Annotated in this window: 50 protein-coding genes and 3 tRNA genes; 26 read left to right on the forward strand and 27 right to left on the reverse strand. The window is 64.5% G+C overall.

The features are described from left to right. Nucleotides 1–405 precede the first annotated feature (405 nt). From VQ045_RS05680 to phaC, 5 genes are all read right to left on the reverse strand, one after another. Entirely contained in the window at nt 406–1,074 is a 669-nt protein-coding gene (locus VQ045_RS05680) for a JAB domain-containing protein (RefSeq protein WP_331829417.1), read from the reverse strand. Between the two features lie 10 nt (nt 1,075–1,084). After that, nucleotides 1,085–1,936, reverse strand: a complete 852-nt coding sequence (gene map / locus VQ045_RS05685; protein ID WP_331829418.1) for a type I methionyl aminopeptidase — start codon at nt 1,934–1,936, stop codon at nt 1,085–1,087. After that, a complete protein-coding gene (gene sfsA / locus VQ045_RS05690) occupies nt 1,933–2,655 on the reverse strand; it encodes a DNA/RNA nuclease SfsA (RefSeq protein WP_331829419.1) in 723 nt (240 codons plus the stop codon). Before sfsA ends, map begins: the two co-directional genes overlap by 4 nt. 95 nt (nt 2,656–2,750) lie before the next feature. Beyond that, nucleotides 2,751–3,749, reverse strand: a complete 999-nt coding sequence (locus VQ045_RS05695) for a cyclase family protein (RefSeq protein WP_331829420.1) — start codon at nt 3,747–3,749, stop codon at nt 2,751–2,753. Nucleotides 3,750–3,896: 147 nt separating this feature from the next. Then, nucleotides 3,897–5,732 carry a class I poly(R)-hydroxyalkanoic acid synthase gene (gene phaC / locus VQ045_RS05700; protein WP_331829421.1) on the reverse strand — a complete coding sequence of 612 codons (1,836 nt, stop codon included), beginning with the start codon at nt 5,730–5,732 and terminating at the stop codon, nt 3,897–3,899. 181 nt (nt 5,733–5,913) lie between these two features. Here phaC and VQ045_RS05705 point away from each other — a divergent pair, with 181 nt between their 5' ends. From VQ045_RS05705 to VQ045_RS05730, 6 genes are all read left to right on the forward strand, one after another. Next, nucleotides 5,914–6,351, forward strand: a complete 438-nt coding sequence (locus VQ045_RS05705) for a hypothetical protein (RefSeq protein ID WP_331829422.1) — start codon at nt 5,914–5,916, stop codon at nt 6,349–6,351. A 58-nt stretch (nt 6,352–6,409) separates the two neighbouring features. Next, on the forward strand, nt 6,410–7,627 hold the full coding sequence (locus VQ045_RS05710; protein WP_331829423.1) for an LL-diaminopimelate aminotransferase: 1,218 nt from the start codon (nt 6,410–6,412) through the stop codon (nt 7,625–7,627). Nucleotides 7,628–7,664: 37 nt separating this feature from the next. Beyond that, entirely contained in the window at nt 7,665–8,969 is a 1,305-nt protein-coding gene (locus VQ045_RS05715) for a homoserine dehydrogenase (RefSeq protein WP_327623297.1), read from the forward strand. Nucleotides 8,970–9,105: 136 nt separating this feature from the next. After that, nucleotides 9,106–10,095: a class II fructose-bisphosphatase gene (gene glpX / locus VQ045_RS05720; protein WP_327623296.1), complete on the forward strand. Its 990-nt coding sequence runs from the start codon at nt 9,106–9,108 to the stop codon at nt 10,093–10,095. A gap of 58 nt (nt 10,096–10,153) precedes the next feature. Beyond that, nucleotides 10,154–11,944, forward strand: coding sequence for a single-stranded-DNA-specific exonuclease RecJ (gene recJ, locus VQ045_RS05725; protein ID WP_331829424.1), 1,791 nt, complete (start codon nt 10,154–10,156; stop codon nt 11,942–11,944). A gap of 370 nt (nt 11,945–12,314) precedes the next feature. Further along, nucleotides 12,315–13,340, forward strand: coding sequence for a fatty acid desaturase (locus tag VQ045_RS05730; RefSeq protein ID WP_331829425.1), 1,026 nt, complete (start codon nt 12,315–12,317; stop codon nt 13,338–13,340). 78 nt (nt 13,341–13,418) lie between these two features. On the opposite strand, the gene VQ045_RS05735 is transcribed toward VQ045_RS05730, so the two are convergent. The 10 genes from VQ045_RS05735 to VQ045_RS05780 form a co-directional block, all read right to left on the reverse strand. Next, nucleotides 13,419–14,099 (reverse strand): haloacid dehalogenase type II, encoded by a 681-nt coding sequence (locus tag VQ045_RS05735; RefSeq protein WP_331829426.1) that lies wholly within the window; start codon nt 14,097–14,099, stop codon nt 13,419–13,421. 79 nt (nt 14,100–14,178) lie between these two features. Then, a complete protein-coding gene (locus tag VQ045_RS05740) occupies nt 14,179–14,904 on the reverse strand; it encodes an FCD domain-containing protein (RefSeq protein WP_331829427.1) in 726 nt (241 codons plus the stop codon). 205 nt (nt 14,905–15,109) lie between these two features. Next, nucleotides 15,110–16,216, reverse strand: coding sequence for an isocitrate/isopropylmalate dehydrogenase family protein (locus VQ045_RS05745; RefSeq protein WP_331829428.1), 1,107 nt, complete (start codon nt 16,214–16,216; stop codon nt 15,110–15,112). After that, on the reverse strand, nt 16,213–17,580 hold the full coding sequence (locus VQ045_RS05750; protein WP_331829429.1) for an MmgE/PrpD family protein: 1,368 nt from the start codon (nt 17,578–17,580) through the stop codon (nt 16,213–16,215). Before VQ045_RS05750 ends, VQ045_RS05745 begins: the two co-directional genes overlap by 4 nt. Nucleotides 17,581–17,799: 219 nt before the next feature. Continuing rightward, nucleotides 17,800–19,392 (reverse strand): rhodanese-like domain-containing protein, encoded by a 1,593-nt coding sequence (locus VQ045_RS05755; RefSeq protein WP_331829430.1) that lies wholly within the window; start codon nt 19,390–19,392, stop codon nt 17,800–17,802. Between the two features lie 23 nt (nt 19,393–19,415). Beyond that, the gene (locus tag VQ045_RS05760; protein WP_331829431.1) at nt 19,416–20,435 is read right to left on the reverse strand and encodes an aldo/keto reductase; all 1,020 of its coding nucleotides are present in this window, start codon (nt 20,433–20,435) and stop codon (nt 19,416–19,418) included. 36 nt (nt 20,436–20,471) lie between these two features. Continuing rightward, nucleotides 20,472–21,563, reverse strand: coding sequence for a LacI family DNA-binding transcriptional regulator (locus VQ045_RS05765; protein ID WP_331829432.1), 1,092 nt, complete (start codon nt 21,561–21,563; stop codon nt 20,472–20,474). Next, a complete protein-coding gene (locus VQ045_RS05770) occupies nt 21,560–22,306 on the reverse strand; it encodes an ATP-binding cassette domain-containing protein (protein WP_331829433.1) in 747 nt (248 codons plus the stop codon). The genes VQ045_RS05765 and VQ045_RS05770 overlap by 4 nt, the downstream gene beginning before the upstream one ends. Then, nucleotides 22,303–23,334 (reverse strand): ABC transporter permease, encoded by a 1,032-nt coding sequence (locus VQ045_RS05775; protein WP_331829434.1) that lies wholly within the window; start codon nt 23,332–23,334, stop codon nt 22,303–22,305. The genes VQ045_RS05770 and VQ045_RS05775 overlap by 4 nt, the downstream gene beginning before the upstream one ends. 63 nt (nt 23,335–23,397) lie before the next feature. Then, nucleotides 23,398–24,351: a substrate-binding domain-containing protein gene (locus tag VQ045_RS05780; protein WP_331829435.1), complete on the reverse strand. Its 954-nt coding sequence runs from the start codon at nt 24,349–24,351 to the stop codon at nt 23,398–23,400. Nucleotides 24,352–24,591: 240 nt separating this feature from the next. On the opposite strand from VQ045_RS05780, the gene VQ045_RS05785 reads away from it, so the two are divergent. The 6 genes from VQ045_RS05785 (at nt 24,592) to VQ045_RS05810 (ending at nt 30,512) form a co-directional block, all read left to right on the forward strand. Continuing rightward, nucleotides 24,592–25,524 (forward strand): SMP-30/gluconolactonase/LRE family protein, encoded by a 933-nt coding sequence (locus VQ045_RS05785; RefSeq protein WP_331829436.1) that lies wholly within the window; start codon nt 24,592–24,594, stop codon nt 25,522–25,524. 94 nt (nt 25,525–25,618) lie between these two features. Then, on the forward strand, nt 25,619–26,068 hold the full coding sequence (locus VQ045_RS05790) for an RbsD/FucU family protein (RefSeq protein ID WP_331829437.1): 450 nt from the start codon (nt 25,619–25,621) through the stop codon (nt 26,066–26,068). Between the two features lie 10 nt (nt 26,069–26,078). Beyond that, nucleotides 26,079–26,963, forward strand: a complete 885-nt coding sequence (locus VQ045_RS05795; RefSeq protein ID WP_331829438.1) for an amidohydrolase family protein — start codon at nt 26,079–26,081, stop codon at nt 26,961–26,963. After that, nucleotides 26,960–28,486 (forward strand): sugar ABC transporter ATP-binding protein, encoded by a 1,527-nt coding sequence (locus VQ045_RS05800; RefSeq protein WP_331829439.1) that lies wholly within the window; start codon nt 26,960–26,962, stop codon nt 28,484–28,486. The genes VQ045_RS05795 and VQ045_RS05800 overlap by 4 nt, the downstream gene beginning before the upstream one ends. Beyond that, a complete protein-coding gene (locus tag VQ045_RS05805; RefSeq protein ID WP_327623279.1) occupies nt 28,483–29,484 on the forward strand; it encodes an ABC transporter permease in 1,002 nt (333 codons plus the stop codon). Before VQ045_RS05800 ends, VQ045_RS05805 begins: the two co-directional genes overlap by 4 nt. An 80-nt stretch (nt 29,485–29,564) precedes the next feature. Next, nucleotides 29,565–30,512, forward strand: coding sequence for an ABC transporter substrate-binding protein (locus tag VQ045_RS05810; protein WP_331829440.1), 948 nt, complete (start codon nt 29,565–29,567; stop codon nt 30,510–30,512). Nucleotides 30,513–30,596: 84 nt separating this feature from the next. Here the strand turns inward: VQ045_RS05810 and VQ045_RS05815 are convergent, their stop codons facing one another. After that, complete coding sequence (locus VQ045_RS05815) at nt 30,597–31,040, reverse strand: DUF1810 domain-containing protein (protein WP_331829441.1); 444 nt, start codon at nt 31,038–31,040, stop codon at nt 30,597–30,599. Between the two features lie 212 nt (nt 31,041–31,252). Here VQ045_RS05815 and VQ045_RS05820 point away from each other — a divergent pair, with 212 nt between their 5' ends. Next, nucleotides 31,253–33,223, forward strand: a complete 1,971-nt coding sequence (locus VQ045_RS05820) for an elongation factor G (protein WP_331829442.1) — start codon at nt 31,253–31,255, stop codon at nt 33,221–33,223. A gap of 46 nt (nt 33,224–33,269) precedes the next feature. Here the strand turns inward: VQ045_RS05820 and VQ045_RS05825 are convergent, their stop codons facing one another. After that, nucleotides 33,270–34,646: a sensor histidine kinase gene (locus tag VQ045_RS05825; protein ID WP_327647827.1), complete on the reverse strand. Its 1,377-nt coding sequence runs from the start codon at nt 34,644–34,646 to the stop codon at nt 33,270–33,272. Beyond that, nucleotides 34,643–35,323, reverse strand: coding sequence for a response regulator transcription factor (locus VQ045_RS05830; protein WP_331829443.1), 681 nt, complete (start codon nt 35,321–35,323; stop codon nt 34,643–34,645). Before VQ045_RS05830 ends, VQ045_RS05825 begins: the two co-directional genes overlap by 4 nt. A gap of 169 nt (nt 35,324–35,492) precedes the next feature. On the opposite strand from VQ045_RS05830, the gene VQ045_RS05835 reads away from it, so the two are divergent. The 3 genes from VQ045_RS05835 (at nt 35,493) to VQ045_RS05845 (ending at nt 39,877) form a co-directional block, all read left to right on the forward strand. Continuing rightward, nucleotides 35,493–36,593 carry a Bug family tripartite tricarboxylate transporter substrate binding protein gene (locus VQ045_RS05835; protein ID WP_327623273.1) on the forward strand — a complete coding sequence of 367 codons (1,101 nt, stop codon included), beginning with the start codon at nt 35,493–35,495 and terminating at the stop codon, nt 36,591–36,593. Nucleotides 36,594–36,773: 180 nt separating this feature from the next. After that, nucleotides 36,774–38,783 carry a tripartite tricarboxylate transporter permease gene (locus tag VQ045_RS05840; RefSeq protein ID WP_331829444.1) on the forward strand — a complete coding sequence of 670 codons (2,010 nt, stop codon included), beginning with the start codon at nt 36,774–36,776 and terminating at the stop codon, nt 38,781–38,783. Between the two features lie 5 nt (nt 38,784–38,788). Then, a complete protein-coding gene (locus VQ045_RS05845) occupies nt 38,789–39,877 on the forward strand; it encodes a 4-oxalomesaconate tautomerase (RefSeq protein WP_327623271.1) in 1,089 nt (362 codons plus the stop codon). 13 nt (nt 39,878–39,890) lie between these two features. Here VQ045_RS05845 and VQ045_RS05850 read toward each other — a convergent pair whose 3' ends face one another. From VQ045_RS05850 to tcuA, 4 genes are read right to left on the reverse strand one after another with little or no spacing between them, the layout of a single operon-like run. Then, nucleotides 39,891–40,847 carry a D-2-hydroxyacid dehydrogenase family protein gene (locus VQ045_RS05850; RefSeq protein WP_331829446.1) on the reverse strand — a complete coding sequence of 319 codons (957 nt, stop codon included), beginning with the start codon at nt 40,845–40,847 and terminating at the stop codon, nt 39,891–39,893. After that, nucleotides 40,844–41,899: an AbrB family transcriptional regulator gene (locus tag VQ045_RS05855; protein WP_331829447.1), complete on the reverse strand. Its 1,056-nt coding sequence runs from the start codon at nt 41,897–41,899 to the stop codon at nt 40,844–40,846. Before VQ045_RS05855 ends, VQ045_RS05850 begins: the two co-directional genes overlap by 4 nt. Beyond that, nucleotides 41,886–43,010: a tricarballylate utilization 4Fe-4S protein TcuB gene (tcuB, locus tag VQ045_RS05860; protein WP_331829448.1), complete on the reverse strand. Its 1,125-nt coding sequence runs from the start codon at nt 43,008–43,010 to the stop codon at nt 41,886–41,888. Before tcuB ends, VQ045_RS05855 begins: the two co-directional genes overlap by 14 nt. Further along, nucleotides 43,003–44,397 carry an FAD-dependent tricarballylate dehydrogenase TcuA gene (tcuA, locus tag VQ045_RS05865; protein WP_331829449.1) on the reverse strand — a complete coding sequence of 465 codons (1,395 nt, stop codon included), beginning with the start codon at nt 44,395–44,397 and terminating at the stop codon, nt 43,003–43,005. The genes tcuB and tcuA overlap by 8 nt, the downstream gene beginning before the upstream one ends. A 127-nt stretch (nt 44,398–44,524) precedes the next feature. Here tcuA and VQ045_RS05870 point away from each other — a divergent pair, with 127 nt between their 5' ends. Beyond that, nucleotides 44,525–45,205: a GntR family transcriptional regulator gene (locus tag VQ045_RS05870; protein ID WP_331829450.1), complete on the forward strand. Its 681-nt coding sequence runs from the start codon at nt 44,525–44,527 to the stop codon at nt 45,203–45,205. 28 nt (nt 45,206–45,233) lie between these two features. Here the strand turns inward: VQ045_RS05870 and VQ045_RS05875 are convergent, their stop codons facing one another. The 4 genes from VQ045_RS05875 to VQ045_RS05890 all read right to left on the reverse strand — a co-directional run bounded on the left by VQ045_RS05875 (nt 45,234) and on the right by VQ045_RS05890 (nt 48,419). Further along, entirely contained in the window at nt 45,234–46,322 is a 1,089-nt protein-coding gene (locus VQ045_RS05875; protein ID WP_331829452.1) for an isocitrate/isopropylmalate dehydrogenase family protein, read from the reverse strand. Nucleotides 46,323–46,461: 139 nt separating this feature from the next. Beyond that, a tRNA-Glu gene (locus VQ045_RS05880) sits at nt 46,462–46,537 on the reverse strand. Between the two features lie 168 nt (nt 46,538–46,705). Beyond that, nucleotides 46,706–47,752, reverse strand: coding sequence for a YcbK family protein (locus tag VQ045_RS05885; RefSeq protein ID WP_331829453.1), 1,047 nt, complete (start codon nt 47,750–47,752; stop codon nt 46,706–46,708). A gap of 226 nt (nt 47,753–47,978) precedes the next feature. Then, complete coding sequence (locus tag VQ045_RS05890; protein WP_327624914.1) at nt 47,979–48,419, reverse strand: VOC family protein; 441 nt, start codon at nt 48,417–48,419, stop codon at nt 47,979–47,981. Nucleotides 48,420–48,766: 347 nt separating this feature from the next. On the opposite strand from VQ045_RS05890, the gene VQ045_RS05895 reads away from it, so the two are divergent. The 5 genes from VQ045_RS05895 (at nt 48,767) to VQ045_RS05915 (ending at nt 50,588) form a co-directional block, all read left to right on the forward strand. Continuing rightward, nucleotides 48,767–49,345 (forward strand): cold-shock protein, encoded by a 579-nt coding sequence (locus tag VQ045_RS05895; RefSeq protein WP_331829454.1) that lies wholly within the window; start codon nt 48,767–48,769, stop codon nt 49,343–49,345. Between the two features lie 16 nt (nt 49,346–49,361). Next, complete coding sequence (locus VQ045_RS05900; RefSeq protein ID WP_331829455.1) at nt 49,362–49,826, forward strand: DUF192 domain-containing protein; 465 nt, start codon at nt 49,362–49,364, stop codon at nt 49,824–49,826. Between the two features lie 194 nt (nt 49,827–50,020). Continuing rightward, nucleotides 50,021–50,097, forward strand: a tRNA-Pro gene (locus tag VQ045_RS05905). 52 nt (nt 50,098–50,149) lie between these two features. Then, on the forward strand, nt 50,150–50,455 hold the full coding sequence (locus VQ045_RS05910; protein WP_327691095.1) for an ETC complex I subunit: 306 nt from the start codon (nt 50,150–50,152) through the stop codon (nt 50,453–50,455). Nucleotides 50,456–50,512: 57 nt separating this feature from the next. Continuing rightward, nucleotides 50,513–50,588: transfer RNA gene (locus VQ045_RS05915), tRNA-Arg, on the forward strand. Nucleotides 50,589–50,701: 113 nt separating this feature from the next. On the opposite strand, the gene metC is transcribed toward VQ045_RS05915, so the two are convergent. After that, nucleotides 50,702–51,883 (reverse strand): cystathionine beta-lyase, encoded by a 1,182-nt coding sequence (gene metC, locus VQ045_RS05920; protein ID WP_331829456.1) that lies wholly within the window; start codon nt 51,881–51,883, stop codon nt 50,702–50,704. Between the two features lie 217 nt (nt 51,884–52,100). On the opposite strand from metC, the gene VQ045_RS05925 reads away from it, so the two are divergent. The 4 genes from VQ045_RS05925 to VQ045_RS05940 all read left to right on the forward strand — a co-directional run bounded on the left by VQ045_RS05925 (nt 52,101) and on the right by VQ045_RS05940 (nt 57,063). Beyond that, a complete protein-coding gene (locus VQ045_RS05925) occupies nt 52,101–53,120 on the forward strand; it encodes an amino acid ABC transporter substrate-binding protein (RefSeq protein ID WP_327624907.1) in 1,020 nt (339 codons plus the stop codon). A gap of 107 nt (nt 53,121–53,227) precedes the next feature. Then, nucleotides 53,228–54,418 (forward strand): amino acid ABC transporter permease, encoded by a 1,191-nt coding sequence (locus tag VQ045_RS05930; protein ID WP_331829457.1) that lies wholly within the window; start codon nt 53,228–53,230, stop codon nt 54,416–54,418. Between the two features lie 18 nt (nt 54,419–54,436). Next, nucleotides 54,437–55,915 carry an amino acid ABC transporter permease gene (locus tag VQ045_RS05935; protein ID WP_331829458.1) on the forward strand — a complete coding sequence of 493 codons (1,479 nt, stop codon included), beginning with the start codon at nt 54,437–54,439 and terminating at the stop codon, nt 55,913–55,915. A gap of 362 nt (nt 55,916–56,277) precedes the next feature. After that, nucleotides 56,278–57,063, forward strand: coding sequence for an amino acid ABC transporter ATP-binding protein (locus VQ045_RS05940; RefSeq protein ID WP_331829459.1), 786 nt, complete (start codon nt 56,278–56,280; stop codon nt 57,061–57,063). Nucleotides 57,064–57,219: the final 156 nt, after the last annotated feature.

The raw sequence follows: 57,219 nt of genomic DNA on the forward strand, positions 1-57,219 counted from the left end.
GCCCGCACCCTCGAAAAGGTGCTCACGATCATCTGAAATCGTTGCTCACGATCCCGCGAAATCTCTGCTCACGATGCGGTGAAATCCGTGCTCACGATGCGGTGAAATACGCAACCGGGAGGGCGGAGCCCGAGCGGGGGGCTCATGTGCCTGCCATAAGTGGCCTGGTTTTGCTCCGCCTAATGGCCGGATTTTACTCCGCCGTTGACAACCTCCTTCAAGGCGCGGCGTATTTCTCCATCTGTAAGGCTTGGCATTGGGCTCTCCCATTGGATTTCGAGTGGGGTCTCCAGAAGGGTAAAAGGGGTCGGCGACTGGGGTCAAAAGGGAGGTTGATCCCCCTAAAAACCGACCCCAATTTGCCACAATATCCGGGAGTACGACAAGTCGCAAAACGAATATGTTTCAATTGGATAGAGCGTTATCCTGCGTGACAGAAATAGACCCTGTGGGATGGTTGTGGACGAGGATGATCGCGGTCGCCGACAATTCGAGCGCCCGTTTGACCACCTCGCGCGGATAGACCGGCGTATGGTCGACCGTGCCCGTGCCCTGCACCTCGTCGGCGATCAGGGCGTTCTTCCGGTCGAGGAACAGGATGCGGAACTGCTCCCGCGTCTCGTAGGCCATCGCCGCCTTGCAATAGTCGAGGACCGCCGCCCAGGACGACAGCACCTCGCGGCTTTTCACCGCCGATCGCATCGCCCGCTGGTTGACCGCAGCGACGATGGCGATATCGAGCGCCACGGCGTCCTTGACCCCTGGCACTTCCATCAGCCGGCGCGGCGGCGCGTTCAGCACTTCCGCCAGCGAACCGAACCGGGCGATCAGCGCCTTGGCGATCGGTTTGACGTCACGGCGAGGGATGGTGCGAAAGAGGATCAGTTCCAGCAATTCGTAATCGGCCAGCGCCGTGGCGCCGGCGTCGCTGAACCGCTCGCGCAGGCGATCGCGGTGGCCGTCGTGGTGCTTGGGCGCAGGCTTGGCGTGGCCGGCGGCAGCCGTCGTTCGCGGTGAAGGAGCCTCGCCGAGGCCGGGAAAATCCGGTTCGTCGTCGGAGCCGGAATGCGTCATCGCCGGGCGGCTATTCCGCCGCGCCGGCTAAGGGCTCGACCGTCAGCCCCGGCGTGTCGAGCCCGGCGGGCGACAGGGTGAAGACCTCGCAGCCGGTCTCGGTCACCCCGACCGTATGTTCGTATTGGGCGGACAGCGAGCGGTCGCGGGTGACGGCGGTCCAGCCGTCGGAAAGGATCTTCACATGCGGCCGGCCGATATTGATCATCGGCTCGATGGTGAAGACCATGCCGGGACGCATTTCCGGTCCTTCGCCCCGCCGACCGTAGTGCAGGATATTCGGCGCGTCGTGGAACAGCTTGCCGACGCCATGACCGCAGAAATCGCGCACGACCGAGCAACGCTCGGATTCCGCGTAGGTCTGGATCGCCTCGCCGATATCGCCGGTATGGCCGCCCGGGCGCACGGCCTCGATGCCGAGCAGGAGCGAACGATAGGTGATGTCGCACAGCCGTTCGGCGGCGCGCTTGACGCGGCCGACCGGGTACATGCGCGAGGAATCGCCGTGGTACCCATCGTGAATGAAGGTCACGTCGATATTGACGATGTCGCCTTCCTTCAGCGGCTTGTCGTTCGGTATGCCGTGGCAGACCACATGATTGATCGAGGTGCAGACGCTCTTGCCGTAGCCGCGATAGTTCAGCGTCGCCGGAAACGCGTCGTTGGCCAGCGCGAAGTCCACGACATAGCGGTCGATCGTCTCGGTGGTCACGCCCGGCTCGACGATGGCGGCGAGGCCGTCGAGACAGCGCGCGGTGAGCTGGCAGGCCCGCCGCATCCCCTCGAACGCCGCGGCGTCGTACAGACGGATCGCGCCGGTGTTGCGGGTCGGGTTCGGTTCGGCTTCGAGATAAGTGGTCATGGTCGGGACGCGGTATCGACGATCGGAAGGGCGGTCACGGGACGGATGGCCGTCAAGCTGATGTCGCATCGAACGGCATGGGCTTCAACCCCTCGTGCGCGCGCAACGGCGAATGCGGCGGCGTAGGCCGGGTCCAGATCGGCGGCGAAGGCCACGCGGTCGCAGTCCGCCCTTTGTACCACGTAGAGCATGATTGCCCGCTCGCCGGCCGTGACGCGGTCGCCGAGTTCGACGAGATGCTTGGCGCCGCGCGTGGTCACGCAGTCGGGAAATTCGGCGAGGCCCGGTTGGCGCATCAGGTGGACATTCTTGACCTCGACATAGACCGGCTGTCCCTCAGGATCGGTATAGAGAAGGTCGACGCGGGAGTTGCGGCCGTATTTGACTTCGCGCCGCGCCGCTCCGAATGCTGCCAGCGGCGGCACGAGCCCCGACGCGATCGCTTCTTCGGCGAGTCGGTTCGGCAGGGCGGTATTGAGGCCGACGAGGGTTCCGTCCGCTTCGATGATCTCCAGCGTCAGGGGAAGCTTGCGGGCGGGATTGGCCGACCGCGACAGCCAGACCCGCGATCCTTCCGCCTTGAGCCCCAGCATCGCGCCGGGGTTCGGGCAGTGGACGGTGACCGGGTCGCTCTCGCCGTCGATCTGGACGTCGGCGAGAAAGCGCTTGTAGCGGCGCAGAAGGCGGGCCGGTATGAGCGGGGAGGGGAAGGCGACCATAGGCCCGCCGATAGCGGCGGCGGGACACTCCCGTCAATGCCCGTGTCCGCAGCCCGTCTTGGGCCGCGAACTGTCGTGATCGCCTCCCGCGCCGATCAGCGCACCGCCGTCGGGTTGATGACGGCCTGCACGCCGCCGGTGAATTTCGACTGGCCGAGCACGAACATGAACTCCCAGGCGTCGTCCGCGACGAGTTCGGCAGTGTCCATGTTCTCCAGAATGAAGACGCCGTTGCGCGGGATCAGGATCTGATGCACCTCGAAGATGCCGACGCCTTCCTCGAAGGGCACCGCTTCGAGCCCCCAGCTGTCGGCTCCGACGGCGACCACGTTCTTTCCAACGAGATACTCGGCGCCGTCCTTGCCCAGCCCCGGCTCGCCCTTGATGTAGCGCGCGTCGTCATTGCCCACGAGCGACAACCAGCCGGTATGGAAGAGAACGACGTCGCCCTCGCGAATCTCGACGCCCTGCTTTTCGGCCTGGGCCTCGATCTCCTCGCGATTGAAGGCCGTGCCCGCTTCGAGCACGTCCATGCCGAAGTGATCCGTCATATCGAGAACGATGCCGCGGGTGACGATATTCGGGATCGTCTCCACACCAAGCTTGGTCAGCCCGTCGGCCTGGACGAAGTCGCTGTTCTTGTTGCAATTGTAGTAGACGTTATCGATGCCGATATGGCCCAGGCCGTCGATCTGCGAGCCGGTCCCGACATAGCCCATGTAGATGTCGTCATTGTAGTTGGTCTTGGTCGGGCCAAGGCCGATGCCGCCGGCCTGACCAGGCTGGTTGATCACTAGCGCCCATGAGCGGGAGCCGAATGCCGGCGTCTTGGAATTGGTCTCCGCGCCGAGGGAATAGACCTTACCGGTCTTCACCAGCTTGGCGGCCTCAAGCGCCATCTCAGGGGTCAGCAGATTGGCCGCCCCGATCTCGTCGTCAGGTCCCCATTTGGATTGGCACCATTCGTCCGGCTGGGCCGCGGCCTGCGCTTCCGGCTGGTCGGGTGTCTGGTTGTCCTGTTGTGCCCTGGCGGGCGCCGACAAGACTCCCGCTGCCAGCATGGCCACAAGGCCGGTTTTCGCGAATTTGTTCATGTCGTCCTCCCCTTTGTGATTTTCGGTTTTCGTTCCCGTTCTATCGGTGGGCCGGCCGCAACCCTTCCGCCTCGGCTGTCAGCCGACCGTCCTCCTCCAATGCGATCGGACGGGAACTCCAATATCCGTTCGGCCCACCCGCCTGTGCTAAACCCTGACCTTCACATAGCTTCCCGGCGCATCCTCGATCGGTTTCAGCTTGCGACCGCCAGGCTTGCGCGCCTTGACGCGATTGCCAGACTTTTCGGTGATCCATTCCTGCCAGTGCGGCCACCAGGAACCTGCTGTTTCGTTCGCCGCGAGCAGCCAATCTTCGTAGGCCGCGACCTTCTTCGGCGTCGGACCCGTCCAGTACTGATATTTCTTCTTGGCGGGCGGATTGATGACGCCGGCGATATGGCCAGAGCCGGACAGGACGTAGGTGACATCCGAACCAAAGGCGCGACTGCCGACGAAGACGCTGCGGGCCGGCGCGATGTGGTCCTCCTTGGTGGCCAGATTGTAGATCGGGACGTTGACCGTCGACAGGTCGAGGCGTTTGCCGTCGATTTCCATCGTGCCCCGCGACAGCCGGTTTTCCAGATAGCAACTGCGCAGATAAAACAGATGGTTCGCCTTCGGCATGCGGGTGGAATCGGCGTTCCAGTAGAGCAGGTCGAATGGCATCGGCTCCTTGCCGCGAAGATAGTTGTTGACGAAATACGGCCAGATCAGATCGCCAGACCGCAGCAGATTGAACGCCGTGGCCATCTGCGAGCCGTCGAGATAGCCCTTCTTGCCCATCGTGCGTTCCAGCGTCTGCAACTGGGCCTCGTCGACAAAGACCTTCAGGTCACCGGCGTGGGTGAAATCGACCTGAGTGGTCAGAAATGTCGCGCTGGCTATGCGCTCGTCGCCGCTGGCTTTCAGATAGGCGAGGGTGGCGGCGAGCAGCGTGCCGCCGACGCAATAGCCGATCGTGTTGACCTCGCCGACGCCGGTGGCGGCCTCGGCTGTGTCGATGCCGAAGACGATGCCCTCCTCGATGTAATCGCTCCAGCCCTTCTCCGCCTGCTTGTCGTCCGGGTTAACCCAGGAGATGACGAAAACGGTATGGCCCTTTTCGACCAGCCATTTGATGAAGGATTTTTCAGGGTTGAGATCGAGAATATAGAACTTGTTGATCCAAGGCGGCACGATGAGAAGCGGCCGCTTGAACACCGTCTCGGTCTCCGGCGCATATTGAATGATCTGGCAGACGTCGTTCTGCGCCACTACCTTGCCCGGCGTCAGGGCCATGTCGCGGCCGACCTCGAACGAGGAGTCGTCGGACTGCCGCAGCCGCAGATTGCCGCCGCCGGCCGCCATGTCCTCCGCGAACATCTTCATGCCGCGCACGAGGTTTTCCCCGTTCGAGGCGACCGTCTCGCGATAGAGCTCGGGATTGGTGGCAATGAAATTGGATGGAGACAGCGCGTTCGACACCTGCTTCATGTAGAAAGCGGCCTTGTGGCGCGTGTGCGGGTCCAGACCTTCGGTCTTGTCGACCAGATCCTCGGCCCATTGCGCGGTCAGGAGATAGGCCTGCTTGACGAAGTCGAAGAACAGATTGCTGTTCCATTCCGTGTCGGCGAAGCGCTTGTCGCCGGGCTGCGGCTCGACCGGGCTCAACGCCGTCTCGCCGGACATGCGGCGGATCGAATTGTTCCAGACGTCCATGTAGCCGGTGAACAGGCTGGTCTGCGCCTCGACCGCGCGACCGGGATCAGTTAGCCAATAGTCGGAGATTTTCGAAAGGGTCTGGACCATTTCGTCCATGGAGACAGGACCGGCGTCGAATTCTCCCTTCTCGCGCGGCTCCACCCAGGCTGCCGCCGCCTTGCCCAACTGCTCCAGCACCCGCGCCATATTCAGGGCAAAGGCTTGTGGGTCCTTCACCACGTATTCCTCGCCGGTGCCGGTCTTGTCGATGCCGCCGAGCTCTGCCGATCGCTTGGTTGTCATCGTGCTTTCCTCCTGTCGAGGCTGCCGTTTTCTCCGTCCGGGCCTCGCTACGCTACGTCGCGCGGGTGCATTGTGACCGCACCTTGGTCCATGAACAATCGATCGGCGGGATTTTGTAAATGCCGTTCCTGTAGGATATGACACAGTGCGCCGTTTCAAGAAGGCCTGATACCGACCTGCGATGATTACGCTTTCAGTTCTTCGGCCGCTTGCGGTCCTTGCGGTGCTTTTGCCGGCAGCCGCATGCCAGTCGATCTTTCCGGACGAGGAGGATCCATCGCTGGCCGCCCTGCGGGCGCAGGCGGCGGCGCCGGTCGCCTCCTCGCAGCGGTTCGACAGCGACGGCTATCCGCTTCTCGGCGCCTATCCCGACACGGCGGCGCCGCAACTGACCGACGCGCAAGTTCGGGCGCAGCAGTCGCGTCTCAATGCACAGGCCAGCCAGCGCGCATCCGCCGCGACGTCGAGCAGCTATCCCTCCGAAATCGCTCGACTGGAAGGCGTTCGACGCAAGCAGGCGGCCGACGTCGATGCGGCGCTCGCGACCAAGCCGACGCCGAACGCTCAGCCAACACTGAGTCCCGAAGAGGTGTTGCGGCAGATCGAGGCGGGGCAGTAGACCCGCGTCGTTCGCCGCTTCCTTCCCGCAACCAGCGCCACGCCGCGGAACGAAAACCATGGAAGAATTTCACAAAGTTCGCCGACTGCCGCCCTACGTGTTCGAGGAGGTCAACCGGCTCAAGGCGACGGCGCGGGCCAACGGTGCCGACATCATCGATCTCGGCATGGGCAACCCCGACCTCGCGACGCCGAAATTCATCGTCGACAAGCTGTGCGAGGTCATTCGCGATCCGCGCACGCACCGCTATTCGGCGTCCAAGGGCATCGGGGGGCTGCGCAAGGCGCAGGCGAAATACTACGCGCGCCGGTTCGGCGTGACGCTCGATCCGAACACGCAGGTTGTCGCGACGCTCGGTTCGAAGGAAGGCTTCGCCAACATGGCGCAGGCCATCACTGCGCCTGGCGACGTGGTGCTATGCCCCAATCCGACCTATCCGATCCATGCCTTCGGCTTCATCATGTCCGGCGGAACGATTCGCGCGATTCCGGCCAAGCCGGACGCGGATTTCATGGTCGCCATCGACCGAGCCGTCCGTCATTCGATCCCGAAACCGATCGCGATCATTCTCAATTATCCGTCCAACCCCACTGCCTTCCAGGCCGATCTCGATTTCTATCGCGAGATCGTCGCCTTCGCCCGCAAGCACGAGATCATCGTCCTGTCAGATCTTGCCTATGCCGAGATCTATTTCGACGGCCCGCCGCCGCCCTCGATCCTCCAGGTTGAGGGAGCCATGGACGTCGCCGTCGAATTCACCTCGATGTCGAAAACCTTTTCGATGCCAGGATGGCGCATGGGCTTTGCCGTCGGCAACGAGCGCTTGCTGGCCGCATTGGCCCGGGTCAAATCCTATCTCGATTACGGCGCCTTCACCCCGATCCAGGTAGCCGCGACCGCGGCCCTGAATGCCGGCGAGGAGGCCACGCGGGAGGTGCGCGAGATCTACCACCGGCGCCGCGATGTGCTCGTCGAATCGTTCACGCGGGCCGGCTGGCCGGTTCCCGCGCCGTCATCGACGATGTTCGCCTGGGCACCGCTGCCGGCGGCGTATCGCGACCTCGGCTCGCTCGAATTCTCCAAGCTTTTGATCGAAAAGGCCGACGTGGCCGTCGCGCCCGGCATCGGCTTCGGCGAACACGGCGACGAGCATGTGCGCATCGCATTGGTCGAAAACGAGCATCGCATCCGACAGGCGGCGCGCAACATCCGCCGCTTCCTTGCCAGCGGCGACGAAGCCGGGCAGAAGGTCGTTTCCCTCGGCGCCCATTTGTGAACGGCGCCAAAACGACGCGAACAGTCACAAGGTGCTCATGAAAAGCCCATTGCGGCTCGGCCTTGCCGGGCTAGGAACGGTCGGCGCGAGCCTCGCGCGGCTCATCGAGACCAAGTCGGAAACCTTGGCGAACCGGGTCGGTCGGCCGATTGAACTGGCCGGCATCTCGGCGCGCGACCGATTGAAGGATCGTGGTTTCGACACATCGCAACTCGCCTGGTTCGATGATCCTGTCGCATTGGCGAAAAACGGCGACATCGACGTTTTCGTCGAATTGATCGGCGGAGATACCGGGCCCGCATTGGAAGCGGTGACGGCCGCGCTGGGGCGCGGCTTGCCGGTGGTTACCGCCAACAAGGCCTTGCTGGCGCATCATGGCGTGGCGCTCGCCACGCTGGCGGCGCGAAACGAGACCGAGATCTTGTTCGAGGCAGCCGTCGCGGGCGGCATCCCGATCATCAAGACGATGCGCGAGGCGCTGTCGGGCAATGACGTCAGCCGCGTCTACGGCATTCTCAACGGCACCTGCAATTATATGCTGACGCGCATGGAGAACGAGGGCATCGCGTTCGACGATTGCCTGAAGGACGCCCAGCGGCTCGGTTATGCCGAAGCCGACCCGACCTTCGATATCGGCGGATTCGACGCCGCCCACAAGCTGGCGATCCTCACCTCGCTCGCCTTCGGTTGCGAGATCGATCTCGACAGCGTGTTCATCGAGGGTATTTCGTCGGTCACCAATGACGACATCGAAGCGGCAGCGGAACTCGGCTATCGCATCAAGCTTCTGGCGGTGGCGCAACTGACCGAGACGGGGATTGAGCAGCGGGTGCACCCGACGATGATCCCGGCGCATTCGGCGCTCGCGCAGGTGGACGGCGTGACCAACGCCGTCGCCGTCGACAGCGATCTCCTTGGTTCGATCCTGCTCGCCGGCCCCGGCGCCGGCGGCGATGCGACGGCCTCGGCGGTTCTTTCCGACATCATGGATGTCGCCGGTGGCGTGCTTCCGCCGACCCTCGGGCTGCCGCCGGCAAAGCTCGTTCCCTACAAGCGGGCGCGGATGCGCGCTCACGAAGGCGGCTACTACATTCGCTTGTCGGTCTATGACCGGGTCGGCGCCTTCGCGTCGATCGCCCGGCGCATGGCCGAGAACGAAATCTCACTGGAATCGATCGTCCAGCGGCGACGCGAGGACTCTGGCGACGCGACGACCGCGCCGGTCATTCTCGTCACCCACGAAACCACGGAAGCCGCCGTGCGCAAGGCGCTGGAGCTCGTCTCCAAGGACGGGCATCTCAAGGATGAGCCGAAGATGATCCGGATCGAGGCGCTGGACTGACAGGGGCGGCTCTGCCTGGCGGCGTTGCCATCCGCGCCAGGCGGATGACATTGCGTTTTCACCGTCGCCGGGCATATCAGGCTTGTAATCCGACGCGGGATCGAATCGTGTGGGGTTGGCCATGAAGGGAACGGACATGACCGACAGCAGCAGCGGCGGCGAAACGCTGGATCGGGTTCTCACTCTCGAAATCGCCCGGGTGACCGAAATGGCGGCCGTCGCCGCGGCGAATTTGCGCGGACGCGGCGATGAAAAGGCCGCGGATCAGGCGGCGGTCGACGCCATGCGCAGCGAACTGAATGGGCTCGCCATCGACGGACTCATCGTCATTGGGGAAGGCGAACGCGACGAGGCGCCGATGCTGTTCATCGGCGAGGAAGTCGGCACCAAAGACGGCCCGAAGGTCGATATTGCCCTCGATCCGCTCGAGGGCACGACGGTATGTGCCAAGAACCTGCCGAACTCGCTGGCGGTGATCGCCATGGCGGTGCGCGGCAGCCTCCTGAACGCCCCCGACGTCTATATGGAGAAGATCGCGATCGGTCCGGGGTACGACGACGGCATCGTCGATCTGTCCCGTTCGCCGGAGGAAAACCTGCAGGCCCTGGCGAAGGCCAAGGGCGTTGCGGTCTCGGAAATCACCGCCTGCATACTCGATCGCCCGCGGCATGCGGCGCTGATCGAAGCGGTGCGCGAGGTGGGCGCGGCGATCCGGTTGATCGGCGACGGCGACGTGGCCGGCGTGATTCATACGACGGATCCAGAGGAAACCGGCATCGACATCTATATGGGCATCGGCGGCGCGCCGGAAGGCGTGCTGGCGGCGGCGGCCCTGCGGTGCACCGGTGGGCAGATGCAGGGGCGCTTGCAGCTCAACACCAACGAGAAACGCGCGCGGGCCGAAAAGATGGGCATCTCCGATCCGTACCGGGTTTACAGCGCCGAGGAGATGGCCGCCGGCGACGTCATCTTCGCGGCGACCGGTGTGACCGACGGCAACCTCCTCGACGGTGTTCGGTTCTATCGCGACCGGATCACCACGCACACGCTGGTGATGCGGTCGCACTCGCGAACCATTCGCGAGGTGCGGGCACAGCATCACGGCCGATCGAAATTCGGCCTCTGAGCGAACAACGCCGCGGGCCGGGTTGCACGTCCGGTCTCGCTTCGCCAGAACAAGCTCCATGGTCACATCTGCCCGCACCTTTCTTGCCGTAGACCACTCGATCGGTGGTCGCCGTTGGCTGAACGCCCTCGACGAACGCGCCGAGGCTTCGGCGCTGAAGATGGCCCAGACGCTGGCGCTGCCCGATATCGTCTGCCGCGTCCTAGCCGCGCGCGGCGTGGCGGAGACCGACGCCACCGCCTTTCTCGATCCGCGCATCCGCGATCTGATGCCCGATCCGTCGACCATGACCGACATGGAGGCCGCCGCATCGCGCCTTGCCGATGCCGTCGAGGGACAGGAAACGGTCGCGATTTTCGGCGATTACGACGTCGACGGTGCCGCGTCGTCGTCGCTCTTGTGGCGCTATCTGAGCCATTTCGGCATTGACGCGACGATCCGCATCCCCGACCGGATCACCGAGGGCTACGGCCCGAACCCCGCCGCGATGCGGGAACTGGCGTCTGCGGGCGCGACGCTGATCGTCACCGTCGACTGCGGGACCGGAAGTTTCGAAGCGATCGCCGCTGCTCGGCAAGCTGGCGTCGACGTGGTCGTCCTCGACCACCACCAGACCGGCCCCGAGCTTCCCGACGCGGTGCTCGTCAACCCGAACCGTCAGGACGATTTGTCGGGACTTGGGCATCTCGCCGCCGCTGGCGTGGTTTTCATGACGCTGGTAGCGGTTTCGCGGGAATTGCGCCGTCGCGGACGGGCACAGGCGAGTCTGCCGGACGTCTTCGGCCTGCTCGACCTCGTGGCCCTCGCTACCGTCTGCGACGTGGTGCCGCTGGTCGGCCTCAACCGCGCTTTCGTCGTGCAGGGATTGCGGGTGATGCACGGCCAGCACAATCTCGGTCTCGCCGCGCTGGCGCGGGTCGCCCGCTTGTCGGGGCCGGTCGAATGCCATCACCTCGGCTTTCTTCTTGGTCCCCGGATCAATGCCGGTGGGCGGATTGGCGATGCGTCGCTCGGCAGCCGCCTGCTTTGCCTCAATGATGCCGGCGAGGCGGAGGAACTCGCTGCGCATCTGAGCGTGTTGAACGAAGAGCGGCAGGCGATGGAGCACGTCATGCTCGAACAGGCCGAAGCCGAGGTCATGGCCGAAATCGGTGGCGGGGAGGGGCCGTCGATTCTGGTCGCCGGATCGCGTGAATGGCACCCAGGGATCGTCGGATTGCTCGCGGCGCGGCTGAAGGAGCGCCATCGCCGTCCGGCTTTCGCCATCGCTTTCGACGGCTCAGGGCGAGGAACCGGGTCGGGTCGCTCGATCGGCGGCTTCGATCTCGGCCGGCTGGTGCGTGAGGCGGTGTCGGCTGGCCTGCTTGAAAAAGGTGGCGGGCACGCGATGGCCGCGGGTATCACCGTTCAAAAGGATCGGCTCGGTGATTTTCGAGCCTTCCTCGAAGTCGGCGCAGCGAACGCGGTCGCGGCGTTACGCGAGGGGGAATCTCTGAAGATCGATGGCGCCGTCAGCGCCGCGGGGCTAACCCCGGATCTCTACTCTACAATCGAACGGGCCGGGCCTTATGGATCGGGACACGCCGCACCGATCTTCGCCCTCGCCCGGCACCGAATCGCGTCGTCCTCGATCGTCGGCAAGGGGCATGTCCGGGCAACGTTGCGGGGCGCGGATGGAGCCAGCGTCCAGGCCATCGCCTTCAAGGCTGCCGAAACCGATGTGGGGCAGCGGCTTCTGGCGGCGCGGGATCGGCCTATTCATGCGGCCGGCACCTTGTCGCTCGATCGCTTCCGGGGCCGCGAGGATGTGCGCTTTCGGCTGATCGACCTCGCCGAAGCGTTCGACTGATCGGGGGCTATGCGGAAGGGGGCATGGACGGTGGAGCTTGTCGAGGCGCAGGCCGAGCGTCGCGAGGTGCCTCGATACGATCAACAATGCCGATCATTTTCGAGCACATTACCGAGAGCGCACGCGTCACAACTCCTGTCCAAACCGGCCGAAACGCTTGACCGCTAAGGGCGGCAATGCTCGGCGCCTGCCCGCAATGTCGAAGACCTCGCGGAACGGGGCGCGCCGAAAACGACTGCAAAGAGCGTGTTTCAGTGCTACAGGACATACAGGCCATGAATCATGGCCGAGGATTTTACTCCATCATCTGGAACACCATCTCGGGTGCGCCGTTGTTTGTGCGTGCCGAGAACCGGGAACCTAAACGTCGATGAAAACCAATAACCCACCGTCCACGACGGGTGTTCGCGAGCCCGTCTGGCCGAAAGTCCTGTCCAACTACCGCAAGCCGCGACGGACCCGTAGTGCGATCGAGCTCGCGATCACGCTGGTCCCGTTTGCCCTGCTCTGGGCACTGGCGTTCGCCGCTGTCTCCTACGGGATATGGTGGGGACTGCTCCTGATCATCCCGGCGGCCGGTTTTTTGCTGCGGCTGTTCATCATCCAGCATGATTGCGGCCACGGATCTTTCTTCGCCAATCGACATTTCGATAACTGGACCGGCCGCGCGATCGGCGTCCTGACCCTGACGCCCTACGACTATTGGCGGCGCATGCACGCCAAGCACCACGCCTCGACCGGCAATCTCGATGAACGCGGCGTCGGCGACATCATGACGCTGACGGTCGCGGAATATAAGGCTTTGTCGCGTTGGGGCCGGCTGCGCTATCGGCTCTATCGCCATCCGATCGTGATGTTCGGCATCGGGCCGATCTGGTTGTTTCTGTTCGAGCAACGATTGCCGATCGGGATGATGCGCGCGGGGGCCGAGCCCTGGATTTCGACGATGGCGACCAATCTGAGCGTCGTCTTATTGGCGACCGCCATGATCTGGCTCGGCGGTGTCGGGCCGTTCTTCTTTGTCCATCTGCCGATCGTCATCCTGGCGGCCTCGATCGGCGTCTGGCTCTTTTACGTGCAGCACCAATTCGAGGAAACGCATTGGTCGCAGGGCTCCGATTGGGAGTTCCAGGAGGCGGCGCTGCACGGTTCGTCACATTATGATTTGCCGGGTGTCCTGCGGTGGTTCACCGGCAATATCGGCATCCATCACGTGCACCATCTTGCCAGCCGCGTGCCCTATTATCGGCTTCCGGAAATCCTGAGGGATCATCCGGAACTGAGCGAGGTCGGCCGGATCACCCTGCGCGATAGCCTTCGCAGCGTGCCGCTCGTCCTGTGGGACGAAACCAGCCGCCGGCTGGTCTCGTTTCGAAAGGCCAAGGCGCTGGGGTGATGCCGGCCGGGGCAGATGAGAGCGGGCGCCCGGACATTCGTTCGCCTTTGACGCAACTGTCTTGATGTGCCTGGAGGCCTACGAAGCCTGAAGGATGGCCGTTAGATCCGTCAGATCGCGGCGGTCGTAGGTCGGCGCGTAGCGTGGATCGAGGACGGCATCGTCGGCTCGGTTCGACCAAAAACACTCCAGACCGGCCGCCGCCGCGCCGAGGGCGTCGGTCCGGCTGCCGGCGACATGCAATATGTCGGCGGGTGAGAGGCCGAGCCGCTGCTGCGGCAGGCGATAGACGGCCGGATGCGGCTTGTAGCGGCCAGCATGCTCGGACGAGAAGACGTGATCGAAGGGGTCGCCAATGCGGCTGGCGACGGCCTTGAGCATGGCCTCGTCCCCGTTGGACAGGATGGCCGTCTGATAGCCGCGATCCTTGACCTCTCGCACGACGGATTCGGCCTCCGGCCACGGATTGATTTCATCCCACGCCGCGACCAGTTCCTCGCGTAAGTCGGGTGATGCTTCGAGGCGGTGCAGGCGGACGGCATAGTCGAAGGACTGCCGCGTCGCGTCGCGAAACGGGACCCGCTCGCCGTCGAGCGAGTTGCTGAGCTGCAGCCGCTCCATCTGCTTGTCGCGCCAGAGGGCGAAAAACGCCCGCGCGTCTGTCTCCGACAGAGACAGGCGGGACGCGACACGCGGCGCGATGCTGCCGGCAATGTCGAACAGCGCGCTGTAAACGTCGAAGGTAATCAGCTTTTTCACGCCGGTCTCCAGTCAGACATACGGTTGCCGACGCGCGCATCGAACAGCGGGCAGGGCGGTTTCGGAAGGCCCGCGGTGATCATCGTTCGCGGGCGCTCGTGTCGGTAGCGCCGATCGTCGCCTCGTCGAAGGTCGACAGAAACCTGAGCTTGGCCTTTTGGACATGCCGAAAGAAGGTTTCCTGCGCCCGATCCGCATTGCCGGAAGCCAAAGCCTCGACCATCTCGCGATGTTCTTTGTTCGACACCGACAGCCCCTTGGCTTGAACCAGGGTTCGCGCGCGGCACAGATGCAGCCGGTTGACCAGGCTGCGGTATTCGCCGACCAAGGTCCGGTTTCCGGCCGACGTCACGAGGTAGGAATGGAACTCCAGATTCATCGGATAATATGCGTCGAAGTCGCTCTTGGCTGCGATCTCGTCCATCCGCGTGAGGTAACTCTGGAGCCGACGCATCATGTCGTCGGTCACCCGCTCGGCGAGCAGTCGCCCCCCGAGGCCGAAGATCGCCGAGCGCAGATCGTAGATCTCCAGCGCTTCCTCGACGTGAATCTGGCGGACGAATACGCCACGATTGCGCACGACGTCGACGAAGCCCTTCGCATGGAGGCTGCGCATCGCTTCGCGCAAGGGACCCCGGCTCATGCCGAAACGGTTGGCCAGTTGAAACTCGTTCAAGCGCTCGCCCGGCTGGAGCTCCCCGCCGAGAATCAGATGCTCGATCTGCTTCTCGACCGCACTGGCGAGCGAGGAGGTCTGAAGCGTGGTGAGTTCGTCTCTGGCTTGCGAAGCGTCCGTGACCGACATTGAGCGAGCCTTCCTGGATCGAATGTGTTCCGAAGCTTCTACGTGAAATGTCATGCGATACGCAAAAGCTCTTGATCCAGCCGGAGCAAATCGGTGTGACGCAACGCCGGTCACATGTTCGCAGACCGCAACACCTCAAAACCGCGGTGAGCGAGATCTTCGGACGAAGGACGGAACCCGGTTTTCAGATCGTTCCGATGCGCAATCAAAGTGCTAGAGCGCCCTTTTCTCGTACCCCCGCGATGACCGCGTCGATCATGGCGCGTTGGGTTCCGGTACCGCGGATGTCCGCCGTCCGCGTTTCGGCCCGCGACAGCGCGTGGTCGATCCCGCGTTTCATCAGCGCGGCGGCGTCGATGGCCGCGTCGATGTCGCGGCGACGGCCGAGCCAGTCGAACAGCATCCGTGTCGATTCGATCATGGCGAAGGGATTGGCGATCCCCTTTCCGGCGATGTCCGGCGCCGAGCCATGTGTGGCCTGCGCCATCGCGATCGCACCACGGCCGATGCACAGGCCGGGCGCCATGCCGAGCCCGCCGACGAGGCCCGCGGCCTCGTCGGTCAGGATGTCGCCGAACATGTTGGTCGTCACCACGACGTCGAAGCTCTGTGGATCGCGGATCAGGCGCATCGCCATCGTGTCGACGATCACTTCGTCGACAGTGACGTCGGGAAAGTCTGCCGCCACCTTGTAGCAACTGTCCACGAACATGCCGCAGCCGAGTTTGAAGACGGTGTTCTTGTGGACGAGGGTCAGGCGCTTCCGGCGCGAGCGCGCGATCTCGAACGCGGCGCGCGCGACCTTGCGGCTCCCCTCGCTGGTGATCACCCGAACCGAGATCGTCACGTCGTGTGTCGGGCGGAATTCTCCCGAACCCATGACCACGTTGCGGTCGGGCTGGAAGCCCTCGTTGTTTTCGCGCACGATGACGAGGTCGATGTCGTCATGCAGGCAGCCGATGCCCGGAAAGGAACGGGTCGGACGCACATTCGCGAACAGGTCGAAATGCTTGCGCAGGATCGGATGCGGATTGATCGCCTCCGCGACCTTGGGATAGTCGCGATGGCCGATCGGCCCGAGAATCCAGCCATCGAGAGCGCCGAGCGTCTCCAGCGTCCCCTCAGGCATGGTGTGGCCGTGCGTGTCGAGCGCGCGACGCCCGATCGGAACCTCGGTCCATTCGATCGTCAATCCGGCCGTGTCGGCGGCAGCCCTGGCGATTTCGACCGCGGCCGGTACCACCTCGTGGCCGATGTCGTCGCCTTCCAGAATGCCGATCCTGAGCGCGTCTTTCCGGGGCGAGGGCGTCATTCGGCGGCCGTGGAAATCCGTTGAGCGGCTGCTTCCTCCGCCAAGTCCGCTGCTTCGCTCATGCTATCGATCGCCCAGGACATGTCCAGGATTCGGCGCGACTGCTCGGCGCCGACAACCAACTCGGCCTGATTGAGGAATTTCACGTTGAGCTGGTCGTCGGTGAGCGCGCGTTCGCGGCTGCCGATCGCGCGCTCGATCCGCTTGTGCAGCTTCGAACCGTCATTGAACACGATGTCGATGTCCACCGAGGCTTCATGGCAGGCGGGATCGGCGGTCGCGCTGACCCGGTCGCGGAGCGCGACGATGTCCAGCCGGCCGACCAGGTCGTCGGTAAAGGCGGTGGGCGATCCATCCCCATCAAGCAGCGCGCTCGCGGCGGCGTGATAGACGCTGAATTTGCCTTCCAGGCCGGTGCGCGGCGCGGTCTTGCCTGTCAGTTCGAGAACCAGCGGATGCGTCGTCAGGTGGACGGACTGAATGTCCTTGACCTTGTCGCCGATCTCGCTCCGGATCTGCTGGCAACCGTCGATGGTCGGATGGATGACGATTCCGCAGGCGAAGGGCTTGTAGCTGTTCAGCGCGGCTTCCCATCGCGTGCCGAGATCGTCGAGAATTTCGCCATAGTCCTGCTTGGTCGACAAGACGTTGGCGAAACCGCGCGGTGCCTCGATGCCCTGCAGCGAACTGTCGAACCCGGCCTCGGCCAGAAGGGCCGACATGGCCCCGTTCTGGGCAGCGCGGCCGGGATGGAAGCTTTTCGTCATGGTGCCGAACATCTCGCGCAGGCCAGAGGACTGGGTGGCCGCCAAGCCAAGCGCCCACTGCATCTGGGTCTTGTTCAGGCCGATGGCGTGTCCGACCGCGGCTGCCGCGCCGAAAACCCCGGTCGTGCCGGTGATGTGCCAGCCGCGGTCGTAATGCTCGGGATAGACGCAATTGCCGATGCGGCATTCGACCTCGATCCCGACCAGCATCGAGGTCATCAGGGCACGTCCGCTCATCGGACGGGTTTCGCTCAAGGCCAAGAGGGCCGACGCCACCGGTCCGGCCGGATGGATGATCGTCTTCAGATGCGTGTCGTCGTAATCGAGAACATGCGACGAGATGCCGTTGACGAGTGCGGCATGCAGAACGTCCAGCCGTTCGCCACGCCCCAGGATCGTCGCCATGCGCGGGCCGGAAAAGGGATCCACGGCCCTGATGGCGGCATCCACCGTCGGGTGGGTTGCCCCGCCGACGGCGCAGCCGACCCAATTGACGAAAGTGCGCACGCCTTCACGGCGGACCTCCGGGGAAATGTCATCGTCCTTGACGGCGACGATCCATTCGGCGAGGGGGCCGGTGACGTGAGGAACAGGCATGAGAACTCCAGAAATCAGGCTGCGGTCGATCCTTCGCGGCCATGCGGCGGGGCGACATCGGGTTCCGATCGCGACACTGGCGAGCCTGGCAACGGGTGTGGTCAGGTGCTGGAACTGCCGCGACAGGCGTTCGTCGCTATAGAATGGCGATGGAAAAAATTGTCAACAGATGGCAATTTCGCGCGGCAGGATGGGCGGCAAGCGCGACCGTTTCCTGGCTCAGGCGCTGTCCGGGTTCCGGGCTAGGCGAAACGCCCTGCGTTCATCGGCGTCAAGTTGCGCGATCAGCCCGGTCTCCCAATCCAGATAGCGGCGGGAGGATTCCAGATTGCCGTCGTGCCGGTCGTGGACGAAATCCAGGAAGTCGATCGCATCGGCATCGCTCGGGTCGTCGGGCGATGCGATTTGATGGCCGCCTTGGTCGACGAGTGCCGCGTGTCCTCCCTCGACGACGGCGACGTCTTCAACTCCCATGCCGCGCAGATCGCGCGCCACGCCCCTGACGATGTCGTCGTCGTCCGCGACCAGCAAGATCGGCGTCGGTCCAGCCGTCGATACCACCCGATCGAGCCGCGCCCGCGTCGCCCAGACAGCGCCTTCGACATGATTGCGGCGAAAACTGCGGGAGGATCTGAGATCGAAAAGACGGGTTTCGTTCGCCCGCAGCTTTTCGAGTGCCGGGACCGCCGCGATCCGGAATATACCGCCCGATGCTGCCGCGGACGGAGCGTCCGGAGCAGGCAGAGCGCGCAGGTCTTCGTCGAGGAGTGCGATGAAGGGCTCGAAGCCGAGTTGCCGCAGCCAGAAGGCCGCCAGTCCGGCGCGGATACCGACATCATCGCACAGGACGATGCGCGCATGCCGGACGCCAACATATTGGTCGGTGGCCTGCACGATATGGCCGCTGGGAGCAGGGCGTGCGCATCGAACGGGATCGGCCGCCGCCTCGACCCCGGAGCGGACGTCGAAGACGACGGTCGTGCGCGAGGCGTCGCCGAGGAAGGACCGCACCGTCGCAGGGGAGGCGACCGGGATCTCCCATCGCTCGGCGAAGGCCGCGGCGCGCTTGCGTCCGGCGACGCGAGCCGCGCCATCGAGCGGCGGAAAGTGGTCGGCCTCGACGCCGCGTTCCAGATCAAGCCCGGCCAGGGCCCATCCCTGTGTACCGTTCCGCATGGCGAAGACCGGCGCCGGACAGCCCATCAACTCAAGACCGATGGCCCCGATAATCCCGCGCGTTCGTCCGGCACAGCCGACGATGACATTTCGGTCGTGCGTCCCGGCGAGGGCATCGACGCGATAGGCGAGCTCGCCATTCGGCATGCAGATGGCGCCGGGGACATGCATATTGGCGTATTCGGCGGGTGGGCGGCCATCGAATAGTGTCGCTGTTCCCGCCGCCTGCCATTTTTGGAGCGTGAGGGCGTCCACCTGTTGCGGCTGCCATTCGTGCTCGGCCAATTCGCCGAGCGTCTTGGACGGAACGTTGATGCCCTTGAAGAGCGTGTATCCGGCCGCCTGCCAGCCGGGCGCGCCGCCCTCGACGATCGCCAGATCGCGAAAGCCGAGCGCCGAGAGATGGCCGGCCGCGCGATCCGAGACACCATCGCTGGCATCGATCAGCAACACCGGAACGTCGCGGTTGGGGATCAGCGACGCGGCCAGCGTTTCGAGGCGGCTATAGGGGCAGGGGACCGCGAAGAGCGGATGCCCCTCGCCGAACTGGCCGGCCTCCCGCAGGTCGAGAAAGGCGATTTCGCCCTCCGCGTGAACGAGCGTCTTTGCGTCGACGGGATCGATGGTCCGGATCATTCCCGATGCGTCTCCGCTGCGCCTCATCCGGAGGGAACCGGCGCATCGGCCCGCAGGAGGCCCTCGGATCGCAGGTCGGACCAAAGCCCGGCGGGAATCGGGCGATGCATGAGCGCGAGGTTGCGGTCGAGATGCGCGCAAGCGGCAACGCCCGGAATCACGGCGGCAACGCTCGGATGGGTCAGCGGAAACTGCAGCGCCGCGGCCGCCAGTGGCACGCCATGCGCCTTGCAGACGGTTTCGATCCGGCGCGTCCGTTCGAGGATTTCGGGCGGGGCGGGCTCGTAATCGTAGGTGGCGCCGGCTTTCGGTCCCGTCGCCAGGATGCCCGAGTTGAACGGACCCCCGATGACGATGGAGACATTCTCGCTCTGGCATCGCGGCAGGAACGTATCGAGCGCCGTCTGTTCCAGCAGCGTGTAACGCCCGGCGAGCAAAAAGACGTCCCAGCGGCCGTGGTCCATCGCCTCCTCGCAGACCTGCCATTCGTTGACGCCGAGCCCGATCGCCTTGATGTCGCCATTGCGCCGCAACTCGTCGAGCGCGCGGTAACCGCCCTCCATCGCTTCGCGGAACAGCGCCGGATGCGCCTCGGCGCCATGGGTCATCGCGCCGATGTCGTGCAAATAGAGGATGTCGACCCGGTCGATGCCCAGCCTTTGCAGACTGTCCTCGTGCGAGCGCATGACGCCGTCGTAGGAATAGTCGTAATCGGAGCGGAACGGGGCGGCGTCGATGAATTTCTCGCGGTCCGGATTGGGGCCTGGGTCCGGCCGGATCAACCGACCGACCTTGGTCGAGACGACGGCGTCACACCAAGGCAGCGAACGGAATGCGTCGCCGAAGCGCCGCTCCGAAAGGCCGAAGCCGTAATAGGGCGCGGTGTCGAAATAGCGCAGGCCGGCGTCCCACGCCGAGCGGATCAGCGCATGGGCCTCGTCGTCGGCCACCGGAGCGTAGAGATTTCCCAGCGGCGCCCCGCCGAAACCGAATTCGGTGACCTGGACGCCGCTGCGTCCGATCTCGCGAAGTGGAAATTGCAAGGTTTTATCCTCCTGGTGGGGTTGGGCTCGCGTCGCTCAGCGCGCGACATTGCCATTCGGGCGCGGGGAGGCAGGCCGCCGCGCCGTTGATCCGCGTTGGACGAGTTCTGACTTCAAGCGAATCTCCAGCGGTCGCCTGGCGGGATCCTCGATGAACCCCAGCATCATATCGGTGGCCGTGTCGATCATCTCGCCAATCGGCTGACGGATCGTGGTCAGTTCGTAAGCCGCGTTGGCGGTCACCGGGATGTCGTCAAATCCGACCACGGCGAGGTCGCCCGGCACGGCGAGGCCGAACTCGCGGCGCGCCACGTCCATGGCGGCCATCGCCATCAGGTCGTTCGCGGCATAGATGGCGTCGGGTCTTTCCGCGGCCGACAACAGCGCGCGCGCAGCGTCGAGTCCATCCGCATAGTTGAAATTGCCGATCGCGACGGCTGCGAGCTGCGCGCCGCGCACCGCGAGGCGATCTTCGAAGCCGCGCCGGCGCTCGCGGCTCGTCGTGGCAGCGGGAAGTCCGGCAAGGTAGGCAAGGCGGGTGTAGCCGGAATCGAGCAGCAGATCGGCGACGCGCGCGGACATCTCGACATTGTCGACGCTCACGGCGCCGACCGGCACTTCGTCGCCATGATCGGAAATCCCCTCCATGTCGGAATTGAACACCACGATCAGCGGAATGCCGAGTTTGGTATATTTTGCCGCCGCGCTGGGCGAAAGATCGTTGCTGAGAAAGAAGCAGCCGTCGACCCGGTATTCGATCATCGAGGGCAGGGCGACCTTCAGATCGTTTTCCGCGTCGCCCGAATAGATCAACGACTTGAGGCCTTCCTGTTGCAACCGTCGGGAAAGGCGTTCGAGCGCCACGGCGATGAACGGATTGTCCAGACGCCCCGCGACGATGCCGATGATGCCGGAGCGCCGACGAACCATGCCGCGCACCAGCGCATTGCGATGGTAGCCGAGTTCCTTGGCGGCGCGCAGCACCTTGCGCCGGGTTTCGGCCGACACGCTGGCCCCTTCGGTCAAGGAGCGCGACACCGCCGATCGCGAGACGCCGGCACGCCGGGCGACATCGAGAGCGGTCACGCGGCGGCGGGGAGGGGCCGGGGAGTAAATGTTGCCGCTCATGCCGTCTCGATTGCACCCGTGATCAGTGCGGTCGCCTCTTCGGGGGAGCTTTCGGCGATGGGCTTGTCGGCGACCTTGCGGCCGCGCCGCAACACGACGAGGCGTTCGGCCACGGCGAAGACATCGGGCATGCGGTGGCTGATCAAGACCACGGTCACGCCGCTGTCCCTGAGGCGTTTGATCAGGTCGAGCACCTGCGCGACCTGCCGCACGCTGATCGCAGCGGTGGGTTCGTCCATCAGGACGATGCGGGAGTCCGACAGCCGTGTCCGGGCGATGGCCACCGCCTGGCGCTGACCACCCGACATCATGCGCACCTTGTCGGCTGGCCGGGTCTCCGACTGCAATTCGGCGAAGATCTCGGCCGAACGCCGGGCCATGGCGCGATAATCGAGGATCGTGAACGGGCCGATGCGCCGCTTGAGTTCGCGGCCGAGAAACACGTTGTCGGCCGCCGTCAGATTGTCGCAAAGGGCGAGATCCTGATGGACCACTTCGATGCCCCGATCGCGGGCAGCGGCGCTGTCGGCGAACCGCACGGTCTCGCCATTCATCCGGATTTCGCCTTCCGAGGGCTGGAAGTTGCCCGCGATGATCCGCACCAGCGTCGACTTGCCGGCACCATTGTCCCCCATCAGCCCGACGACCTCGCCGCGGCCCAGCGACAGATCGATATTCTCCAGCGCATGGATCGCGCCGAACCGCTTGGACACGTTCGCGAGCTCGAAGAGGGGCGCGTTCACTGGGCCAGCCTCCGGCCGGCGGCGTACTGGTCGAGCGCCACGGCGGCAACGAGGATGACGCCGATGACGATCTGCTGGATGAAGGACGAGACGTTGAGCAGCACCAGCCCGTTGGTCAGGACGCCGATCAACAGTGCGCCGACGACCGTGCCGAAAATGCCGCCGACGCCGCCGAACAAGCTGGTGCCGCCAATCACGACGGCGGCGATGACGGTGAGTTCGAGGCCGAGACCGGCGACGGCTTCGGCGGAGTTGAGGCGCGCCGAGAGCAGGAAGGCCGCGAGGGCGCAGAAGAACCCGCTAATGACATAGACCGACAGGACGATCCGCTTGGTCGGAACGCCGTTGAGCGCAGCCGCGCGGGCATTACCGCCGGTGGCGTAAACATGTTTGCCGAAGGCGGTGTAGCGCAGCACCAGATGCGCCAGGATCGCGGCAACGAGGAAGATGATCACCGGGATGGGAACCATGCCGATGCGCCCCTGTCCCCACCAGGTGAACGCCGGTGAAAAGCCCGAGATCGGCCCGCCGCCGGAAAACAGCAGCGCGGCGCCGCGAAAGGCGGTGAGCCCGCCGAGGGTGACGACGAAGGGTGGCACCTTGAGCCGCGTTATGACCAGCCCCTGGAGCGCGCCACCGGCGATCCCGACCGCCAGCGCTGCGGCGACCGCGAGGATCAACGGGTTGCCCGCCGCGTCGGTGGCGGCGACAGCGAACCGGTCTTCGAGGCCGCCCTTCGACACATAGGCGCCGACGAGGCCGGCCAGGGCCATGAGCGAGCCCACCGACAGGTCGATCCCCGCCGTGAGAATGACGAAGGTCATGCCGACAGCGATGAGGCCGGAGATCGAAACCTGCCTGAGTACGTTAAAGATGTTCAGCGGATGCAGGAAGCGCGGCTCGAGGATCGCGAAAACGGCGATCAACAGCAGCAGGAACAGGGGCGCGGCATAGGTGGCTATGAATTCGATCGCATCGAACCGAGGCTTCGGCGGTTTCGAGACCGCCGGCGAAGTCGCGTTGCTCATGATCACATCCCGGAAAGCGGCGTGTGGGCCGGGCACGGGCCCGGCCCTCTCGACCCGTGCGGACTACTGGATTTCGCCGAGGCGCTCGGCCTTGTCGAGATTGTCCTTGGTGATCGCGATCGGCTGCAGCAGAATCAAAGTCTCCGGTTTCTTGTCGTCCCGAAGATAGTCGACCATCGTCTGGAGCGCCGTGCTGCTCTGTCCGCCCGGAAACTGCTCCACCGTGGCGGCAAGGCCGCCATCGCGGATCGAGGCCAGCGCTTCCGGCAGCGCGTCGAAGCCGAGGACCGGAACATTCAGTCCCTGCTCCTGGGTGACCTGAAGCGCGCCGAGCGCCATGTCGTCGTTGGCCGCGACGATGGCATCCGGTGGGCTGTCGAGACCGGCGAGGATCGCCTCGGTGACAGACGCGCCCTCTTCGCGGGCGAAATTCGCGGTCTGTTCGGCGACGAACTCATACTTGTCGGACACCGGGTCGAGCACGTTGTGCAGGCCCTTGTTGCGATCGATCGCGGGACTCGATCCGGGCTGGCCCTGGAGGTTCACAATCCGTGCGCCGTCCGGAAACAGCTCCATGATCAGCTTGCCCTGGGCTTCGCCGCCGATGACGTTGTCGGCGCCGACATGAGCCAGAATGCCCGGCACGCCCTCGACCCGGCGGTCGATGGTGACGACCGGAATGCCGGCGTCGACGGCCTGCTGCAACGCAGGAGCCATCGCCACCGAGTCGAGCGGGCTGATGATGATGCCGCCGACCCCGCGAATGATCGCCGCTTCCACGTCGCCGGTCTGCTTGGTGGTCTTGTTCTGCCCGTCGGTCGCGATCAGTTCGATGCCGCCGATCTCGGCGGCCTTCTTGGTGAGGGCCTCCTGCATATGCACGAAGAACGGAAATTCGAGCGCCGGCATCGACGAGGCGATCGTCACCTTTTCCTGCGCGTGCGCCGCCCCGAAGGCGCCTAGCAGCGACGCCGCGACGGCGCCCGCCAGCAGCGATTTCGACCAAAACAGTTTCATGATGTCCTCCCTCTCAGGCTCGCACCTGCCTCCCAGCATGTGCGCCCAACTTGTTATCGTTGAGGGTCGGTCGAAGTCTTGCGACCGCGCATGCGACCCAAGCCATTGCACACGTGTGCAGCGATGATACGCTATCGCTGGGTCAGGATCGGGTCAACGGCCGTGAAATCGGTTGCCCCGATGGCACTTGGTGGAGACGGAGCCGGGACCCGAACAAAGACGGAGTGAGAAGAAGAGAGAATGGGGACGGAACAGGAATTTCTCGTCGCCGACGACGCGCGGTTCGCGTCGTTTTTCCCGGCGGGGGCGAGGCTGGAGCGGATCGCGGAGGGCTTCATCTGGGCGGAAGGCCCGGTGTGGTTCGACGAGATCGCGGAGCTGCGGTTCTCGGACATTCCCAACAACCGGATGATGGCGTGGTCCGAGCAGGCCGGGCTGCGGGTCTTCCGCCAGCCGGCGCAGTGGACCAACGGTCATACTCGCGATCGCACCGGGGCGATGATTTCCTGCGAACATGGCGGGCGTTGCATCAGCCGCACGACGATGGATGGCGGCTATGAGGTGCTGGCCACCCATTGGCGGGGCAAACGCCTGAACTCGCCCAACGACGTCGTGGTCAAATCCGACGGCTCGATCTGGTTCACCGATCCGCCCTACGGCATCGTCTCCGACCATGAGGGCATCCGCGCGGAGAGCGAGATTGGCGGCAACCATGTCTACCGGATCGACCCGGCGAGCGGTGCGGTCGAGCGTGTCGCCGACGATTTCGACCGGCCCAACGGCCTTGCCTTCTCGCCCGACGAGACGACGCTTTATATCGCCGATTCCGGACGGGCGAAGGGGCACGGCTTCGGCTCCGACGACAGCCGCCCGCATCATGTGCGCGCGTTGGCGGTCGTCGACGGGTGCCGGCTCGGCGCCGGCCGTGTCGTCGCCGAGATCGACCGCGTGCCAGACGGTCTGCGCGTCGACACCGAGGGGCTGTTGTGGGTTTCGGCCGCCGACGGGGTCCATTGTCTGACGCCGTCCGGCGCGCGGCTCGGCCGGATTCTGGTGCCGGAGGTCGTCGCCAATCTGACCTTCGGCGGTCCGGGTCGCTCGCGGCTGTTCATTTGCGCGACCAGCGCGATTTATGCAGTGGACACGAGCCGATGTGGCGCGCAAATCTCATGAGGCTGGGAGAAAATGAACAGCGATGGAGGCGACTTGACGGGACGACGGAGTTCAAACCGCCACGCGAAGAGGCCATCGGAGGGGGGATGAGTGCATGCTGAAGGGGATCGACCCGTTCTTGAATCCGGAGCTTCTCCAGGTGCTCGCGGCGATGGGGCACGGCGACGAGATCGTTCTGGTGGACGCCAATTTCCCGGCGGAATCGGTGGCGCGCGAAACCGTTCACGGGCTGGCGATCCGCATCGACTGCTCTGTGCCGCGAGCGGTCGAGGCGGTGCTGACACTGTTGCCGATCGATAATTTCGAGCCGGGGGCGGTGCGCTGTATGGAGGTGGTCGGCGATCCTCAGGCGGTGCCCGAGGTGGTCGCGGAGGCCTCTCTGTTTTTCGCGGCCGAGGGCGCCGATATCACCGGCGTGCCGCGCTTCGACTTCTATGACGAGGCCAAGCGGGCCTATGCCATCGTCCAGACGGCGGAGCGGCGGCTCTATGGCAACTTCATCATCCGCAAGGGCGTGATATCGCCGCCCGACAGGACGGCTTGAGGATGTCGGCATGAGTGCCCGCATCGACGCCCATTGCCATTTCTGGCGCCTGTCGCGCGACGATTATGGCTGGCTGCAATCGGGCGATCCGACTCTCGCTTCGATCCGCCGCGACTTCGCGCCCGCCGATCTGCGCCCGTTGGCGGCGGCGGCGGGGATCGAGCGCGTCGTATTGGTGCAGGCCGCGCCGAGCGATGCCGAGACCGACTTCATGCTGGCGCTCGCCGCAGACAACGCCGAGATCGCGGGCGTGGTCGGCTGGGTCGATCTCGCTTCGCCCGAGGCCGCCAAGCGGCTCGAAACGCTGGCGCAAAACCCGACGCTGAAATCCGTCCGGCCGATGCTCCAGGACATCGCCGATCCGGACTGGTTGCTGACGGCGCCCGATACCGGCGTGCTCAATGCGCTCGACCGCCTCGGCCTTCGCTTCGACGCTCTGGTGCTGCCGGTGCATCTCGACCGGCTTCTGCGGTTCGCCGAACGCCGCCCCGACTTGCCGATCATCATCGATCATGCGGGCAAGCCGGCCCTTGGCGCGGACGCGGACGACCCAAGGCATGCGCTTTGGGAGGAGGGGATGGCGCGGTTGGCGCGCGAGACGGACGCGGTCTGCAAGCTGTCCGGCCTGCTCACCGAAATGCGCTCCGATCAGCGGCAGAGCGAAGCGGCCGCGCTCGCCGTTCTGCGCCCGATCGTCGACAAGCTGATCGGCTGGTTCGGCCCCAAGCGTCTGATCTGGGGCTCGGACTGGCCGGTGCTGACATTGGCGGCGCCGCACGAAGGATGGGTTCGGATCACCGACGCCCTGCTCGATCCGCTTTCGCCTGACGAGCGGGCTGCCATTCTCGGCGATAACGCGGTGACTTTCTACGGACTGGGCGAGGCCGCCGCATGACCGCGCTTGTCCAGATGACCGGAATCGAAAAGCGCTTCCCAGGCGTGCATGCCCTGAAGGATGTGCATCTCGAGATTCTGCCGGGCGAGGTTCACGCCGTGATGGGCGAGAATGGTGCCGGCAAGTCGACGCTGATGAAGATCCTCTCCGGGATCTACCCGAGGGACGGCGGCGAGATCGTGGTCGAAGGCAATGCGGTCGAGATCGACGGTCCGCGCGCGGCGCAAGACCTCGGCATCGGCATCATCCATCAGGAACTGAGCCTGATGAACGATCTGACGATCGCCCAGAACATCTTCATCGGGCGCGAGCCGCGCCGTCGCTTTGGCCGGCTCGACGAGGCGGCGCTGAACCGGCAGGCCGCCGACATCTTCGCCGGGATGAACCTCAAGCTCGACCCGCGCAACAAGGTGGAGCGGCTGACCATCGCCAAGCAGCAGATGGTCGAAATCGCCAAGGCGCTGTCGTTTCGCTCGCGCATCCTGATCATGGACGAGCCGACGGCGGCGCTTAACGATGTCGAGATCGAGGAGCTGTTCATCATCATCCGGCGGTTGAAGGCCGAAGGGGTCGGCATCGTCTACATCTCGCACAAGATGGATGAGTTGAAGCGGATCGCCGACCGGGTGACGGTGATGCGCGACGGCGAGACGGTCGGAACCGTGTCTGCCGCCGACACGCCGGTCAGCCGTATCATCGCGATGATGGTCGGCCGTGCCCTCAGCGACGAGGCGGCGGCACAGCCGGATTTGTCCGATGCCGAAACCGCGTTGGAAGTGCGCGGGCTCAGCCGTGGCCGGGAGATTCGCGACGTCAGCTTTGCCGTGAAGAAGGGGGAAATTCTCGGTTTTGCCGGACTGATGGGCGCCGGCCGCACCGAGGTGGCGCGGGCGATCTTCGGCGCCGATCCGCGCGATTGCGGCGACATCCTGGTGCATGGGCGGACGTGCTCCATTCGCAGTCCGGCCGACGCCGTCAAGGCGGGGATCGGTTACCTCTCCGAGGACCGCAAGCATTTCGGGCTGGCGGTGTCCATGGACGTGCGCGCCAATATCGCCATGGCGAGCCTCGATCGTTTCACCAGCCGCGCCGGCATGCTCGACGAGAACGGCATGGGGGAGGCCGCGCGCCGCTATATCGACCGGCTCGGCATCCGCACCCCGTCCGATCGGCAGGAGGTGCGGCTTCTGTCCGGCGGCAATCAACAGAAGGTGGTCATCGCCAAATGGCTGCTGCGCGATTGCGATATCCTGATTTTCGACGAACCGACACGCGGCATCGATGTCGGCGCCAAGAGCGAGATCTACAAGCTCCTGAACAGCCTTGCCGAACAAGGGCGCGCGATCATCGTGATCTCGTCCGAATTGCCGGAAATTCTGCGACTCAGCCACCGGATCGCGGTGATGTGCGAGGGCCGGCTGACCGGCATTCTGCCCGGCGGTTCCGGCACCAGCCAGGAGGACATCATGCGCCTCGCGACGATGCGCGAGAGCGCGATGGAACCAGTGGGAGAACACGCATGACCACGGTCGACGCCGCGCGGCCTGGCTTTGCCGCCCGCCTTCTGAATACCGGCGCGCATCAAAAGCTGCTGGCCTTCGCCAGTCTGGTTCTGCTCCTCATCGGCTTCTCGCTCGCCTCGCCGAATTTCATGCAGATGACCAACATCATCGCCATCCTGCAGGCGACCTCGGTCAACGGCGTGCTGGCGGTCGGTGTCACGCTGGTGATCATCACGGGCGGCATCGACCTTTCGGTCGGAACGCTGATGACGTTTTGCGCAGTCATCGCCGGAGTGGTGCTGACCTATTGGGGGCTGCCGCTGCCGCTGGGCATCATCGCCGCGATCGGCGCCGGCGCGCTGAGCGGACTCCTCTCCGGCACCTTTGTCGCCAAGATGAAGATTCCTCCCTTCATCGCCACGCTCGGCATGATGCTGATGTTGAAGGGGCTTTCCCTGGTGATCTCGGGAACGCGGCCGATCTATTTCAACGACACGCCGGGCTTCACCGAGATCTCCCGCGGTTCGCTGATCGGCGACCTGATTCCCGCTCTGCCGATCCCGAACGGCGTGCTGATCCTGTTCCTGACCGCCTTCTCCGTCAGCTACATTCTGGAGCGGACGGTTCTCGGCCGATACACCTTCGCGCTCGGCTCCAACGAGGAGTCGGTCCGGCTGTCGGGCGTCAACACCGACGCCTGGAAGATGGCGATCTATGCTCTGTCCGGGGGGATCTGCGGCATCGCCGGACTGCTCATCGCTTCGCGTCTCAACTCGGCCCAGCCGGCGCTCGGCCTCGGTTACGAACTGGAGGCGATCGCCGCCGTCGTGATCGGCGGCACGTCGCTGTCGGGCGGGCGCGGCACCATCCTCGGCACGCTGATCGGCGCGCTGATCATGGCCGTGCTCACCAACGGCCTGCGCATTCTGTCGGTGGCGCAGGAATGGCAGACGGTGGTCACCGGCGCGATCATCATCCTGGCGGTCTATGCCGACATGATGCGTCGCCGCCGGATATAGCGAAGTCGACAACAACCAAGAGGGCGAACCGCGCCCCGACGACATCACCCAGCAAGCAAACGCAACCCGGAGGAAAAATCATGTTCACCAGACGAGTCATTCTCGGCGCGATCAGCGCCGCAGCCCTCTTGGCCGCAGGCGGAGCAGCCACGGCGCAGGAAAAGATGTATGTACCGCTTATCTCGAAGGGCTTCCAGCACCAGTTCTGGCAGGCGGTCAAGTCCGGCGCCGACAAGGCGGCCGAAGAGCTTGGCGTCGAGGTCAGCTTCGAGGGTCCGGACAACGAAACCATGGTCGACCGCCAGATCGACATGCTGTCGGCCGCGCTGGCGAAGAAGCCGGACGCGATCGGCTTCGCGGCGCTCGATAGCCAAGCGGCAATTCCGCTTCTGCAACAGGCGAAGGATGCTGGCATCCCGGTTATCGCCTTCGACTCCGGCGTCGACAGCGATATTCCGATGGCGACCGCTTCGACCGACAACGTCGCCGCCGCGGCGCTCGCGGCCGACAAGATGGCGGAATTGATCGGTGACAAGGGCAAGGTCGCGGTCGTCGCGCATGACCAGACCAGCCGCACCGGCATCGACCGCGTCGAGGGCTTCAGCAACCGGATCAAGGAGGCGCATCCCGACATCGAGATCGTCTCGGTGCAATACGGTGGCGGCGATCAGCTCGAGTCGACCGAGATCACCAAGTCGATCCTGCAGGCCAATCCCGACCTCGCCGGTATCTTCGGCGCCAATGAGGGATCGGCCATCGGGGTTCTCAACGGCAAGCGTGAGATGGGCCGGGACGAGGTCGTGGTGATCGGGTACGATTCCGGCGCGGCTCAGAAAGAGGCCGTGCGCGATGGATCGATGGCGGGTGCTATTACCCAGAATCCGGTCGGCATCGGCTACGAGACGGTGAAGGCGGCCGTCGCAGCCGCCAAGGGCGAGACCGTCGAGAAGAATATCGACACCGGCTTCTTCTACTATGACAAGGCGACCATCGACGATCCGGAGATCGCCGCGGTTCTCTACGACTAAGTTGGATGCCAGGCCGCTCCGCGAGGCCGTGCGTCCTTGCGGAGCGGTGAAGCATACACCGAACTGGTCGGCTGCCGTCGCGATCTATGTCCCGGCGGCAGCCAACCGCGCCAGCGTCGCTTCATCCATATTGCCACTGCAATAGTGTTGGAGCGCCAGAGCGAACGGACTTCCCTCCGCTTCGACGGCCTGTGCGAACAGGGTCATGGAGGAGCGGAATTTCATGTCGTCGGGCGAGCCGAAGATGGCGCGGAGGGTGCGGTCCCGCACTCCCAGTACCGTTTGCGTGCAAAGGATGAGCCCCGGTCCGAGGACAGGATCGGCCAGATAGGCGCGTGCCTCGTCGAGCGAGCCGATGCCGTAGAATTCAGCCATCGACGAACGCCCCAGGCCGCGCAATTGCGGGAAGATGAACCACATCCAGTGGCCGCGCTTTAGTCCCGCGCTCAGCTCGTCGATGACAGTGTCGAAGACCGGCGCCTGAGCCCTTACGAAGCGCGCGAGATCGAAGGGGGCGGTGGCTTCCACGGGTTGCTCCCTGGTTCGGCATCGAATTCCATCCGGTCGGCGCCTGCAATCTCGCATCAATGAAGGTCTTGGGAAAGAACGCCCTTGGGCGCCCTTTTCACCGACAAGATCGACGGCGGGCCCGTTTTGCGACATTCTGCCTGGAACTCGTCGCGGTCGTCCTAGCGCGGGGCGCCCGAATGCCGCGAGTGCGACGCGTAAAGGAGCCGATCATGCGCTGCTTCACGGTTCTCGGTCCGGCAGGTGCCGGGAAAACCACACTCGTCAATCGGCTCGCCGGGCCCCAAGCTGTGGGCGAGCGCTTCGAGACTCGTGACGGTCTCGGCATCGTTTCCTTCGCCTTCATGGACGAGCCGTGGTGCGCCATCGACTGCCCGGGGGACATCGAGACCCTGCCGCAAGCGCGCGCGGCCTTGCTGGCCAGCGATGCGGCGGTGATCGTCGTTTCGCCCGATCCAGAGGCCGCCGTGCTCACGGCGCCGTTCTTCCGGGCAGTGGAGGCATCGGGCACGCCCTGTCTCGTCTTCGTCAACCGGATCGATGAAACCCGCGCCCGACTGCGCGACGTCGTGGCCGGGCTGCAGGACTATTGCGGCCATCCGGTCGTGCTTCGCCAGATCCCGATCCGCGACGGCGAGCAGGTCGTCGGCGCGGTCGATCTCGTCTCCGAGCGCGCCTGGCGCTACCAGGAGGGAGGACCATCCGCCTTGGTCGAGGTTCCCGAGAGTGCCGTGGCGCGTGAGCATGAGGCGCGGGCGGAGCTGCTGGAGAACCTATCCGAATTCGACGATTGGTTGCTCGAGGAGATCGTTGAGGACCGCGAACCGGCGACAGGCGCCCTCTATGCGATCTGCTGCCGGGCTCTGGCCGAGAGCCGCGCGAACCCGGCGCTGATCGGCTCCGCGCTGCATGGTGCAGGTGTCGTTCGGCTGATGAAGTTGCTGCGCCATGAGGCCCCTTCCGTCGATGCACTGCGGCAGCGGCTGGTCGGCGGATCGGAAGCGGGGGAGGCGGGGCCGATGGCGGTCACGTTTCACGCCCAGTACCGAAAGCATCTCGGCAAGGAGAAAATTCTTCGGGCGCTTGTCGACGGGATGAGCGCCGGGGCCTCGCTCGCCGGCGGAAATCTGGGCGCGCTCATGCAGGTGGGGATAGGCAAACCGGCGCCGTCGCCGCTGCCGGTCGGTGGTATCGCCTTGGCGCTCAAGTCGGATCACCTTGCCGCTAGCCGGCTGCTCTTCGCCGACCGGAGCGGCGATCCGCCCGGCTGGGCCTGCTCACCGGAACCGATGTTCGTGCGCAGCCTCGCGCCAGAGAACGATCGCGACCAGGCCAAGCTTTCCTTGGCCCTTACCCGCATCGCCGAGGACGATCCGGGCTTGGCGGTGGGCCAGGAGGGGGCGACGGGCGCGCTTGTCGTGCATCTCCAGGGGCCGATGCACCTTCGCCGCGTCCTCGGCATGCTGGCAGAGGAGTTCGGCGTGAAGGCCTCGGACCACGCGCCCGACGGCGTCTGGCGCGAAACGATCAGCCGACCGGCCAGCATCCACCATCGCCATCGCAAGCAGACCGGCGGCGCGGGGCAGTTCGCCGACGTCAAATTGACCGTGCGGCCAAACCGGCGGGGAGGCGGCTTCAGCTTCGACGAAACGGTGAAGGGCGGTGCCGTGCCGCGAAACTACATCCCTTCGATCGAGGCGGGAGCACGGGACGCGCTGGCGTCAGGGCCGCTCGGCTTTCCCGTGGTCGACATCGCCGTGACGCTGACCGATGGGCAATACCATGCGGTGGACAGCTCGGACTTCGCCTTTCGCGCGGCGGGGCGAGCGGCGGTCGCCGAGGCGCTGGCGGAGGCGGTCCCGATGTTGCTGCAGCCGATCCATGAGGCCGCTATCCACGCGCCCGCCCTTTATACCGGCGCGCTCGTCGCGATGATCTCGTCGCTGAAGGGGCGCGTGCTGGGCTTCGAACCGAATCCGGACGCACGCGGCTGGGATCTGCTGCGTACGCGACTTCCCGCCGTCGCGTTGGAGGAACTGGGGCAGGCGCTCCGATCAGCGACCCAGGGCATCGGCTGGTTCGAAAGCGCCTTCGACCACTATGAGGAGGTTTACGGTCGCGATGCCGACCGCGTCATCGTGGCGCACGGCGGCGCCCGTGGCGAAAGGGTAGCCGCAAGGTAGCCGCGTCGCCGTTGTTGGTCCAAACCGGTCGGGTCGAACCCATGCGTTACCCAGCGGCCCTCGCGACAGGCAATTCGATGACGAACCGCGCGCCACCTGGCGCGTCGGCCAACCAGACGTGTCCGCCGTGCCGCTCGACGATTTCGCGCACGATGGCGAGGCCGAGTCCGCAGCCTTCCACCCCGTCGTCGACACCGCGCTGGAACCGCTCGAAGACGCGGTCTCGTTGGTCCGCTGGGACGCCCGGCCCGTCATCTTCGACGGCCAGACGAACAATTCCCGGCTCGAATCGGACCGCGACCCGGACAGCACCGCCGTCCCGGCATCCGTATCGGATGGCGTTATCGAGAAGGTTCTCGAGGGCCTCGCCGAGCAACACCGGATCGCCTCGTATCAGGACCGGTTCCCCCGCCACGTCCAGCGACACGTCGATTCCACGCAGCAATGCGGCAGCCGCTCGTCCGCGCAATATGTCGGCGGCCAGTTTCGCGAGTTCGATTTTTCCCTCGCTCGATCCGGGCGGGAGGCCGCGCGCCCGTTCCAAGGATAGCAGTTGCTGGGTCAGGCGTGCGGTACGCCGGGCCGCTTCGGCGACCTCCGAGACGCGTCCGCGCAAATCCGCGTCCGGCGGTGCCGCCTCGGCCGCCTCGGCTTGGGCGAGGATCGCCGCAATTGGGTTCCGCAGCTGGTGCGCCGCGTTGGAAATGAAGGCGTCCCGCGCCGCGAAGGCGTCGGAGAGCTGCCGGAAGAGCGCATTCATGGCCCGCACGAGGCTCTTGACCTCGCGCGGCACAGTTCGCCGGATCGGGCTCAGATCGTCCTGCGAACGGCGCTCGACGGCTTCGCGCAATTGCAGCAACGGCCGCAAGCCGAAATTGATGCCAAACCAGACGAAGGCGCCCGCAGCGACGATTACCACTGCCATGAGGGTCGACGCCTCCATAGCCAGTTGCAAGCTCAGCGCGTCGCGCTGGCGGACGGTCTGCCAGACCTTGACCGTCACCCAACCGCCGAATTGCGGTTCGGAGATAAATTCGCGGAGAATGACCGCCCGAACGGGCGCGTCGAAATATTCCGCGTCGAAGAAGGCGGGAACGCCGCTTGCGATTTCTTCGGTTCCCGGTTGCGGCGGCGAGTTGGTATATCCCGTGACGAAGCGTCCGCCGGGGCCGGTGACTTCGTAATAGATGGCGTCGCCAAGCGTTTGGGTCAGCGATTCCAACAGTTGCTCGGACAGGAGATCGCCTTCGCTGAGGACGACGTCGCGGGAAATCGCCAATGCGACGGCGAGGAGAGTATTGTCGTAGAGGGTCTGCGACGTCCGCTCGGCCATCACATAGCGAGCCACGGCGGCGAAGCCGGCGACGACGACCAGTGGCAAGACGATCAGCAGGAACAGCCGAGAGCGCAGCGAGCGGTTCATTGCTGCCCGTCATTGCCGGCATCAAGCATGTAGCCCACCCCGCGAGCCGTGCGGATTTCGACGCCGGTCTCGCGCAGCTTGCGTCGGAGCCGCGACACCGCCAGTTCCACCGCGTTCGGTTCGATCTCGGAACCGACGCCATACAACGCCTCGCCGATTTGCTCTTTCGCGATCACACGCCCCAGATTTTGCAGCAGATACTCGAACAGCGCGAGTTCGCGCCGCGCGAGGTCGATCGGGCCCTGCGGCCCGAACAGCTGCCGCGCCCCGTGGTCGAACCGGAGCCGGCCGAGCGTTTCCTCGACGGGCCGCAAGCCCGGTAGCCGCCGTGCAAGCGCACGCAGTCTGGCGATTAGCTCGGCCATGTCGAATGGCTTGACCAGATAGTCGTCGGCGCCGGCGTCCAGCCCGGTGATCCGATCGCTTGTCTCGCCCCGCGCCGTCAGCATCAGCACCGGCGTGGAATCCCCGCGTTGCCGCAATGCCCGGACCAGATCGAAGCCGCTCAGCCCCGGCAGGTTGACATCGACGATCGCGACGTCGGCGCCTTGGGTGGCGAGATAAGTGGCACCATCGCTGCCGTCCAAAAGGCAGTCCACGGCATGTCCGAGATCGCGCAGCGCCGTGGCGATTCCACGCGCCAGGCTCTCATTGTCTTCGATCAATACAATTCGCATGGTCCTCCGGCCCTTGACAGGGTTCAGACAGGTTGCGCGGATAAACAGGCCCGGATCAAGCTGGCCCCGCGATTTCGACGACGCCGGCAGATCTATGGGAGAGGAGACGCGGAGCGCGGGATACCGTCATCTGCTCTCGACAATCAATGCAACGGTCTGGGAGGACCCAATGACACTTAACAGTTTCACGCGCCGCGCGACGCTGGCGATCGCGGCTTCACTCGCCGCGCTCACCGTGTCGGGGCCGGCTTCGGCTCAGGTCTCGTTCGAAGGCAAGACTATCGAATGGATCATCCCGTTCTCGCCGGGCGGCGGTTCGGACACCTGGGCGCGGTTCAACGCGCCGTTCTTCTCCAAATATCTGCCCGGCAACCCCACGGTTGTCGTGGTCAACGAGCCGGGCGGTGGTTCGACCAAGGGCACCAACCTCTTCGCCAGCCGCGCAAAGCCGGACGGCCTGACCATCCTCGGCACGTCGGGCTCGACTCAGTTCCCGTATCTTCTGGGCGATCCGCGCGTCCGCTATGAATACAAGGATTGGAAGATCGTCATGGCCGCGCCGACCGGCGGTGTCGTCTATGCCTCTCCCGAACTGGTTCCGACAGCGGATGACATCGGCAATCTGAAGGATCAGAAGCTGGTCTATGCGAGCCAGGGCGCTACCTCGCTCGATCTGGTTCCGCTGCTCGGTTTCCAGATGATGGGCCTCGACGTCCAGCACGTCTTCGGCTTCAAGGGCCGTGGCGACGGACGCCTCGCCTTCGAGCGCGGCGAGGTCAACATCGATTACCAGACGTCTTCGGCCTATCTGAAGAACGTGCAGCCGCTGGTCGACGAGGGCAAGGCGGTTCCGCTGTTCTCCTGGGGCGCGCTGGACGAGGACGGCAATCTCGTCCGCGATCCGACCTTTCCCGACCTGCCGCATTTCGGGGAAGCCTACGAAATGCTGACCGGAAAAGCGCCGTCGGGTCCGGAGTTCGATGCCTATTTCGCCTTCTTCACCGCCGGTTTTCCGGCCCAGAAGATGGTCTTCTTGCCCAAGGACACACCCGACGACATCGTCGCCGCCTATCAGGACGCCGTGACCCAGATGAAGGCCGATCCCGAATACCAGTCGGCCAAGGAGCCGGTCCTGGGCACCTACGAGCAGGTCACCGGCAAGCCGGCGCAGGCATTGTACGACAAAGGTACGACGATCTCGCCCGAGTTGCGCAGCCAGGTCGTCGACATGCTGGGCACGGAATATAACGTCAAGCTGAGCGACGACTGACCCCCTGATGTGATGTGGCGGGCGGCTCGCAGGGGCCGCCCGCTACGAGTCTGGAGCATCGGACCAAAAAGTGGAATCCGGTTTTTGGATAATTTCGATGCTCAATCAAAGTGTTAGAGCGTCCTTTGTGCGTTCGAATGGACGCACGGCGCTCTAACGCGGCGCTGGGAGGTCACCGCCATGTTCGACGTCTTCGTTTCGGCACTCGCCGAACTCCTGACGTGGCAGCATATGCTCTACATGCTGCTCGGCGTGCTGCTCGGCCTGTCGATCGGCGTCTTCCCCGGCCTCGGCGGCATCGCCGGATTGTCGCTGCTGATCCCCTTTCTCTACGGTATGGACTCGGTCACCGCGTTGGCCATGCTGATCGGCCTGATCGCGGTCATCCCGACCTCCGACACCTTCGCGTCGGTCCTCATGGGCATTCCCGGATCCAGTGCCAGCCAGGCCACCGTGCTCGACGGATTTCCGTTGGCCAAGCAGGGCCAGGCAGCGCGGGCGCTCTCGGCCGCCTTTGTCTCCTCGCTCTTCGGGGGCCTGTTCGGGGCTGTCGTCCTGACCGGTTTCGTTTTGATCGCACGGCCGATCATCCTCGCATTCGGCTCCGCGGAACTGTTCATGCTGTCGCTGTTCGGCCTCTCCATGGTCGGCGTGCTGGCCGGCCGCAGTCTTGCCAAGGGGCTGGCGGCCTGCGGGATCGGGCTGGTGCTCGGCTCGGTCGGTGGCGCGCCCGCCACCGGCGAATTCCGGATGATCCTGGACTTCGACTATCTCTACGACGGCGTGCCGCTGGTCGTTGTTGGCCTCGGACTCTTCGCATTTCCCGAAATCGCCGAATTGCTGCGCCGCAATCAGTCCATTACCGGTGGGGTCGCTCTCGGCGCTGGATGGTTCGAGGGCGTCCGCGATTGGTTGCGCCACTGGTTCCTTAGCCTGCGTTGCGCCGGCATCGGCTGCATCATCGGCGCGATCCCCGGCCTCGGCGGATCGGTGGTGGACTGGATCGCCTACGGTCATGCGGTGCAGACGACCAAGGACACCTCGCGATTTGGCCACGGCGATATTCGCGGCGTGATCGCTCCGGAAAGCGCCAACAACGCCAAGGAGGGCGGTGCGCTGCTGCCTACGCTGCTTTTCGGTATTCCCGGATCCGGGTCGATGGCGGTGTTTCTCGGCGGCATGGTGCTGATCGGCATCGAGCCTGGCCCCTCGATGGTCACCTCCGATCTGAACATCACCTATTCGATTATCTGGTCGCTTGCCCTTGCCAATGTCATCGGCGCGGGGCTGTGTATCGCACTGGCGCAGCCGATCTCGCGGCTGACGACGATTCCGTTTCCGCTGCTCGCCCCGTTCATGATCGCGGTGATTTCCTTCGCCGCCTTTCAGGCGACGCGCGACCTGGCCGATCTGGTGGCGCTACTGGTGCTCGGCGTGCTTGGCGTCCTGATGAAGCGGTTCGGCTGGCCGCGTCCGGCGATGCTGATCGGCTTCGTGCTGGCGCCGCAGGCCGAGACCTACCTCTACCAGGCAGTGCAGTTCTACGGCTGGGAGTTCCTGAGCCGTCCCGGCGTCTTGATCATCGGCGCGCTGACGGCGCTGTCGATCTGGTTCGGCGTGCGCAACCGCGTCGACGACACCGGCGCCCCGGCTCCGGCAGGTGCCTCCGAGACCGCCGTCTCGGTTTCGGGGCGCGCGCCGTTGGCCGACCGCGGGCCGCAGATCGCGTTTGCCGCCCTCGTCGTCGCGATCTTTGCCTATGCGATCTGGGATGCGGCCGGGCAATCCTTCCTCGGGGCGGTCTTCCCGATGGGCAGCGCGGCTGTCGCCGGTCTGTTCGCGTTGCTGCTGCTCGGGGTGCTCGTGCTCGGCGAGAATGCCAATCCGGCGATCTTCGATCACGAGGTCCACGGCGATCATGTCGGCGCGGACGATATTCGCAGTCCTTGGGCCGGAGCGCTCTGGATCGCGGCGTTGGTCGCCATCACCGCCCTGATCGGATTCTGGTTGGGCGCGCTGGTCTTCTTCCTGGTGTTTCTGCGGGTGCGGGCGCAAGCCGGCTGGACGCGCACACTGCTCCTGACGGCGGTGGCGATGGTCTTCTTCACTTTCCTGGCCAACGCCCTGTCGCTTAATTTCCCGAGCGGATGGCTGCAATCGGCCGTCGATCTCCCTTGGCCTTTGAGGTAGCATCAATGCGGCAGACCGAAATCCCTTTCCTGTTCATGCGCGGCGGGACCTCTCGCGGCCCTTATATCGCGAGGCAGGATCTTCCCGAGGACCGCGAGTCACTGGCGCGGGTGCTGGTCGCGGCCGTGGGCTCCGGCCACAAGCTCAACATCGACGGAATCGGGGGCGGCGCGGCGGTGACCACCAAGGTCGCCATGCTGTCTCGGTCCGAAGACGACTGGGCCGAGGTAGATTACTTCTTCGCCCAGGTTTCGGTGCTCGACGGCCTGGTCGACTTCAAGCCGACCTGCGGCAACATCCTCTCCGGTGTCGGCCCCGCCGCGATCGAGATGGGGCTGGTCGGTATCAAGGGTCCGCAGACACCGGTGCGCATCCGGGCCGTCAATACCGAAGCGCGGATCGAAGCGATCGTGCAGACGCCGGACGGATTCGTCGAATATGATGGCGATGCGCGTATCGACGACGTGCCGGGGACGGCGGCGCCGGTGACGCTCAATTTCATGGACGTGGTCGGGTCGACCTGTGGGGCGCTGCTGCCGACCGGCAATCTGCGCGACGTGATCGACGGGGTCGAGGTCACCTGCATGGACGTGGCGATGCCCATCGTCATCGCGCGCGCCGACGCGTTCGGCCTGACCGGCGAGGAGAGCGCCGAGGAACTCGACGCCAATCGCGACTTCTATGCCCGTATGGAGCCGATCCGGCAGGAGGCCGGACGCCGGATGGGGCTCGGCGACGTGTCGAAATCGGTGATGCCGAAATTCGGCCTGCTCAGTAGCGCCCGTTCCGGTGGAACGATCTCGGCCCGCTACTTCATGCCCTGGAATTGTCATCCGTCGATGGCCGTCACCGGCGCCCAATGCCTCGCCTCGTGCGCCTTGGTCCCCGGGACCGTCGCCGACGGCCTGGCCGAGCGTCCGGTCGAAGGACCCGCCGTGGTCACGATCGAGCACGCCTCGGGAAACATCGAGGTCGCGGCCGATTTCACCCATGGGTCCGACGGCTTCGATCTGCGCTCGGCGGGGCTGCTGCGTACGGCGCGCCTATTGGCAAAGGGGCAACTGATGGTGCCCGGCGCGGTCTGGAGCCGCTGAGCCGACGAAGTGGCTATAGCTCTCGGATCGGCGTGCCGTCGCGCCAGGCGGCGACGGCCTCGACGGTGTCACCGTAGAACAGCCGCCAGGTTTCGTCGGTGACATAGCCAAGATGCGGCGTGGCGAGCAGGCGGTCGCCGAACTCGGCGAAGGCCGCGCGAAGCGGATCGTCCTGCGGAAGTGGCTCGGCGTCGAAGACATCAAGCCCGGCCTTGGCCGGTCGCCCGGCGCGCATTGCGGCAAGGAGCGCCGGCGTATCGACGATTCCGGCGCGGGATGTGTTGACGAAGACGGCGCCGTCTCGCATCGCGGCGAAAGCGTCCGATCCGATCAGGCGATCGGTCCGCGGCGAATGCACGAGGTGGATCGAAACCACGTCGCTTTCGCCCATCAGAGCCGCAAGCGATGGCGCATGAGGCACTCCGCATTCGGCGCAGCGCGCGTCTGTCAGGTTTTGCGACCAGGCGCTGACGCGCATTCCCAGACCCTGTGCCAACCGGGCGACCTGTGCGCCGACGGTCCCCAGGCCGATCAGGCCGAGCCGGAGGCCATCGAGGTCGCGCCCCGGCGGCCCCTGCCAGCCGCCCTCGCGTAGCCGCCCGGCTTCGCCGAAAAGGTTGCGCGACAGCGCCAGGATCAGAAGCAGCGTCAGTTCGGCCGTCGTGGTCTTGCGCGCCCGGGTGCCGCAGACCGTGATCCCGGCTGCCCGCGCCGCCTCGAGATCGATCGCATTGTTGCGCGCGCCGGTAGTCACGATCAGCGTCAGCGCCGGCAACGCTTTGATCACAGGGGCAGGGAAGGGGGTGCGCTCGCGCATCAGACAGAGCACGTCGAACGGACGGAGAGCGGCGACCAGCGCCTCGGTGGACGAAAAGGGCTCGGAAAACACCTCGATGCTGGCGCCGAGGCTGGCCCAGTCGGCATAGTCGAGCGCCGAACCGGACCAGTCGTCGAGAATGGCGATTCTCATTCACAATCCTTCCATTTCAGGAAATGCGCCACGATCGGCGCGCCGGCGATCACCACCACGATGCGGGCGATGTGGTGGGTGACGACGAAGGCGAGATCCGCGCCGGCGATGATCGTCAGCATCGCCATTTCGGCCTGACCGCCCGGCGCGAAGGACAAGAGCGCCTCGACGGCCGGAGCAAAGCCCGCCAGCGCCACGGCTTCGGCGAAGATCGTCGCAACGATGCCGAGCAGCACGCAGAAGGCCGCGCCCGCCAGGACGTCGACCCGCAATTCGCGCCAGCTGACGCCAGTGTATTTCGCGCCGATCGCAGCGCCGATGAAGAATTGCGCTGCCAGGATCGCCAGCGCCGGGGGGCGGTGCTCGATGAGGCCGAGCAGACTGAAAATAGCCGCGACGACCAATGGCCCGATGATCGAGGCGCCAAACAGCCCGATCCGTTCGCCGCCCTTCCAGCCGACCAGGGCGGCGACCATCATCAGCAACAGTTCGCGCGCCGGAATGTCGGCCAGCGCGGCGCCCGGCGCGTTGGTGAGCGGTTGGCCGTAGATAGACGTCATCAGGAACGGGACGAGCGTGACGATCAACAGAACCCGTGTGGCGTGGATGAGCGACAGGGCGCGAATGTCCGCGCCGGCCTCTTGGCCAAAGATCACCATGTCCTGAAATCCGCCGGGCATGGCGGCGTAGTAGGATGTCGGCCCGTCGAATCCGCAGACGCGGCGGAAGAACGGATACCCGATCAGTCCGATGATCAGGACGAACAGCGGCACGAGGGCGACGGAATAGGCCATGCCGGGGAGGCGGGTCAGAAGATCCGGCGTAATGGACGAGCCGACGGCCACGCCGAGCACCGTGCGCATCATGACGCCGACCTGACCGGAGTCGGCCAGCGTTGCCCCAACCATCGCCGCAGCGAGACAGGCAAACAGCGGACCCAGAAGGAACGGCAGGGGCATATCCGCCAGCCAGAACAGCACGACGCCAACAGCGGCGATGATCAGCGTGATCAGCTGTTTGCGCAGCCGCGTGGGGCTTTTATGCCCCGGCACCGGCGGCTTCCTGTTCGATTGTCTTGCTCTCCTTGGCATAGCGAACCAGCGCCAGATACCGGTAGATGCCGTGCACAAACTTGCCATAGGGCAGGGTCAGGAACAGGGCCAGCACAAAGCCGAGGTGCATAGCCAGGAGCACCCCCATGGCCGGGGTCGCGCGCAGGAACAGCAGCATGAGCCCCGTCAGGCCGGTGAGGAACAGCATGGCGAGGAACGCGGTATCCATGCCGAACCGGCTACCATCCTGCAGCGCCTCGTCGCGGCGCAGTTTCGCTGCGAGAAGACCTGCGGGGCCGATCAACAACCCGATTCCGCCCAGCGTGCCGAGGATGACCGGCACGTCCCACCAGGGATAAGGGGCCACGCGCCCGAAGACGTAATGATAAAGCGTCGCGACCGATGTTGCGGCGAAGCAGAGCATGAACCCGTAGAAGGTCAGGTGGTGGTAGATTCGGCGGCGATCGGTTGGCGCCTCGTCCTCGTTCATGCAGCCCTCGCCGCCCCCGTCGAGATAACGCAAGGTGCCGGCGTCATGGGCCGCGTGAGCGAGCGCGGCCGGCTGGGCAAGCGTCGCGGCCGGCTCGCCGATGTCACGCCAGAAGTTGCGCGCGCCCATGCCCAGGGCAAAGATTGCGAAGAGGAAGACCGTGCCGAAGAGCAGCGCCATGGCGTTGTGCGGCATCAGCGCGTAGAAATTCTCGTCCGTGAGATGCGCCGTGAACAGGGCTGCCGGCGCGTTCCAGGCTACGAATCCAATCAGGAAGAGTGCGACCGATAGCGCCACCAGCAATGCCGCGACCAGGCCATGGCGGGCAAAGACCCCGCGAAACGCCTGTGGCCAAGCATATTGCTCGTAGGACTGGTTGCGGACTTCGGCGAGGACCTTGGGCACGTTGACCGCGAATTCATGCGGCGGAGAAAACTGGCAATCGTAATAGCAGGCGCCGCAGGAATGGCAGAGATTGGCCAGATAGTTGAGATCGCCGTCCTGGAAGTCGCGCCGCATCTCCATCGCCGGGAATACCGCGCACAGGCCTTCGCAGTAGCGGCAGGAGTTGCAAACCGTCATCAGCCGGTCGGCCTCGGCAAGGGCATCGGTCCTATGCATTGCGGGCAGCCTCCTGTCCGGCGATCCGCCCGAAGACGCTGCCGATGGTCATGCCGATACCGGCCGCGTAGCCTTGTCCGAGGACGTTGCCCGCCATGATCTCTCCCGCCGCGAACATGTTCGGCGCCGTCCGGCCGTCGGCCATCATCATCCGCGCCTGTTCGTTCACGCGCACGCCCAGATAGGTGAAGGTGATGCCGGGCCGCACCGGATAGGCATAGAAAGGCGCAGTCTCAATGCGCTGGGCCCAATTGGTCTTGTCGATTTCAAGGCCGCGCGTCCGGTTGCCGTCGAGCGTCGTATGGTCGAAGGGACGGCCGCCCTCGACCGCCGCGTTGAACCTGGTGACGGTGTCTTGCAGCGCCTCCCGATCGAGGCCGAGCTTGTCCGCCAGTTCGCCGACCGATCCGGCCGTGACCGGCGGATACAGCGACGGCATGAACTTTTCCAGCGATGGGGCGTCGAAGATGATGTAGGCGATCTGATCGGGCTGCGCCGCGACCAGTCGTCCCCAGATCGCATAGCGCTTCGGCCAGATATCCTCGCCCTCGTCGTAGAAGCGGGCGCCATCCCGGTTGACGACGATGCCGAAGACGACGCAGTCGAGCCGCGTGATGATGCCGCCGTCGAATTTTGGCGCCCGCGCGTCGATCGCCACGGCGTGGCACTGGGTCGGATCGCCGATCTGTTCGACGCCCGCTTCAAGCAGCATGCGGATGATCGTTCCCTTGTTGTAGGGCGTGCCGCGGATGAGAAAGTTGTCCGCCTTGTCGCCCCAGCCTTCCTTCAGCCATTCGAGATTGGCTTCGAAACCGCCGGAGGCGGCAACGAAATTCGCCGCGACGACGCGATGCGCTCCCTTCGGCGTCGTGACAGTCGCGGATCGGAAGGCGCCGTCCTCGATTTCCAGCCCCGTCACCTCCGCATCGTAGGCGACCACGACGCCCAGCCGTTCCGCCGTCCGGTAGAGCGAATTCAGCATCGAACGACCGCCACCGAGAAAGAACGAATTGGTCCGCCCCAGGCTCAGCGTGCCGCCCAGGGAGGGTTGAAACCGCACTCCCTGTTCCTGGATCCAGTCCAGCATCGCCTTCGACTCGCGGATCATCAGGCGCGCCAACGTCTCGTCGGTGTTGCCCGCCGTCACCAGCATCAGATCGTCGAAGAATTCCGCCTCGCCATAGGGACCCGACAACGTCTCGGTCGCGGCATCGTGGGCGCAGCGCATGTTGCGGGTGTGCCGGGTGTTGCCGCCGCGGTAGAATTTCGGCGCTGCCTCCACCACCAGCACCGAACGCCCCTCCCGCCGGGCGGCGATCGCCGCGCAGAGGGCGGCGTTACCGCCGCCCGCCACGAGCACGTCCCAGCGCTTGTCCCAGTCCGCCATGGCTGCCCTAGTCCGTTAAGGTTGGCTTCGTATTTATTTGTATACGAAAAAACACAAGTTGCTACACTGGTCAACAGCCGCGTGCTATCCACAGCACCATCGGCGGCGCATTCAGAGAGGCGTAGTCATGGTTACAGGAGCAGCGTCACCAGGTTCCGGCGCGCGCGAAGGCAATCGGCAGGGCCTGTCGCAATATGTCTTCGACGCCTTGCGGGACGCTCTCCGTGCCGGCCAATACCGTCCCGGAGATCGGCTACGCGAGGAGGAAGTGGCGCATCGGCTCAAGGTCAGCCGAACGCCCGTCAGGGAAGCGTTCAGCCGCCTCTTGGCCAAGCGCCTGGTCGAGCCTGCGAGCGGCCGCGGGCTGGTCGTGCGCCGTCTCGGATCGGCGGAAGTGTTCGAACTCTACGCCATGCGGGAAATCCTCGAGGGCGCCGCCGCGCGTCTATCAGCACAGCACGGCGCGCCGGCCGAGCACCAGGTGCTGGCCGACATCGGGCAGCGGTTCGCCGCTGTGGCCCCCGAAGCGAGCGATCTGGCCGCCGACCTCAACCATCGCTTCCACGACACGCTCTACGCCTCCGCCCGTAACCATTATCTCGATGCGGCGCTGCAGGAGATGCAGGACGCCATCGCCTTGCTCGGCCCCACGACCTACTCCGTCCCAGGCCGCCACGCCGAGGCTTGCCGGGAGCATGCGGCTATCGTGGAAGCGGTTACCGCACGCGATGCAGATATAGCCGAACAGGTCGCGCGCGAGCATATCCGCCGGTCCTTGGCCGCCCGCGTGCTGCTGCTCCACGGTTAGCGTAGAATGGCGAGAAGTTGGATCGGTATTACGCCCGTGCTGCCACGGTCATTCGTGCGATCAGCGACTGCGTGAAGGCCGCCGTCTTGCAGGTGCCGCCAAGATCGGCGGTGCGGGTGTCAGGGTCGGCGATGGTCGCGTCGAGCGCGGCATCGATCGCGGCGGCAGCCTGGAGCGGCGCGTCGTCTGAAAAACGCTCGCCCAGCCATGCCAGCAACATAGCAGCCGACCCGATGAGCGAGGCCGGGTTGGCGATGCCTCGACCGGCGATATCGGGCGCCGAGCCATGCTGGGCCTGCGCCATCGCATGGCAGTCGCCAAGGTTCAGGGAAGCCGCCAATCCCAGACTTCCGGCGAGCTCCGAGGCCAGGTCCGACAGGATGTCGCCGAACATGTTGGTGGTGACGACCACGTCGAAACGGGAGGCGTCGCGAACGAGATGCGCGGCCATCGCATCCACCAATTGTTCCTCGTAGCGGATGTCGGGATAGCGGGCGGCGACCTCCCGCACGCAATCCAGGAACAGTCCGTCCGAAACCCGCAGAACATTCGCCTTGTGGACCGCCGTCACCAGCTTGCGGGGGCGCGCTGCGGCGATCGCGAATGCCTTCTCGGCGATCCTGAGCGAGGCTTGCCGCGTGACCTTGCGCACGGCGAGGGCGAGGTCCGGCGTCGGCATGAATTCGCCACCGCCGAGGAACATCGTGCGGTCGGCGTAGAAGCCCTCCGTGTTCTCGCGCACGATCACCAGATCGATCGGGACACCGACCCGTGGCGTGATCCCCGGTCGCGTGCGGGCAGGTCGGATATTGGCATAGAGATCGAGCTGCTTGCGGAGTGTGCCGGACGGGTTCACGCCACCTTTGTCGACCGGCGGATAGACGTTGTGGGAAACTGGCCCGAGGATCAACCCGTCGGCGCCGCGAGCTCTCTCGCAGCTTTCATTCCGAAATGTGGAGCCGAAGGCTTCGAGTGCCGCGAGGCCGACTGTTTCGTCGTCGAATGCCAGTTCGATGCGGTGCAGCGATGCCGCATGGCGAAGGACCGCCAGCGTCGACTCCACGATCTCTGGCCCTATGCCGTCGCCTTCCATCACCATGAGATTGTACGAACGCATCGCCGTTGGCTCCCTGTTCGCGCTTCGCCATGCATCGGGCCACGACACTGGGAGGCTGGCCGGTCGCATTGAACGCTAGCGCCGCGAATGGTGTTGGTGATTGTCTTTTTCCGAAAACCAGCGCGCCAAAAAGGGAAGCTGGTACGCCCAACGGGAATCGAACCCGTGTTTCCGCCGTGAAAGGGCGGCGTCCTAGACCGCTAGACGATGGGCGCGGCGACGGGGTGTATACGGGGGTTCGCTGGGGATCGCAAGACGTCGGAGCCGGGTTTTTCACACACTGGCGGTGAAGCATTTCGGCTCCGCGCGGAAGCGCGTGCTTCGTGCCGGACGAGGAATTGGGATTCGACAAGATTGCGTCCTCGGACAGGACGACGGGAGGTTCAGTTGCGGCTACGGCAGCGCCAATTCCAGTCGCGCTTGGGGCCGACGTCGACGTGGATCGCTGCCGTGTGGCAGTAGGTGCCTACGCCGCCTCGGCCTGGCAATGAACGCACGTAAGCGGCGACGGCGAACCGGTCGACATCCGGCACGACGATGTCGGCCGCCTTGCATCCCATATGCTGCGAGCGGCGGGCGCCGTTGACGCGGCGATTGTGCGTCGGGCTGCGGTAGCCGGAGGTGACGACGATCTTCTTGCCGAAGCGACGCTCGACCGCCCGCAGCGTCCCGACAAGCTCGGCCGGGAAACAGTCGGTCTGGACGCTCTCGCGCTGGACACGGAGACCATTGGGCGCGACGCGGGCAAAACCGGTGAGCGACGCCACCTGATAGCTGGCGCCGCCGCTGATCTCGTCGAGAATGTCCTCGTCGTCGGCCGATGCGCGCTGCCCGATCTCGAACAGCGAAGACGGGTCGACGCCAGGCAGGGCATTGTCTGCGCCGGAGCTAGGGGCGCTCTCGCGCTGCAGAACGATGCGGCGGCTCTTGCCTTTCTCCGCATTTGCGATCGGCGTGCGGACCTTGGAACGAGCAAAAAGCGACGCGAAAAGCGAGCGGTCGGCCTCGCGGCCGCCCTCAGCCGAGGTCATCTTGTCGCCCTCGCTGACGCTGCCGCCCGCGTAAGCGGCAATCGCCTTGTTCCCGGCATTGAGCATGCGGGGGGAAGCAGGGGGAGGAGCCTCCGCCAAGCCTGCGGTCTGCGGTTCCTCGCTGACCGATGAAGCGTCTGCCGTGGCGCTGGCCGAAGCCTCGCCGTCGATCGCCGCGCTCGCCGGAACCTCGCCGGCGATGGCAGTGCGGTCGGAATCGGTCTGCCCGTCGGCGGCCAAGATGTCTTCGGATGGCGCCGCGCCGGCAAAGCCAAAGGCCGTCGTATCGTCAAGCGCTGAAACGCATGCGCCCACCAGCGGAAGGCTCGAGAGCACCGCCGCCGCCAGAATATGCCGCCGCAGCGGCCAGCGGCGCACGGTCCGGATACTCGTCGTCAAACTTATCCACCCTCTCAATGGCGAGCCGAAAGGTCCGCCTTTTCGAGCTACCGCTGATGCGGCAGACGTCGCAAGCTTCGTCGCGATATCCCCCGCCGACCGCCTGAATCAGGACCGTCGGCATCGAAGCCTGCGCACTAGAACCTATTTCCGCGCATATGGCCAGAATGCGGCAGCACCATGATCGTCGACGGCTCGCGACCGCCGACGTCAGGTCGGGGCAATTCTACCAGCTGCCGGTGTTCTGCATCGAGGCCCACGGCTCGGCCGACGCCTTGGCTTCTCCCTTCTGCAGAAGTTCGAAGGAAATATCGTCGGGGGATTTGATGAACGCCATGTAGCCGTCGCGTGGCGGCCGGTTGATTGTCACGCCCTTGTCCATCAGGTCTTGGCAGGTCGCATAAATGTCGTCGACCTCGAAGGCGAGATGGCCGAAATTGCGCCCGGCACCATAGGTCTCCGGGTCCCAATTATAGGTCAGCTCCATCAGCGGGGCTTTGGATTCCCTGGCGCCCGGAAGGTCGTCGGGCGCCGCAAGGAAGATCAGCGTAAACCGTCCCTTTTCGTTCTCGACCCGGCGTGTCTCCACCAGCCCAAGCTTGTTGCAGTAGAAATCGAGCGACTGGTCGACGTCGCTGACGCGGACCATCGTGTGCAGATAGCGCATGCGGATGTCTCCATTGATGAGGTGGGAGAGACGTTAGGGCGCGGTTGCGAACGGCCAACCCCCTGCCGCTGCCAAAGCCATCCCCGCCGTGCATCTCGATCTCCAGAACGCCCGCCCGGCGCCATGCCAGCCGGCGGACGTTCTGGATCGATCGGGCTTGATTCCGCGAAGACGGGAGGAGAAGTCGCTTTCGCAATAACTTGCGAGGCCGCCAAGACTGCCGGAACCTGTGTGCAATAGGACGCATTTTCGCACAAATGCCGTAGTTGCCCTTGCTCGAAACCGGAAGGTTAATGCTATGCTAGACTGTGCCGATTCGGTTGGCGTAAGAGGCGGGACCCCCCCGAATGTCGGAGAGAACCTCTGCAGACGTGCATGGCGAGGGCGAATCATCGGACGGCGGCGACGTCCAACTGATCGTCGTGTCCGGCCATATCAAATGGTTCGACGTGGCCAAGGGGTTCGGCTTCATCGTTCCCGATGATCAGGGCGCCGACATCCTGTTGCATGTGACCTGTCTTCGCCGCGACGGCTACACGACAGCCATCGAGGGAGCGCGTCTCGTTTGCGAGGTGCAAAAAGGCGAGCGCGGCCTTCAGGCATTCCGAATCCTGTCCATGGATCAATCGACGGCCATCCATCCGTCGCAATTGCCGCCGTCGCGCACCCACGTCACGGTGGTGCCGAGCAGCAATCTTGTCCGCGCGGTGGTGAAATGGTTCAATCGTACCAAGGGCTACGGGTTCCTGACCCAAGGCGAGGGGACGGAGGATATTTTCATCCACATGGAAACCCTGCGGCGCTACGGCATGATGGAACTGCGCCCCGGGCAGGAGGTGCTGGTGCGCTTCGGCGACGGCGAGAAGGGTCTGATGGCCGCCGAAATCCATCCCGGGACCGGCCCCGTTCAGCCATCATCCCACTGACCGCGGGGTCTCGGCCATGACATTTCGCAAACCAATCCTCGTGGCCGGATTCGCGGTCTTGGCTCTCCTGGCCGCGGCCTATTTCGCCCTGGCGGGGGGCGACCTGTCGTCCGCGACGCTGGTCACCGACTCGGGCGAGCATGAGATCGATGTCGAACTCGCGCTGACGCCGAAAGACCGCGAAATCGGCCTGATGAATCGCGAGTCCATGCCGGCGGGGCAAGGCATGCTGTTCTCCTTCGACCCGGTTCGGCCGGTAACGATGTGGATGAAGAACACGCTCATCCCTCTCGATATGCTGTTCCTCGACGAGGCTGGCACGGTCATCCATATCAAGACGAACGCACAGCCCTTGTCGCTCGATCTGATTCCCTCCGGCGGGCCAGTCAAATACGTCCTGGAATTGAACGGCGGCGCGGCAGCGCGCTACGGCGCGCGAGTCGGGGATCGGCTCAAGCACGAGATCATACCGGCATCGTGACGGATCGGCGGGCTGGCGGCGCATTCTTGGGACGATTTCATACGCTGGAAGGCGGCGGAGATGGCCGAATATGAGGGTTTTGGCCCGTGCCTGTTGCCGTGGCAGGGTGCGGCGGGCGCAGCCATGCAACGCGTCGGCCTTGACTTCGGCGGGCAAGCCCTGCAAACCCCCGACCACAGGCGGATCATGGCATCCGGAGCGTAGCGCAGCCTGGTAGCGCATCTGGTTTGGGACCAGAGGGTCGCAGGTTCGAATCCTGCCGCTCCGACCATCGCGATCCGCCCGTATTTCGACGCGAATCCCGCGCTCCCGACGAGGCCATGATGGTTGCGAGAATCTACCGTCCGTCCCGAACCGCCATGCAGTCAGGCAAGGCCAAGACCCGCGACTGGGTCCTCGTCTATGAGCCGGAGGAGCCCAAGCGGATCGAGCCCCTGATGGGCTATACGTCCTCGGGCGACATGAATTCGCAGCTCCGCCTCTCCTTCGCCACGAAAGAGCTGGCGATCGAATATGCCGAGCGCAACGATATTCCATTTCGGGTCGAGGAACCCCACCTCGCAAAGCGGTCCAAAGTGGCTTATGCCGACAACTTCCGGTACGACCGAAATCAGCCTTGGACCCATTGACGCTCCGGCGTTCGTGATCGGGGCACTGCTCGGTTTGCATGATTTTTCGGTCACGCCGGCCCCGTAGCTCAGTGGATAGAGCACCGGCCTTCTAAGCCGATGGTCGCAGGTTCGAATCCTGCCGGGGTCACCACCAGCCCAATTGTCCGGCCCGGAGACATGGGCGACATTTTCGGTCCGCGGAGGTGCCGCGCGGTCCAGCAGGCGGCCATTCGCGCACCCCAAGCTCCTCCGCGACGAGCGCTTTTATAGCGTATTCGCGGCCGCAAATCCGACTTCCAGGTCGGCCTTGAGATCGGCGACGTCCTCCAGCCCCACCTGAAGTCGAATGAGCGCACCGCCGCCGGGACCCTTGGCGATGGTCCGGTCGCTCAAATCGACCGGAACGGCGAGGCTTTCGTGCCCGCCCCAGGAATAACCGAGCCCGAAGATCCGCAGCGCGTCCAGGAAGGCCGCCGCCTTTCGCGCATCGCCCTTCAACACGAAAGCGAACAGGCCGCTGGCGCCGCTGAACTGGCGCCGCCAAAGCGCATGGCCGGGAAACGAGGGAAGGGCGGGGTGAAGCACCTCGCTCACCTCCTCCCGGCTTTCCAGCCATTCCGCCAGGGCCAGCGCCGAGGCCTGATGGCGTTCCAGGCGGATGCCCATCGTCTTCAGTCCGCGCAGGACAAGGTAGACGTCGTCGGGCGCTGCGTTGACGCCGATCTGCATTTGGGTGTCGCGGAGCCGACCGTAGGTCGTCTGGGTCGCCGATACGCTGCCCATCATCACGTCGGAATGACCGCCCGGATATTTCGTCAGGGCGTGAATCGACAGATCGACGCCGTGATCGAGCGGCTTGAAGAACATCGGCGTCGCCCAGGTATTGTCCATCATGGTGACCGCCCCGCCGGCGTGGGCGGCATCGCAAACGGCCCGGACATCCATAATCTCGAACGTGTTGGAACCAGGCGCCTCGAGGACGACGACTTTTGTTTCCGGTCGCATCAGCCCGGCGATGGCCTCGCCAATGTGCGGATCGAAATACTCGACCTCGACGCCCATGCGCGACAGGGTTCCATCGCAGAAACGACGAGTGGGGTAATAGACCGAATCCACAACGAGACAGTGGTCGCCGCTCGACAGGTAGGCGAGCAACGGGACCGTGACGGCGGCGAGCCCGGACGGGAGCAGAATCGTCCCGGCTGCCCCTTCCAACTCGGTCAAAACGTCTTCCAGGACCTTGGTGGTCGGCGTGCCCGACAGACCGTAGGTAAACGGCGCGTGAATTCTGTTGTTGAGGCTTTCCGTCGAGGGAAAGAGGACGGTCGAGCCATGGACAACCGGCGGATTCACGAAGCCGTGCTGGGACTGTGGATCGTAAGGCCCATGCGCCAGACGGGTGTTGATGCCGTCCTGCCGTCCCCGGCGGGAGTTGTCGGTGCTCAATTGTTCGGCTTTCTGATTGTACTCAAGACGACTGATCGGACGTATTGCCGAAAGCGAGGGGAAAAAAACGTCAACTGCTTGACCTGCACTTTTTTATGACATGTGATTGCTGTGCGAAATGAGGGACTTTGTCCCGAGGCCGCCATCTGCCGCATCGGACTGGGTACTTCGTTTGTCAATAAAGTCATACCCAAAACCCAACCGGGAAGGTATCCTGATGAAATTGAAGCTTCTGACCGCGGTGCTCGGTCTCTCGATCGCGGGCTTGGCAGCTGGCGGCGCCTCGGCGCAGACCCTCCAGACTGTAAAGGATCGCGGGGCCCTTAAATGCGGCGTCAATACGGGTTTGCCAGGCTTCGCCTCGCAGAATGATCAGGGCGCTTGGCAGGGCCTCGACGTCGACTATTGCAAGGCGATCGCCGCCGCTGTGTTCGGTGACCCCAGCAAGGTTCAATATTCGCCGCTGTCGGCGGTACAGCGCTTTCCGGCGCTCCAGAACAGCGAAGTCGACGTTCTGGCCCGAAACACCACCTGGACCATGGACCGGGACACGAAGCTCGGGCTCACCTTCGCCGGCGTCAATTACTATGACGGCCAGGGCTTCATGGTGAAGAAGGAACTCAATGTCAGCTCGGCGCTGGAGCTCTCCGGTGCGACGGTGTGCGTGCAGAGTGGCACCACCACCGAACTCAACCTCGCGGATTTTTTCCGGACCAACAACATGGAGTACAATCCGGTCGTCATCGAGTCGCAGTCGGACGTCAACTCGGCCTATGACAGCGGTCGTTGCGACGTCCTGACGACGGACGCCTCCGGTCTTGCCGCATCGCGCCTCGAAATGGGCAGTCCGGACGATCACGCGATCCTGCCGGAAATCGTCTCCAAGGAGCCGCTTGGACCCGCAGTGCGCCAAGGCGATACGGAGTGGCTCAACGTCGTGAAGTGGACGCACTACGCGCTGCTCAACGCCGAAGAGCTTGGGGTCACCCAGGCGAATGTCGAAGAGATGCTGGATTCGGAAAATCCGGAAATCCGTCGCCTCCTCGGCAAGGACAAGAACTTCGGCGAGTCGATCGGCGTGTCGCAGGATTGGGTGGTCAACATCATCAAGGCCGTCGGCAACTACGGCGAGATCTTTGAGCGCAACATCGGTGTCGACACGCCGCTCAAGATCCAGCGTGGCCAGAATGCCCTCTGGACCAAGGGCGGTCTGCAGTACGGTATGCCGGTCCGCTAATCGGTAACAACGGAGCGGGCGCCTTTCGGCGTCCGCTCCGACCGGCATTGACGCTCGTCGCCCACCGGTGGCGGGAGCGAGATTTTGTGCACTGCTTGGGAACCGAAATGACCGCCGACATCCATCCGTCGTCACGCGAGCGTGGCGGTGACTCGCTTCTGACCAATCCGACCGTCCGCAGTATCGTGATCCAGGTCCTCTTGGTTGTCGGTCTGGTGGCTTTCGCTTGGTGGATCATCGACAACACCGCGCAAAATCTCGCCGCAGCGAATATTGCATCAGGCTTTGGATTCCTGGAATCCCGGTCCGGATTCGACATCGCCCAGACGCCGATCGCGTATTCCAGCAATTCCACCTACGGACAAGCGATCCTTGTTGGCATCGCCAACACGCTGATCATCGCGGCGAGCGGTGTTATCGTGGCGACGATCATCGGCTTCTTGGTCGGAATCGGCAGGCTGTCGCACAATTTTCTCATCCGCACGCTCTCGACCATTTATGTCGAGACGTTCCGCAATATTCCGCCGCTGCTGGTTATTCTGTTCTGGTATTTCGGGGTTCTCTCCGTTCTGAGCGGACCGCGTGGGGTCGCGGAAAGCCCGATTGGGGTCTATCTCACCAATCGCGGCCTGCAGATCCCGAGCGTACTGTTCCAGCCGCTTGCCTGGGCTGCCTTCGCGGCTTTCCTGGTCGGCATCCTGGCGACGATGTGGCTTGCCCGTTACAGCCGGAAGAAGCAATTGGCCACCGGCGAGCGTACGCCTGTGCTTTGGCCCGCGATCGGGATGATCGTCGGGCTGCCGATCGTCGTGTTCCTGGTGACCGGCGTGCCGGCCGCGCTAGAGTTTCCAGAGGCGAGCCGGTTCAACCTGGCCGGCGGTTTCCAGCTCCGGCCGGAATTCATCGCGCTGTTGCTGGCGCTGTCGATCTATACGGCTGCCTTCATCGCCGAGATCGTGCGCGCCGGCATCCTCTCGGTTTCCAAGGGGCAGACCGAGGCGGCGTCGGCGCTTGGCCTGAAGCGCGGGCAATTGCTGCGACTGGTCGTGGTGCCGCAAGCCTTCCGGGTGATCATCCCACCGCTGACCAGCCAGTACCTCAACCTGACCAAGAACTCCTCCCTCGGGCTGGCGATCGGCTATCCCGAGCTCGTCGCGGTTGGATCGACGGTCCTCAACCAGTCGGGTCAGTCGATCGAGGTCGTGGTCATCTGGATGGTCGTCTATCTGGGAATCAGCATCACGGTTTCGCTGCTGATGAACTGGTTCAACTCGAAAATGGCGCTCGTCGAGCGTTGATGAAGGGCGCGTAGGGCCATGGAAGAACAAGTCGCCCGCTTCGTCGCGACCGAGCAGAAACAGCCGCTCCCGCCCCCGCCGAGCGAGAGGGGCATCATCGGAACGACCCGCCGCAACCTGTTCGCCACGCCGCTCGATTCGGTGTTGAGCATCCTTGCAGGATTGATCATTGTCTGGGGGGTGTGGAACATCGTCAACTGGGCCTGGATCGACGCCACCTTCACGGGAAGCGACCGGGAAGCCTGCCTCGGGGAGGGGGGCGCATGCTGGGCCTTTGTCGGGGCGAAATTCAGCCAGTTCATGTACGGCGTCTATCCGTTCGGTGCGCGCTGGCGGATCGACGTGTCGGTGGTAATGCTGATCGTGCTCGTTGCCGGGATCGCCATACCGCGTATTCCGTTCAAGCGGATCAATGCGATGCTGCTGTTCGCGGTCTATCCGGTGGTGACGCTGATCCTGCTCACCGGCGGGCGGTTCTCGTTTTCCGGTGGCGGGGTGACGCTGCTGCTTTTGCTCGCCGCCGCCATCACGATCAGCGATGTGGCATCGCGCCCGGAGATCGGTTTCGGTAGCCTGATGAAGACTGCCGTCGGGTTGGCTCTGTTCGGCGTGTTGGCGCTGTTGTTGTCGAATATTGTCAGCGGCGCCTCGGTCGATTTCCTTGATCTGCGATTCTCGACGCTCACGCTTGTCGCGTTTCTGGCAAGCCTCGGTTCGATAGCGGTGGCTGTCCTCACCGGATTCCGTTCCCAAGAGATCAGTCGACTCCGCCTGCTGATGCCGATTGTCGCGGTCGTTCTCTTTGTCTTCGTGATGACCGCCAATTTTGGGTTGCGGCCGGTGCCAACCAATCTGTGGGGCGGCCTGATGTTGACGCTCGTCGTCGCGCTGAGCGGTATCGCCGCCTCGCTTCCGCTGGGTGTCATCCTCGCTCTCGGCCGGCGATCGGACATGCCTGCGGTGCGGCTATTCTCGGTGATCTTCATCGAGTTCTGGCGCGGCGTGCCGCTGATTACCGTCCTGTTCATGGCGAATTTCATGCTGCCGCTGTTCCTGCCCGAGGGCGTCAGCTTCAATCAGCTTTTGCGGGCACTCGTCGGCGTCGCGCTGTTCTCGGCGGCCTACATGGCGGAGGTGATCCGCGGCGGCCTCCAGGCCATACCAAAAGGTCAGTATGAAGGCGCCGACGCCATGGCGCTGACCTACTGGCAGAAGATGCGCCTGATCATCCTGCCGCAGGCTCTGAAACTGGTGATTCCGGGAATCGTCAACACCTTCATCGGGCTCTTCAAGGATACCAGCCTGGTCTACATCATCGGTCTGGCCGACCTTCTCGGGACGGTGCGCCGTGGCTTCAACGATCCAAGCTGGATCACCCCCTCCACGCCGGCGACCGGCCTCGTCTTCGCCGCGTTCATTTATTGGTTGTTCTGCTTTTCCATGTCGCGCTACTCGATCTACACCGAGCGACGACTGGATACCGGACACACACGCTAGAGCATCGGACGACAATATGAATGCGTTCTGCCAGCGGGATTTCGGGACAAGGTCGAGGGGGTCGGCGCAGGTCGTAGCGGCGCTACGGCCAAGACGAGCCCCGACGGAATTGACCCGAAACCTCCTGGCCCACCGATCGCCCCGCGCCGGATGGCGTGGAAAGGCCGATCGGCAGGTTTTCAAAACTGCCGTTTGCCGGAGGCAAACAGGCGGGCGGGTTTCCGGTCGCCGGGCGCCCACTTTGTCGGCCGGCTCGACCGTAGCGCCGCTACGTTCGTCGCCGCCCTCCGCGTGGATCACCTCGGCGAACCGGGAAACAGAACCGCGTCCATATTATCTTCCGATGCTCTAAGGATCCGACCATGGCTGTCGATACCGAAACCAAGGCGCAACCGACACCGATGCAGGTCTCCGACGAGATCGCCGTCGAACTCTCGGACGTCAACAAGTGGTTCGGGGAATTCCACGTTCTCCGCGACATCAATCTGACCGTTCGCACGGGCGAACGCATCGTCGTCTGCGGTCCGTCGGGATCCGGCAAATCGACGATGATCCGCTGCATCAACCGGCTGGAGGAGCATCAAAAAGGCCGCATCGTCGTGGACGGCATCGAGCTGACCAACGATCTGAAGAAGATTGACGAGGTGCGGCGCGAAGTCGGCATGGTGTTCCAGCATTTCAATCTCTTCCCGCATTTGACCATTCTGGAGAACTGCACGCTGGCCCCGATCTGGGTGCGCAAGATGCCGAAGAAGAAGGCCGAAGAGGTGGCCATGCATTACCTGTCGCGGGTGAAGATCCCCGAGCAGGCGAACAAATACCCCGGCCAGCTCTCCGGCGGCCAGCAGCAGCGCGTGGCCATCGCCCGATCGTTGTGCATGAGCCCGAAAATCATGCTGTTCGACGAGCCGACCTCGGCGCTCGACCCGGAGATGATCAAGGAAGTGCTCGATGTTATGGTGGGGCTCGCCGAAGAGGGAATGACGATGTTGTGCGTGACCCACGAGATGGGCTTTGCACGCCAGGTCGCCAATCGTGTGATCTTCATGGATGCCGGCCAGATCGTCGAGCAGAACGAGCCGGAGCCGTTCTTCACCAATCCGCAACACGAGCGCACCAAGCTCTTCCTCTCGCAGATCCTTCATTGACCTGGTCGTCGGGCGCGTTTACGCGAATCGCCTGGTCGTGCAGATGATCGGCGTTCGATAAGCGACGCCGTGCGGGGCAGCAACGTGACGTCTTGCGCGGACGCGATGTTGCCTGTCAGGACTTCGGTTCCCCGGATTTCGATGAACATTTCGCGC

The organism is Aurantimonas sp. E1-2-R+4, from assembly GCF_036549515.1.
Classification (GTDB): domain Bacteria; phylum Pseudomonadota; class Alphaproteobacteria; order Rhizobiales; family Rhizobiaceae; genus Aurantimonas; species Aurantimonas coralicida_A.

Bases quoted from the DNA above. Each gene is read 5' to 3' on its own strand.
- glpX (WP_327623296.1), top strand. From the start codon at position 9,106: ATGACCGACAGCAGCAGCGGCGGCGAAACGCTGGATCGGGTTCTCACT.
- VQ045_RS05755 (WP_331829430.1), bottom strand. From the start codon at position 19,392: ATGATCCGGACCATCGATCCCGTCGACGCAAAGACGCTCGTTCACGCG.
- tcuB (WP_331829448.1), bottom strand. From the start codon at position 43,010: ATGCATAGGACCGATGCCCTTGCCGAGGCCGACCGGCTGATGACGGTT.
- VQ045_RS05800 (WP_331829439.1), top strand. From the start codon at position 26,960: ATGACCGCGCTTGTCCAGATGACCGGAATCGAAAAGCGCTTCCCAGGC.
- tcuA (WP_331829449.1), bottom strand. From the start codon at position 44,397: ATGGCGGACTGGGACAAGCGCTGGGACGTGCTCGTGGCGGGCGGCGGT.
- VQ045_RS05795 (WP_331829438.1), top strand. From the start codon at position 26,079: ATGAGTGCCCGCATCGACGCCCATTGCCATTTCTGGCGCCTGTCGCGC.
- VQ045_RS05740 (WP_331829427.1), bottom strand. From the start codon at position 14,904: ATGTCGGTCACGGACGCTTCGCAAGCCAGAGACGAACTCACCACGCTT.
- VQ045_RS05900 (WP_331829455.1), top strand. From the start codon at position 49,362: ATGACATTTCGCAAACCAATCCTCGTGGCCGGATTCGCGGTCTTGGCT.
- VQ045_RS05710 (WP_331829423.1), top strand. From the start codon at position 6,410: ATGGAAGAATTTCACAAAGTTCGCCGACTGCCGCCCTACGTGTTCGAG.
- VQ045_RS05830 (WP_331829443.1), bottom strand. From the start codon at position 35,323: ATGCGAATTGTATTGATCGAAGACAATGAGAGCCTGGCGCGTGGAATC.
- VQ045_RS05825 (WP_327647827.1), bottom strand. From the start codon at position 34,646: ATGAACCGCTCGCTGCGCTCTCGGCTGTTCCTGCTGATCGTCTTGCCA.
- VQ045_RS05695 (WP_331829420.1), bottom strand. From the start codon at position 3,749: ATGAACAAATTCGCGAAAACCGGCCTTGTGGCCATGCTGGCAGCGGGA.
- VQ045_RS05875 (WP_331829452.1), bottom strand. From the start codon at position 46,322: ATGCGTTCGTACAATCTCATGGTGATGGAAGGCGACGGCATAGGGCCA.
- VQ045_RS05820 (WP_331829442.1), top strand. From the start codon at position 31,253: ATGCGCTGCTTCACGGTTCTCGGTCCGGCAGGTGCCGGGAAAACCACA.
- VQ045_RS05890 (WP_327624914.1), bottom strand. From the start codon at position 48,419: ATGCGCTATCTGCACACGATGGTCCGCGTCAGCGACGTCGACCAGTCG.
- VQ045_RS05930 (WP_331829457.1), top strand. From the start codon at position 53,228: ATGACCGCCGACATCCATCCGTCGTCACGCGAGCGTGGCGGTGACTCG.
- VQ045_RS05850 (WP_331829446.1), bottom strand. From the start codon at position 40,847: ATGAGAATCGCCATTCTCGACGACTGGTCCGGTTCGGCGCTCGACTAT.
- VQ045_RS05715 (WP_327623297.1), top strand. From the start codon at position 7,665: ATGAAAAGCCCATTGCGGCTCGGCCTTGCCGGGCTAGGAACGGTCGGC.
- VQ045_RS05845 (WP_327623271.1), top strand. From the start codon at position 38,789: ATGCGGCAGACCGAAATCCCTTTCCTGTTCATGCGCGGCGGGACCTCT.
- VQ045_RS05765 (WP_331829432.1), bottom strand. From the start codon at position 21,563: ATGAGCGGCAACATTTACTCCCCGGCCCCTCCCCGCCGCCGCGTGACC.
- VQ045_RS05785 (WP_331829436.1), top strand. From the start codon at position 24,592: ATGGGGACGGAACAGGAATTTCTCGTCGCCGACGACGCGCGGTTCGCG.
- sfsA (WP_331829419.1), bottom strand. From the start codon at position 2,655: ATGGTCGCCTTCCCCTCCCCGCTCATACCGGCCCGCCTTCTGCGCCGC.
- VQ045_RS05775 (WP_331829434.1), bottom strand. From the start codon at position 23,334: ATGAGCAACGCGACTTCGCCGGCGGTCTCGAAACCGCCGAAGCCTCGG.
- map (WP_331829418.1), bottom strand. From the start codon at position 1,936: ATGACCACTTATCTCGAAGCCGAACCGAACCCGACCCGCAACACCGGC.
- VQ045_RS05810 (WP_331829440.1), top strand. From the start codon at position 29,565: ATGTTCACCAGACGAGTCATTCTCGGCGCGATCAGCGCCGCAGCCCTC.
- VQ045_RS05730 (WP_331829425.1), top strand. From the start codon at position 12,315: ATGAAAACCAATAACCCACCGTCCACGACGGGTGTTCGCGAGCCCGTC.
- VQ045_RS05940 (WP_331829459.1), top strand. From the start codon at position 56,278: ATGGCTGTCGATACCGAAACCAAGGCGCAACCGACACCGATGCAGGTC.
- VQ045_RS05925 (WP_327624907.1), top strand. From the start codon at position 52,101: ATGAAATTGAAGCTTCTGACCGCGGTGCTCGGTCTCTCGATCGCGGGC.
- VQ045_RS05790 (WP_331829437.1), top strand. From the start codon at position 25,619: ATGCTGAAGGGGATCGACCCGTTCTTGAATCCGGAGCTTCTCCAGGTG.
- phaC (WP_331829421.1), bottom strand. From the start codon at position 5,732: ATGACAACCAAGCGATCGGCAGAGCTCGGCGGCATCGACAAGACCGGC.
- VQ045_RS05840 (WP_331829444.1), top strand. From the start codon at position 36,774: ATGTTCGACGTCTTCGTTTCGGCACTCGCCGAACTCCTGACGTGGCAG.
- VQ045_RS05910 (WP_327691095.1), top strand. From the start codon at position 50,150: ATGGTTGCGAGAATCTACCGTCCGTCCCGAACCGCCATGCAGTCAGGC.
- recJ (WP_331829424.1), top strand. From the start codon at position 10,154: ATGGTCACATCTGCCCGCACCTTTCTTGCCGTAGACCACTCGATCGGT.
- VQ045_RS05895 (WP_331829454.1), top strand. From the start codon at position 48,767: ATGTCGGAGAGAACCTCTGCAGACGTGCATGGCGAGGGCGAATCATCG.
- VQ045_RS05705 (WP_331829422.1), top strand. From the start codon at position 5,914: ATGATTACGCTTTCAGTTCTTCGGCCGCTTGCGGTCCTTGCGGTGCTT.
- VQ045_RS05680 (WP_331829417.1), bottom strand. From the start codon at position 1,074: ATGACGCATTCCGGCTCCGACGACGAACCGGATTTTCCCGGCCTCGGC.
- VQ045_RS05805 (WP_327623279.1), top strand. From the start codon at position 28,483: ATGACCACGGTCGACGCCGCGCGGCCTGGCTTTGCCGCCCGCCTTCTG.
- VQ045_RS05935 (WP_331829458.1), top strand. From the start codon at position 54,437: ATGGAAGAACAAGTCGCCCGCTTCGTCGCGACCGAGCAGAAACAGCCG.
- VQ045_RS05835 (WP_327623273.1), top strand. From the start codon at position 35,493: ATGACACTTAACAGTTTCACGCGCCGCGCGACGCTGGCGATCGCGGCT.
- VQ045_RS05780 (WP_331829435.1), bottom strand. From the start codon at position 24,351: ATGAAACTGTTTTGGTCGAAATCGCTGCTGGCGGGCGCCGTCGCGGCG.
- VQ045_RS05745 (WP_331829428.1), bottom strand. From the start codon at position 16,216: ATGACGCCCTCGCCCCGGAAAGACGCGCTCAGGATCGGCATTCTGGAA.
- VQ045_RS05870 (WP_331829450.1), top strand. From the start codon at position 44,525: ATGGTTACAGGAGCAGCGTCACCAGGTTCCGGCGCGCGCGAAGGCAAT.
- VQ045_RS05750 (WP_331829429.1), bottom strand. From the start codon at position 17,580: ATGCCTGTTCCTCACGTCACCGGCCCCCTCGCCGAATGGATCGTCGCC.